Here is a 57,671-nt window from a genome sequence, read left to right on the forward strand (position 1 = left end):
GGTTTCCAGCGCTTGGCTAATATGCATAAAAAAAGCCTACAGAGTTCATTCTGTAGGCCTTTATATACCAACCACTGGATCGGTCAACCGATCTGAAAAGTTCTTAACTGATCGGCATTAGGCCAATGGCCGCTTTTAAGCTGCTGCTTGCCAGAGCAAATTACTTTTTGTAATCGCGTGCGGCATGGCCAGTGTATAACTGACGTGGACGACCAATTTTGTGGCCTTTGTCTGCTAACATCTCGTCCCAGTGTGAGATCCAACCCACTGTACGTGACATCGCAAAGATCACCGTAAACATACTGGTAGGAATACCAATAGCTTTTAAGATGATGCCTGAGTAGAAGTCAACGTTAGGATACAGTTTCTTCTCGATGAAGTACGGGTCAGATAACGCAATGCGCTCTAATTCCATGGCGACATCTAACAATGGATCTTTAATGTTCAGTTCGCTTAATACTTCATGACAGGTATCACGCATAACTTTGGCACGTGGGTCAAAGTTTTTATAAACGCGGTGACCAAAACCCATTAAACGGAAAGAGTCATTTTTGTCTTTGGCTTTAGCCACAAACTCGGGAATACGGTCAACAGAACCAATTTGTTGTAACATTTTTAAACAGGCTTCGTTGGCACCACCATGTGCAGGGCCCCATAAAGAGGCAATACCTGCCGCGATACATGCGTAAGGGTTAGCACCAGATGAACCGGCTAAACGCACGGTAGAAGTAGAAGCATTTTGCTCGTGATCGGCGTGTAACATGAAAATGCGATCCATTGCTTTGGCTAATACAGGGCTAACTTTATAGTCTTCAGCGGGTACAGAGAACATCATGTGTAAGAAGTTTTCTGAGTAGCTCAATTCATTACGTGGGTAAACGAATGGCTGACCGGCAGTATATTTATACGCCATCGCAGCAATTGTTGGTAATTTAGCAATCAAACGATGGGCGCTACGGGTACGTTGTTGCGGATCGTTAATGTCTAAATCAGAGTGATAGAACGATGACATCGCGCCAACCACACCACACAGCATTGCCATTGGGTGTGCATCAACACGGAAACCTTGGAAAAATGCGGCGATTTTTTCGTGAACCATCGTGTGACGAGTAATGGTTTTAACGAAGTTATCATACTGCTCTTTAGTCGGTAATTCGCCTTCTAATAACAGGTAGCAAGTCTCTAAATAGTCTGATTTATCAGCGAGTTGCTCTATTGGGTAACCGCGGTGTAACAAAATGCCGTTGTCGCCATCGATGTATGTGATTTTCGATTCACAGGAGCCGGTAGACATAAAGCCCGGGTCAAACGTGAAATAGCCCTGTTGACCTAGTGTACGAACGTCAATCACGTCAGTGCCTGCCGTACCAGAGTAGATCGGTAACTCAAAGGTTTTACCATCAATCTGTACGACGGCTTTTTTATCTGCCATTGGATTTCTCCTACTGTTTTATTATGGGATATTAGGGTTAAGGGTATTCTACTCGCAAACCGCACCTGAAAGTCAATTCTAAAGGCTAATCAATTAATAAGTATTCGACTCTAGTCGTATTGCCGTACCGCTAAAAAGCTGTAAAGTTTTGTGTAACGGATTTTTCCGTTAAAAACCAAACAAAAATTGTAATAGCGTGTCATGAAATATATACTATTTGCGGCGTAAAAACAGTTCACCTTACCAGAACCTTTTTGCTGAACCAGCTTTATAGAAAAAGAGTATATCTGCTTCGGGATGTGGCTGTTTTTTGCAGCGACAATAATGACAACTACGCTCTACACGGGCATCGATAGGCAAGACACTGTGAAAAAGCAAAGACCAATAAATCTTGATTTAACAACTATCTCTCTACCTGCGACTGCCAAAGCTTCTATTCTGCATCGGGTAACCGGTGTTGCAATGTTTTTCGCACTGCTTTTTGTTATTTGGGCATGGGCGGTTTCATTGCAAAGCGCAGAAGGCTTTGACTACGTGAAGTCCTTGCTAAACTCACATTTTGCGAAGTTTATCGCTTGGGGCACTATCACGGTACTTATTTACCACCTGCTAGGCGGTATCCGCCACATGATCATGGACCAAGGCTACTGGGAAGAACTCGACTCAGGTAACGCCAGCGCCAACATCACTATGGTGTTATGGATTATTTTAGCTGTTTTAGCGGGGGTATGGTTATGGTTCTAAATCAGGCAAGCCTGAAACGCGATGGTGTTCAGGATTACGTATCATTAAGAGCAACTGCTGTTGTCCTAGCGACATACGCACTTTTCATTTTAGGTTTTTTTCTTTTCACTCCAGAAGTGACTTTCGAGATATGGCATGGCCTGTTCAGTAACGTGTTAATGAAGGTGTATACCTTGTTAGCGTTGATCTCGATTGCCATTCATACCCGTATTGGCTTATGGCAGGTATTAACTGACTACGTAAAGTGTGCCAAGTTACGCGCCGCTTTACAGTTTGTCCTGTACGTAATTGCCTTTAGCTATGTGGCAGTGGGTTTATTTGTGTTGTGGGGTGCTTAAGTGAATATTCCAGTAAGAGAATTTGACGCGATCGTCATTGGAGCCGGTGGTGCCGGTATGCGCGCAGCGCTACAAATCACCCAATCAGGTTTAACCTGTGCATTGTTATCAAAAGTTTTTCCTACGCGTTCACACACGGTGTCGGCGCAAGGCGGTATTACGGTAGCACTGGGTAATAGCCATGAAGATAACTGGGAATGGCACATGTTCGACACCGTTAAAGGGTCGGATTATATCGGTGACCAAGACGCTATCGAATACATGTGTAAGACGGGTCCAGAAGCGATCACTGAATTAGAGAACATGGGTTTACCATTCTCTCGTACTGAAGCTGGCCGCGTTTATCAGCGCCCATTTGGTGGTCAATCGAAGAACTTCGGTGGCGAGCAAGCTGCCCGTACTGCCGCTGCTGCTGACCGTACTGGTCACGCCTTGTTACACTTGCTTTATCAACAAAACGTTAAAAACCGTACTCAAGTTTTCTCTGAATGGTATGCCTTAGATTTGGTGAAAAACCAAGATGGCGCCATTGTCGGTTGTACCGCCATTGATATTGAATCTGGCGAAATCGTTTATTTCAAAGCCAAAGCCACGGTACTGGCTACCGGCGGTGCCGGTCGTATTTACGCTTCAACCACTAACGCACACATTAACACCGGTGACGGTGTCGGTATGGCTTTACGTGCGGGTGTGCCTTTACAAGATATGGAAATGTGGCAGTTCCACCCAACAGGCATCGCAGGTGCCGGTACCTTGGTAACCGAAGGTTGTCGTGGTGAAGGTGGTTACTTATTAAATAAAGATGGCGAACGTTTCATGGAACGTTATGCGCCAAACGCGAAAGACTTAGCCGGTCGTGACGTTGTGGCTCGTGCCATGATGACAGAAATCCGCGAAGGTCGTGGCTGTGAGGGCCCATGGGGTGTTCACATTAAACTAAAACTAGATCACTTAGGTGCTGAAGTTTTAGAAAGCCGCTTACCAGGTATTTGTGAATTATCACGTACTTTTGCGCACGTTGATCCGGTTAAAGAGCCCATCCCGGTTATTCCTACTTGTCACTATATGATGGGTGGTATTCCGACTAACGTGCACGGTCAGGTTATTACACCGAAAGCCGATGGTACAGAATCTGTTGTTGCTGGTTTATTTGCTTGTGGTGAGATTGCTTGTGTATCCGTACACGGTGCAAACCGCTTAGGTGGTAACTCATTGTTAGACTTAGTGGTATTTGGTCGTGCAACAGGTTTACACCTTGGTGAAGCCCTAGCCGCAACCGCGCAAGCTCGCGATGCCTCTCAATCTGACATTGATGCCGCCTTAGCACGCACACGTCGTTGGGAAGAGAGCAAGCCTGGTCAAGGTGAAGATCCGGTACAAATTAAGAAAGACCTGCAAAAATGTATGCAGCTTAACTTCTCGGTATTCCGTGAAGGTGAAGCAATGGCTGAAGGTTTACAGCAGTTAAAAGAAATTCGTGAACGTCTGCAGTTTGCTCGTTTAGATGATAAGAGTTCTGACTTCAACACCCAGCGTATCGAGTGTTTAGAGTTAGATAACTTAATGGAAACCGCATTCTCTACTGCTGTTGCGGCAAACTTCCGTACTGAAAGCCGTGGTGCTCATGCACGTTTCGACTTCCCAGATCGTGATGACGAGAACTGGTTGTGTCACAGTGTTTATACACCAGACACTGAGTCAATGTTTAAGCGTAAAGTGAATCTGGAACCGAAGTTCCGTGAAGCTTTCCCACCGAAAGCACGTAAGTACTAAGAGGGCTACAGCGATGCAGAAATTAGTTTTTTCGATCTATCGTTACAACCCTGATGTCGACCAAGCGCCGCGCATGCAGGATTATACTTTAGACAACCCGGATGGCCGGGACATGATGGTGCTTGATGCACTGGTCAAATTAAAAGAGCAAGATCCAACGTTATCTTTCCGCCGCAGCTGCCGTGAAGGTGTTTGTGGTTCAGATGGCGTAAACATGAATGGCAAAAACGGTTTGGCTTGTATTACACCGCTATCCGCAGTGGGTTTGAAAGGCGGTAAAATCGTGGTGCGTCCATTACCTGGTTTACCGGTAATTCGCGATCTGGTTATCGATATGAGCCAGTTCTACACGCAATACGAGAAAGTGAAGCCGTATTTGATTAACGATGGCTTGCCGCCAGCCGGTGAATTTTTGCAAACGCCAGAAGAACGCGCTAAGTTAGACGGCTTGTACGAGTGTATTCTTTGTGCATGTTGTTCAACATCGTGTCCTTCGTTCTGGTGGAATCCTGATAAATTTATCGGGCCAGCGGGTTTATTACATGCTTATCGTTTCTTGGCAGACAGCCGTGATACTGCAACCGAACAACGGTTAAATGACTTAGATGACGCTTTCAGCGTATTCCGTTGTCATGGTATTATGAACTGCGTTAGCGTTTGTCCGAAAGGGTTAAACCCGACTAAGGCAATCGGCCAAATTAAGTCGATGTTGTTAAACCGGGCGCTGTAATGCGCCCTTTTTTAGTGATTTAATTGAAAACTGTCCATCCACTTAGCGGGGTGGCAGTTTTTTTGCTACTTTTTCCAGGTGCTCAAAAATAAGGGAAACTAAATGCACGAAGGTGTAATGAAGGCGTGGTTAGAGTCTTCACATCTTGGCGGTGGTAACATGGCCTATGTGGATGAACTCTATGAATCCTACCTAGCAGAGCCCACCAGTGTTGGTGACGAATGGCGTGAGTTTTTTGCCCAGTTACCAAAGATCGATGGGGTCGAGCTTGAAACCCGACATAGCGATGTGCGTGAACATTTCGCTGAGTTGGCCCGCAACAAACATCGTGAAGTTGTGGTGGTAAACTCTGGTTCTGGTGCTGACAACCGTCAGGTTAAAGTACTGCAATTAATTAACTCTTATCGCTTCCGTGGCCATCAACACGCCAATTTGGATCCGTTAAACCTGTGGAAACAACCTCGGGTACGTGACCTTGAATTGTCGTTTCACGAACTGTCTGAAGCTGATTACGAAACTGAGTTCAACATTGGATCATTTGCTTCTGGTCAAGAAACAATGAAATTGGGCGATTTGCACAAAGCACTGGAACGCACTTACTGCGGTTCTATTGGTGCTGAGTACATGCATATCGTCTCTACCGATGAGAAACGTTGGATCCAACAGCGCTTAGAAAGTGTGCAATCTCAGCCTCGTTTCGATAAAGACACTAAGCTAGGTATCCTTAAGGGATTAATCGCGGCTGACGGTCTGGAAAAGTATTTAAGCTCAAAATTCCCAGGTGCTAAGCGCTTTGGTCTTGAAGGCGGCGATGCGATGATCCCATTACTGAAAGCCATGATCCACCGTGCCGGTGAGCAAGGCGCCAAAGACTCAGTGATTGGTATGGCGCACCGTGGTCGTCTGAATACCTTGATCAACGTACTGGGTAAGAATCCATCGAAGTTATTTGATGAATTTGCCGGTAAATACGAAGTGGTGGGTGCTGGCGATGTGAAATACCATATGGGTTTCTCATCTGACTTTGCCACCAAAGGCGGTAATGTGCATTTAGCACTGGCCTTTAACCCATCACACTTAGAAATTGTTAACCCTGTTGTTTTAGGCTCTGTGCGTGCCCGTTTAGATCGCCGCGGTTGTACCGACGGTTCGCTAGCACTGCCTATTACCATTCATGGTGACTCGGCTTTTGCCGGTCAGGGTGTGGTTGCTGAAACCTTTAACATTTCGCAAACGCGTGCATTCAAAGTAGGTGGCACCATCCGCTTGGTCATTAACAACCAAGTGGGTTTTACTACGTCAAACCCTGAAGATACGCGTTCAACCCCTTACTGTACCGACATTGCTAAAATGGTACAGGCGCCCATTTTCCACGTGAACGGTGATGATCCTGAAGCGGTAGTGATGATTGCGCAATTAGCGGTTGATTATCGTAATACCTTTAAGCGTGATGTGGTCATCGATTTGTTCTGTTATCGCCGTAATGGCCATAACGAAGCCGATGAGCCAAATGCAACGCAACCTCTGATGTATCAGAAGATCAAAAAGCACCCAACGCCGCGGGAAATTTACGCTGAGAAGTTGGTGCAAGAAGGGGTTATTACTGCTGACGAAGTGAAAGCATTAATAGACGGTTACCGGGATGCTTTAGACAAAGGCGATTGTGTTGTTGAAGAATGGCAACCGATGGCACCGTCTTCAGTAGATTGGACACCCTTTATCGGTAAAGACTGGGATGCCCCTTATGACGCCAGTTTAAAGCTTGAAGAACTCAAAGCGTTAGGTGAAAAAGCCATACAGGTACCCGCGACGCATGCGTTACAACGTCAAGTTGGTCGTGTCTATGAAGACCGTGCATTGATGTTAAAAGGCGAGAAGAAAATTGACTGGGGTTTTGCTGAAATCTTAGCTTACGCCTCGGTGGTTGGTGAAGGTAGCCGTATCCGTATTGTCGGTCAAGACTCTGGTCGCGGTACCTTTTTCCATCGCCATGCTGTACTGCATAATCAAACGGATGGTTCAACCTATACGCCGTTAGAGAAAATCAGTGAACAGCAGGGTAAGTTTGAAGTTTTCGACTCGGCTTTATCTGAAGAAGCCGTTTTAGCGTTTGAATACGGTTATGCGACAGCAGAGCCACGGGCTATGGTTATTTGGGAAGGTCAATTTGGTGACTTCGCCAACGGCGCTCAAGTGGTTATTGACCAATTCTTAAGCTCTGGCGAGCAAAAGTGGGGCCGTTTATGCGGTTTAACTTTATTACTACCGCACGGTTATGAGGGGCAAGGCCCTGAGCACTCATCTGCTCGTCTGGAACGTTTCTTACAGTTGTGTGCTGATCACAACATGCAAGTGTGTGTGCCAACGACACCTGCGCAAGTTTTCAACATGTTACGCCGTCAAATGGTGCGGCCAATGCGTCGTCCATTGATCGTAATGTCTCCAAAATCATTGTTACGGCACCCATTAGCGACTTCTTCGTTAGAAGAACTTGCATCGGGTACCTTCCATAACGTGATTGGTGAAATTGACGAACTTGATGCAAAAGCGGTGAAACGTGTCGTGTTCTGTAGCGGTAAAGTGTATTACGAATTGCTCGAAGAGCGTCGTAAGCGCGAGCAAACCGATGTGGCTATCGTGCGGGTTGAACAACTTTATCCTTTCCCACATGAGGAAATGGCCGAAGTATTAAGCCAGTACCAACATGTAACTGATTTTGTTTGGTGTCAAGAAGAGCCACAAAACCAAGGTGCTTGGTACTGTAGTCAGCATCACTTCCGTGCTGCAATTCCAAAAACGGGTTACCTGAATTATGCCGGTCGTGAAGCGTCGTCTTCACCTGCAGTAGGTTACTTGTCTGTGCATAACAAGCAGCAACAAGCTCTCGTTAATGACGCGCTAACCGTTAAATAATGATTTTCCAGCCTGCATGCTGCAGGCTGTGATAACTGATATAGACCAACCGTTAAAGGTGAAAAAGTGGAAATTAAAGTACCCGTACTTCCGGAATCTGTTGCAGATGCAACCATCGCCACCTGGCACGTAAAAACTGGTGAAGCCGTTAGCCGTGATCAGGTATTAGTAGATATTGAAACTGACAAAGTTGTGTTGGAAGTTGTTGCACAAGCAGATGGTGTGATGGGCGAAATCATCCATGACACTGGTGCAACGGTAACGGCAGAAGAAGTCATTGGTAAAATGGAAGCGGGCGGTGCACCGGCTGCTAAGAAAGAAGAAGCGCCGGCAGAAAAAGCCGCAGCAGCTCCTGCTGCCGATGACAGCAGTGACGATGCGTTAAGCCCCTCTGTACGTCGCATGATTTCTGAAAAAGGCTTAGATGCCAGCAAAATCAAGGGCACAGGCAAAAACGGTCGCGTAACAAAAGAAGATGTTGAAAAGTTTGTTGCTGCCCCAGCCAAAGCTGCCGCGCCTGCTAAAACTGCTGCGCCAGTGGTTGCTGCCGGTGATCGCAGTCAGAAACGTGTTCCTATGACACGCCTGCGCAAAACGATTGCAAATCGTTTGTTAGAAGCGAAAAATTCAACGGCCATGTTAACCACGTTTAACGAAGTTAACATGAAACCTATCATGGATTTACGCAAGCAATATCAAGATGTGTTTGAGAAGCGCCATGGTATCCGTTTAGGCTTTATGTCTTTCTATGTCAAAGCGGTTACTGAAGCGTTGAAACGTTTCCCAGAAGTGAACGCGGCGATCGACGGTGATGATATTGTTTATCATAACTACTTCGATGTTAGCATCGCAGTGTCTACGCCTCGTGGCTTAGTTACGCCTATCTTACGTGATTGCGACAAAATGAATCTGGCTGAAATTGAAAAAGCCATCAAAGAATTAGCCCTGAAAGGTCGCGATGGCAAGTTAGCTATGGACGATCTGTTAGGTGGTAACTTCACTATCACTAACGGTGGTGTCTTTGGTTCATTGATGTCTACGCCGATCATCAACCCACCACAATCTGCTATTCTTGGCATGCACAAGATCCAAGACCGTGTAATGGTTGTTGACGGTAAGATGGAAATTCTGCCTATGATGTATTTGGCACTGTCTTACGATCACCGGATCATTGATGGTAAGGAGTCAGTAGGTTTCTTAGTCACCATCAAAGAATTGTTAGAAGATCCAACGCGTATTCTGTTGGACATCTAACGTTTCATTGAATGTATCAAAAATGCTGTTGTTTAGTACAACAGCATTTTTTATCAAACCGGTTGGTACTATAATAAGCACCGAACCAAAATCAGGTTACTCTTTGTTGAGTAACGTCCCAATTCAAAAGAACGGAAAATAGCCATGAATTTGCACGAGTATCAGGGTAAGCAACTGTTTGCCCAATATGGTTTGCCTGTATCTAAAGGCGTTGCCGCAGCTACAGTAGAAGAAGCGGTAGCAGCTGCAGATGTAATCGGCGGCGATATGTTCGTTGTCAAAGCTCAAGTACACGCTGGTGGTCGCGGTAAAGCGGGTGGTGTGAAGCTAGTTAAGAGCAAAGAAGAAATCAAAGCATTTGCTGAAAAATGGCTTGGTAAGAACCTGGTAACCTATCAAACAGATGAAAAAGGTCAGCCGGTAAGCCGTATTTTAGTTGAGCCATGCACCGATATCGCTCAAGAATTGTATTTAGGTGCAGTTGTTGACCGTTCTTCACGTCGTATCGTGTTTATGGCGTCTACTGAAGGTGGTGTGGAAATTGAAAAAGTGGCCCACGAAACCCCAGAAAAAATCTTAAAAGCTGCGGTTGATCCTTTGGTGGGTGCTCAGCCATACCAAGGCCGTGAGTTAGCATTCAAATTAGGTTTAGAAGGCAAGCAAGTTAGCCAATTCGTGAAGATCTTCTTAGGTTTAGCAAAACTTTTCCAAGAAAAAGATCTGGCCTTATTAGAAGTTAACCCATTGGTTATTACACCTGCCGGCGACTTACACTGTTTAGATGCCAAGCTAGTTATCGATGGTAACGCCTTATACCGTCACCCAGAGCTGAAAGCGATGCAAGATCCTTCACAAGAAGATCCACGTGAAGCGCACGCTGCCTCATGGGAGCTTAACTATGTTGCCTTAGGTGGTGACATTGGTTGTATGGTTAACGGCGCTGGTTTAGCCATGGGTACGATGGACATCGTGAAATTACACGGTGGCCAACCTGCTAACTTCTTAGACGTTGGCGGTGGTGCAACCAAAGAACGTGTTGTTGAAGCATTCAAAATTATCCTGTCTGATACTGCGGTTAAAGCCGTTTTCATCAACATCTTCGGCGGTATCGTGCGTTGCGATATGATTGCTGAAGGTGTTATCGGTGCAGTAAAAGAAGTGGGCGTTAAAGTTCCTGTTGTGGTTCGTCTGCAAGGTAACAATGCAGAATTGGGCGCAAAAGTGCTGTCTGAAAGCGGCCTGAACATTATCGCTGATACCGACCTAACAAGCGCGGCTAAACAAGTTGTTGCTGCAGCGGCTAAGGCATAAGGGGTAAGTAATGAGCGTTTTAATTAATAAAGATACCAAAGTTATTTGTCAGGGTTTTACAGGTGCTCAAGGCACATTCCACTCTGAACAAGCCATTGCTTACGGCACAAAAATGGTTGGCGGTGTTACACCAGGTAAAGGCGGTCAAACGCATTTAGGTCTGCCGGTGTTTAACACCGTAGCAGAAGCGGTAGCAACTACGGGTGCAACGGCATCAGTCATCTATGTACCTGCGGCATTTTGTAAAGATTCTATCTTAGAAGCGGCAAATGGCGGCATTAAGCTGATCGTTTGTATCACGGAAGGCATTCCAACGTTAGATATGTTAGATGCCAAAGTGAAATGTGACGAGTTAGGCGTCGTGTTGATTGGCCCTAACTGCCCAGGCGTTATCACGCCAGGCGAATGTAAAATCGGCATCATGCCAGGTCACATTCATAAGCCAGGTAAAGTGGGTATCGTTTCACGTTCAGGTACTCTGACGTATGAAGCGGTTAAACAAACCACAGATTACGGTTTTGGCCAGTCTACTTGTGTTGGTATCGGTGGTGATCCAATTCCAGGTTCTAACTTCATTGATATTCTGAAGTTATTCCAAGAAGATCCACAAACTGAAGCTATCGTCATGATCGGCGAAATCGGTGGTTCTGCAGAAGAAGAAGCGGCTGCTTATATCAAACAGCATGTGACTAAACCTGTTGTATCTTACATTGCTGGTGTGACTGCACCTGCAGGTAAGCGCATGGGTCATGCTGGTGCGATCATCTCTGGTGGTAAAGGTACAGCGGATGAAAAATTCGCTGCTTTAGAAGACGCCGGTGTTAAAACCGTGAAGAGCTTAGCGGATATCGGTCAAGCCCTGAAAGAATTAACGGGCTGGTAATCTAGCTTGTTAGCCGAAAAACCCGCTTTAAGCGGGTTTTTTTATGTCTAATACCTTTGAATTACAGTTGGGGGTTGATTTTTAGAGTCAGTTATCTAACATGGAGAGAGCGGTTAAGTGTCCATTCAGCTTTACTGTTATTTTACTAATAATAATCAGGGAAATTCCTATGAGAATAATGCCATCAGATTCCAAAATTAAGCCGCTTTCCATAGCGATAAGCTGTGTGCTGGCCGGTTCACTTTTTCAAGTTCACGCCCAAGAAGCAGAAGCTGACGCGCCCAAAGCAGATGAAAAAGCCGAACGTATTCAAATTATCGGTTCACGTATTCGTACCGATGGTTTAGATCAAGCTGCGCCAATTGAAGTGATTAATGCCAGTGTTGCTGCCAGCCAAGGTATTAGCAACTTAGGTGAATTATTACGTAATTCCACGGTTGCTGCAGGTTCAAACCAAATCACCGCTGCGGCCTCTACGGCGTTTGTTACTGAAGGTGGTGTCGGTTCAGAAAGCATTTCATTACGCGGTTTAGGTGCAAACCGTACGCTAGTTTTATTAAACGGTCGTCGTGCTGGCCCAGCGGGTACGCGTGGCCAAGTAGCTTCTTTTGATCCGAACATTCTGCCTTTATCGGCAATTGATCGTATTGAAATCTTAAAAGATGGCGCTTCTTCGTTATATGGTTCTGACGCCGTGGCCGGTGTTATCAACATTATTACGAAGAAGGGTGATGAAGGTACCATTAACTTTAATACCTCGCAGCCGTTAGAAGAAGGCGGTGAAATTTATCAATTAAATGGTACTTATGGTAAGACCTTTGGCCGCGGCTCATTCCGTGTTGTCGGTGACTACAAAGTGCAGCAAGAGTTGGCTCAAGGTCAACGCAGCTTCTTTAACTGTGCTGAGCGTTATTTGTTTGATCCAACAACCAATGAGCGAGTTGACCCTGTGGATCCGCGTACCGGCAGCTACCATTGTAATGATTTACTGTGGGGTCATATTTGGCTTTACGATTATCAAGGTGCTGGCGGCAACGTCCCTGCGGGTGCAAAAGCGCAATATGATTATGATGGTAACTTAGGTAACTTCATTCCTGGGTTTGCAACTGATCCTAACAATCCGGACTTTATGGTGACACCACCCGGTTGGTTCCCGGTGGCTTATGATCGTTTATCAGATTCCGTCACTAACGCTGACCACCCGTTTCAAGATTTAGAAACCTTGGTTCCGAAAAACGAATTAATGACCGTGTATGCACAAGGTGATTATGAATTAAATGACACCACCAGTTTATACGGTGAAGTGTTATTAAATCGCCGTCAAACCACCACCAACGGCTATCGTCAGTTCTGGAGCTACAAATATAACGAAGATTTCTTTGCCGGTGATCCATTAAGTGCCGGTTGGACGGGGGCGCAGTGGTTAAGCCCAACCCCAATTACTGATCACTCAGGTGATAAAATCACCGTGGATTACCGCCGTTTTGTTGCCGGTATTAATGGTGATATTGGTAACTGGTATTATGATGTGGCTTATCAAAATAGCTATAGCAGCGGTGATTATAAGTCTAAGCTTATTTACGAAGATGCTATCTCACCCTATAACTTTGCCTCAGGCTCTTGTGTTGGTGAAACAACACCGATCCGTGGCGTGCCCTGTGTGGATGTACCTTGGTTAGATCCACAGTTCTTAGCCGGTAATATTTCACCAGAAATCCGTGATTTCTTGTTTGGTGAGCAAACGGGTAATACTGTTTATAAACAACAATCAGTTGAAGGTTTTATTTCAGGTGATTTATTTGAATTACCCGCCGGCTTTATCGGTACTGCGGTCGGTTTCCAGTTCCAAAAAGACTCGATCAATGACGTCCCTGGCGAAGAAACCTTACGTGAAAATACTTGGGGCCAAACGGCTGCGGGTATTACTGCCGGTTCACATATCAGCCGTGCAGTATTTACTGAGTTCCAAGTGCCATTAGTACGTGATTTACCGGGTATTCAAGCGTTAGATTTAACCATCTCAGGCCGTTACACCGATGTGTCTTCTTATGGCGGTGATAATACCTATAAAGCGGGTATAAACTGGACCATCGTCGATGGCGTGCGGGTGCGTGCTTCACGGGGTACCTCGTTCCGTTCACCGGCGTTATTTGAATTATATTTAAATAACCAAACAAGCTTTGTTGGCCAGCGTAATATCGATCCATGTATTAACTGGGGGCAGGGTGTTGACAATGGTACTATCGATCCGCGTGTTGCCACCAACTGTGCTACTGATGGTATTCCACGTGACTTCGCAGGCGGAGCTATTTCTGCAACGGTTACCACAGGCGGTGGTGCTGGTCAGTTAAAAGCCGAAACCTCGATCTCTGAAACGTTAGGTTTTGTCTGGACACCTGATTTCGAAAATCATGATATCAGCGCGTCAATTGATTACTTCAACATTGAAATCTTTGGTGAAGTCACTAACTTGACTGCGGGTCAGATCTTAGGTAACTGTTATATTTCTGATAACTTTAGCACTGAACCACTTTGTACTCAGTTTGATCGTGATCCTGTTGATTTGCGCATTACCAACGTGCGTGGTGGTTATTTAAACATTGCTAACCAGGTTAACCGCGGTGTTGATATTACCTTAAATTATGCTAGTGATACTAAGTTTGGTCGTTTATCTGCCACTTATCAGCATACGCGTCAGATCGAAGCGGCAAGTCAATTGTTTGCTGATAGTGATCCGATCGATCGTACAGGGCAATTTGGTAGTCCAGAAGACGTAGGTAACCTGTTTGTCGGCTTGGAATACCAAGATTGGAGCGTAAACTGGATCGCACGTTATACTGGTGCGGTATCAAACGAGCAGTTTGTCAGCAGTAGCCCCACTTACCGTGGCGAAGCGGTTAAGTTAATTGCGGCAGCAGATGCGGTGGTTTATCACACTTTCTCTGTGACTAAAGACTTTGCTGATGCAGGTTTAGATGTAACCTTGGGTGTGGCTAATGCTTTTGATAAAGAGCCGCCAAAAGTCAGTGCCGGTAGTTCTGTCACTCGCTTAGGCACCTCAGCGTTCTACAGTCAATATGACTGGTTAGGTCGTCGGGTGTTCTTAAATATGTCTTATAATTTCTAATTATAAGTGTGAGTAAAAATGCCGACTTAGGTCGGCATTTTCCTTTTTTTAGTCTTGTTGTTGGAAACCAGCCTCATGCCTCGCGTGTTTGCCAAGCCTGATACTTTGAACGATCTTAATTCACAATTTAACCAGCCAGCTTTGACACAACCGGTGTTTTTAAACTCAGTGCCTAAGTGCGGTACACATTTGTTGCGTAATATTTTCCGGATGTTTGTTCCTGTTGCCCAACAATATCATGACGCTTTTGTGCAAATTCCTAACTTGCGCCAGTGTCTGCCGGCGTTTAATCCGGCCAAGCCGATGTTAAGTTGGGGGCACTTACTGTTTTCGGATGAATCGGCCTTAGCCACGCAAAAAGTGGTGCAATATATTATTGTGCGTGACCCTTATGACTGGGTATTGGCGCGTGCACGCTTCTTTTTATCGGATACCTTTCAAGGGCAGATGGACCATTTAAAAGGCGGTCGCATTAAAATTAATGAAATGCTCAATATGATGATCTTTGGCATTTATCAAAAGGCGCCAACCTTACAAGAAATTTATAGCCATAACGCCGTCGCCTGGCTAGGCACTGGCATTAAATTAGTGCGTTATGAAGATGTGATTACCCATTTAAAAAAACTCGATACGCCCGCCGCCGAGCAGTATTTTACTGAGTTATTGCAGCCAGTATTAGTCAACGGTTGCTTACCCGAAGATTGGCGCCGCCGTATTGAACTGGGTTCAGATCGCCAGCAGAGCGGCACCTATAGAGAGAATCTGGCTGGGATCAGTGCCGAGATCCCAGACGAATTACCCGATATGCAAAAACGTTTAGTCGAATATGCTGCGCCAGGTTTGCGGCATATTTTAGGTTATTACTAACAGGAGAGTCGGTGATGCAACGACCGCAAGTATTAATTGTTGGCGGCGGTTCAGCCGGTTGGATGACGGCAGCCTACCTTAATGGCGCATTAAATAAAGCAGGCCGTGAACCTCGCGTGGATATCCATTTATTGGAGTCTCCTGATATTCCACGCATTTCAGTGGGTGAAGCCACGATCCCTTCTATGCGTCATCTGTTAGCGGTAATTGGCGTTGATGAAATGGAATTTATGCGCGCGACCGATGCGACCTTTAAGCAGTCAATTAAGTACGCCAACTGGGTACACAACGATAATACGTTCTATCACCATCCTTTTAGCAGTATGCGTACGCAACCCTTAGACCATTTAGCCGAAGAATGGCTGCGCAGTGATCGCAGTATTCCCTTTATGGAAACCTGCTCAGCACAGCCGATTATTTGTGAGATGGGTTTAGCGCCCAAAATGCTTGGGCAATGGGATATGGGCCCACCGCTTAATTATGCTTATCATATGAATGCGCAAAAGTTTGCCGATTATTTGCGTGATTTTTCCGTGGCGCGGGGGGTTAAACATACCCTGGCCAATCTGCAAGACGTGCAAATGAAGGCCGAACAGCAGATTGGCGCTATCGTCACCGATCAAGGGGTAACGCTGGCGGCCGATTTGTTTGTCGATTGCACCGGTTTTAGTGCCAAATTAATTGAAAAACAACTCGGTGTCGGTTTTGAAGATTGTTCCCAGTGGTTGCTCTGCGATCGCGCCATTACCATGCATATTCCTTATGATCGGTTCTATCCGGGTATGGTGCGGCCTTATACTACGGCCACCGCATTATCCAATGGTTGGATCTGGGATATCCCCATGCAAAACCAACGGTCAGTCGGTTATGTTCATAGCAGTGCTTTTATTAGTATTGAAGAGGCTGAGCGTGAAATGCGTGCTTATCAAGGGGTGGGGTGTGAAGATTTGCCGCATCGGGTGGTTAATTTTAAAGTCGGCCGGCGTAAACAAAACTGGCAAGGTAACTGTGTGGCCATTGGCTTATCGGGAGGCTTTATTGAACCGCTGGAATCAACTGGTTTATATCTCAGCGATTTAGGCGCCGTCACCTTAGCGGAGCATTTTCCGTTTGCCGCTGAAGATATGCCGCTGCTGGCCAGTCGTTATAATCGTATCTTATCTAATCGCTTTTATGAAATTCTCGATTTTATCAATATGCACTATTGCATGACACAGCGCACCGACACCGCTTTTTGGCGAGAAGTACAAAAACCGGAGCGAATTACCGAACGTTTAAAAGCCAAGTTAGCATTTTGGAAAGTTAAACCGCCTAGTGCCCATGATTTTCAGGATCAGTGGTTCCCGGGGATGGATGCACAGGGCAGTCATGATGGTTTCAGTGATATGCGCGCGGCGGTTGATACCGGCGGGCTGTGGAATCACGAAAGTTATCAATGCATTTTATATGGTATGGATTACCTGCGAGCGCATTGTGCAGAACGTTACGGGCCGAATTTACCGGCAACGCAAATTCACCGAGCGATATTACAGCGCTTACAAATGGCACGACACAAATTGCCGCCGCATGCGCATTGGTTACAGCAAGCCGTTGGTATGCCAACCTATGCGACTGCGTCCAAACCTGCGGGTTGGGTCTAATCTGACATTAGCGTGTCACGGAGCAAACAGATGTTGCTATGGGCAGATTTACAGCGTTTAAACCGCCTAGAGCGGCGCTGGTTGCAGTGGTTTTTATGTATTATTTTGAGCAGTACAATCTGGTTTAGTTGGCAAAGCACGGATTGGCAGAGCTATGGGTCAATAACCCTAAATTGGTTTATCAGCCCGCTGAGTGCCATCAGTGGTGTCTTGTGCGTGGTGATGGTCGCCAAAGGCTTAATGTCGAACTGGATTTGGGGGCTGATCAGTGCCAGTAGCTACGGTTTGCTCGCTTGGACCTCGGGCTATTATGGTGATTGGTTAATTAATTGGTTTTACTTTTTACCTGCGCAATTTTTTATTTATTTTAGCTGGCGTCAACATCTTTGCGCTGAAAGTCAGATCATCAAGATGCGGCGGTTAGGGCGGCATTGGTTTTGGGTGTTGGCTTTAGTTGTACTGGGGATTGCGGCACTTACCGCGGTATTAGCCGAGCTCGACGGCTTTATTAGTGAAGCCTTACAGCGTAATTCACAGGTGTATGCCAGCTTACGCGAATTAACCGGGCTGACGTTTAGCGGTCCACTGCTGGATAGCGCGACGGTGGTATTACAAATTGCCGCGCAATTATTGATGATCCGCATGTATGCGGCGCAGTGGCCATTTTGGATCCTGACCAATGTCTTAACGTTGTTTGCTTGGAGTTTGGTATTGCTAACGGATCCAAGTGCAACAGCCTATGCGGTACCCACTTTATTAATGTGGAGCGCATTTTTAATGAATTCGATTTACGGCATGATTAGCTGGCACAAAGGAGCATCAGAGCATTGAGTAAAGTAGGCGTTTTTCCAGGGAAGTTTTTACCGCCTCATCGCGGCCACTTAACCGCGATACTGCGCGCACATGCACTATGTGACAAACTGTACGTGGTGATCAGTGAGCGAAGCCATGAAGATGGTGAGTTATGTCGGGTTGCCGGTATTCCTTATATTGACGGTGTACTTCGTCAGCGTTGGTTGTCGCAAGAGCTGCAAGGTTTGGGGATCCGGGTATTGCTGCAAAACGAAGATGCGATCCCTGCGTTTCCGCAAGGTTGGGGAGAATATGCCGGGTTGTTACAACACACCGTGCCAGAGCCGTTTGCAGTGATATTTGGTGGCGAAGAAGATTATCGTGCCGGTCATCAGCAGCATTTTCCTAACATCGATTATCGGGTGTTAGATCCGCAACGCACCCAATGGCCGATCAGTGGTACTGAAATTCGCAACCGACCCTATTTACACTGGGATTATATTGCCGGTGCTGCTCGGCCGTTTTTTGCGCGTAAAGTGCTGATCACCGGGCCTGAGTCTTGCGGTAAAACCACCTTAACCCGCAAGCTCGCCAAAGTATATTGTACTTCTTGGTCCGAAGAGCTGGGGCGTGATTATCAAGAAGACGTGGTGGGCGGCAATGGCGATTTATTTAATTTAGAAGATTTCAATCGTATTACCCATTTGCAATACGAGCAAGATTGGCATGCCTTACGTAGTGCCAACAAGGTCTGTTTTTTCGATACTGATGCGGTGGTCACCGCTTTTTTCAGTCAGGTGTTTTTAGGCAATGTGGCCAGTCGTATCGAGAGTTTTATTGATCCGCTGAAATATGACTTAATCATCGCGCTGGAGCCGACCGTGCCCTGGGTAGCGGATGGCATGCGCGAATTAGGTTCGCCGCACGTACGCCAACAAAGTTTTCAGCAGTTGCTCGACTTGTATCAGCAGTATGGTTTTCCTGCAGATCGCATATTACGTATTAGCTCGGCTGATTATTACGAACGGTTAGAGAGTTGCATCAGTGCGGTTGATGCATTATTGCAAAAATAGCCTTGCTGATTAAAATCTTTGCAAACAGTGCTGACCAGCAGTAGTCAGCGCCGGTTCGGCTGTTATAATGCCACATCATTTTTCGGTTCTCGTAGAATAAAAGGACACCAAGTATTATGTCGGACGTCATTTCGCGCCCAACGAATTTTATACGGCAAATTATTGATGCCGATCTGGCCAATGGTAAGCACAGTGGCGTTCAAACCCGTTTCCCGCCTGAGCCTAATGGTTACCTGCATATTGGTCATGCTAAGTCGATTTGTTTGAATTTTGGCATTGCGCAAGATTATCAGGGGCAGTGTAATCTGCGTTTTGATGATACGAACCCTGAAAAAGAAAACGTCGAGTTTGTTGAGTCAATTAAACGTGACGTTAGCTGGTTAGGTTTTGAGTGGTCTGGCGATGTGCGTTACTCATCAGATTACTTCGAACAGCTGTATGGCTATGCGGTGGAGTTAATCAACAAAGGCTTAGCCTATGTCTGTTTCTTAAATGGCGAGCAAATGCGCGAATACCGTGGCAATTTAACCCAGCCGGGTAAACCTAGCCCATATCGTGATACCAGCCCAGCAGAAAACTTAGCCTTATTTGAAAAAATGCGGGCTGGTGGTTTTAAAGAAGGTGAGTGCTCATTACGTGCAAAAATCGACATGAGCTCCTCTTTTATCTGTTTGCGCGATCCGGTTATCTACCGGGTAAAATTTGCGCATCACCATCAAACGGGTGACAAGTGGTGCATTTACCCAATGTATGACTTTACCCATTGTATTTCTGATGCGTTAGAGGGTATTACGCACTCGTTATGTACGCTGGAGTTTCAAGACAATCGCCGTTTATACGACTGGATCTTAGATAACATCAGTATTGCATGTCATCCACAGCAAATTGAATTTTCACGTTTAAACCTTGAATATGCGGTGATGAGTAAGCGTAAATTACAAACCTTAGTGGCAGAGCAAGTGGTACAAGGCTGGGATGACCCACGTATGCCGACGATCGCCGGTTTACGTCGTCGTGGCTTTACCGCCGCCGCCATTCGTGAGTTTGCTAAGCGTATCGGTGTGACGAAGCAAGATAATGTTATTGAAATGAGCGCGTTAGAAGCCTGTATTCGTGAAGATTTAGACACGTCAGCACCGCGGGCGATGGCCGTTCTTGATCCGATCAAGGTCACTATCACCAATTATCCAGCAGATAAAATTGAGTGGTTATCCGCGCCTAATCATCCTAAAAATGAGATGGGTGAGCGCCAAGTGCCATTTGGCCGTGAACTTTATATTGATCGTGCTGATTTTCGTGAAGAAGCCAATAAAAAATATAAACGTTTAGTCTCTGGTGGTGATGTACGGTTACGTAATGCCTATGTGATTCACGCAGACGAAGTGATTAAAGACGATGCCGGTAATATTATTGCGTTAAATTGCAGTTACTTACCTGAGACACTAGGTGAAAACCCGGCTGATGGTCGCAAAGTGCGTGGTGTGATCCATTGGGTAGAGCAAACGCAAGCGTTAGCCGCAGAGTTCCGGGTTTACGATCGTTTATTCAGTGTGGCTAACCCTGCAGCTGAAGAAGATTTCATCAGTACTGTTAATCCACAATCCTTAGTGATTAAGCATGGTTTTGTCGAGCCATCGTTAGCGACAGCCGTGGCCGAACAGGCTTATCAGTTTGAGCGTGAAGGCTATTATTGTGCGGATAACCAAGATTCTAGCGCAGCTAAACTGGTATTTAATCGTACAGTGGGTTTACGTGATAGCTGGGGTAAAGAAGAAGAGTAAGCCCTAAGGCAGCAGGAAACGGCTGCCTTAGCGTTCAACCCAATAACGGCCGCTTAGCGGCTGTTATTTTTTAAAGAGCATCCCTAAGCCAACAATCGCCGCGATGGCGCCGCCAACGAGAAACCAAATGGCATTATCGGTTGGGTTGCCAGTCACCACTTCAGTGACTTGAGAGGCAGTAGAGTGATACTCGGTATAACCAAAATATAATAAAATGGCGCCGGCAACTAACAAAGCTAATCCAATAATCTTATTCATTTACTTCTCCTGTATGATGAAAGTGCCTAAGCTGTTAACAAACAACTTGGAAGTAAATGTAGCATATAACTATCGGTATGACATTGTTGGCTTAAGGTCGGCGACAATTTGCAGCAGGAGTACAGCATGGAAATCTTTTGGGCCGTGTTATTTTTCGCCTTTTCAACCACGATTACGCCCGGGCCAAATAACGTGATGATGATGTCGTCAGGTGTTAACTATGGCATTAAAGCCAGCTTACCGCATTGGCTGGGTATTTGCCTGGGGTTCCCGTTCATGGTGTTGTTGGTCGGTTTAGGCTTTGCGGTGGTGTTTGAACGCTTTCCTCATCTACATCAACTGATTAAAGTGCTGGGTACGGTTTACCTGGTATACCTGGCTTGGAAAATTGCCAGCGCCCATCCGCAAAGTATTGCCACGGGTAAAAGCAAACCCATGAGCTTTTGGCAGGCGGTGCTGTTTCAGTGGATTAACGGCAAGGCCTGGGTGATGGCTTCTGGCGCGATGGCGGCTTTTACCAGCGTGGGCGGGGTTTATTGGTTAGAAGTAAGCAGCATTACTTTGGCCTTTTTACTAATGGCCTTTCCTTGTGTCGGCGTGTGGTTGTTGTTTGGTGTGGTGTTAAAAAAGCTGTTAAATAACACCTTCGCGCAGCGGCTATTTAATGCCGCTATGGGCGTTATTTTATTATTGTCTGTGCTGCCCGTGCTCCTGGAGTTATGGCAGTTCTATTTTAGTACGGTTTAACGATGAATGGTGCTGCAGAAAAAATTGCGCTAGAGCATGAAGCCGCTCGCATTTTTATGCGGCTGTATGAGCAACGTTTTGCCGTTAAAATGCGGCATATTTGGCATAACGAGCCGGCGCGCCCCGATGTGTCTTGTTATTATGACGATCAAAAACTCGATTTAGAAATTGCCCACTTATATGGCAGTGAAGCAGAAGCCATGCATATTTTAGGGCGAGCACTGAGTCAACAAACCCATCAAGAATTAATGGCGTTGCTGCGCGTACCGGCAGCACAGCGTTTGTTAGCAGCACTGAATCGGATTATTGCTAATAAAGCAGAAAAGCATTACGACAGCGAGCGAGTTTGGCTGGTGATCCGTAATGCGAATCCGCTGTGGCGTCGCGCAGATATGTTGGCGAATTGCCACAAGTTACAGTTACCGCATCAGCATCCCTTTCAACAGATTTGGGTAGTCGGGGATTTATTAGGGCAATCGGGTATTTTGCCGTTGTACCCCCGCGCGCTACTCAGTGCTGAGGTGGCAAAGTGCTAAGCCTGTATCGGCGCTTAGCAAGCTGGTTGTCTCCTTGGCAAACCTGGTATCTAGTGTTGGCAGGCGGTATCGCTTTGCTGATAATGGGCAGCTTAGTTTTTGCTCCTAATGCTTTGAATCCGCATGCTTTGTTAGGGCTGTCGGTCGCGTTGTTGTCTTGCCTTTGTTGCTGGTTAATCAGTGCCTTATTCAGCAAAGCGCCGTTACAACCCGCCGGCTTTTTTCGGCGGTTATTTTATCGCAGCGGCCAATATTTACTGGCGTTCTTACTGAGCCTGATCTTATTTAGCTGGCTGTTATTATTGCTGCGTATGCTCAGTTTACTGCTGCGGCATTATGTCTTTTAATGGAGAAGTTGGGTCATGAGGTTAGCGCAGCAGCAACGTTGGGATATTTTTTGTGCCGTGGTCGATAACTTTGGTGATATTGGCATTTGTTGGCGTTTAAGTCGGCAGTTGGTCGCCGAGCATGGGCTGGCTGTGCGCTTGTGGGTCGATGATTTAGTCAGTTTTCAGCGGCTATGCCCTGCAATCGATCCCAACCTGACAGAGCAACAGCAGGCAGGTGTGCTGATTTGTCATTGGCAAGCGCAAACGCCATGGCAGAGTATGACTCCTGGCACCGTGGTGGTTGAGGCGTTAGCCTGTACTATTCCTTTTGCCTATCAGCAGCAAATGGCGCAGCAAGCAGTGAAACCGCTGTGGCTGAACTTAGAATACTTATCTGCTGAGAGCTGGATTGAAGCGTGCCATACTATGGCCTCACCACAGCCACAGTTACCCTTAATGAAGTATTTCTTTTTCCCCGGTTTTAGTGCAAAAACCGGCGGCTTACTGTGTGAGCAGGGTAGGATTGCACAATTAAGTGCCTTTCAACAAGATGCGTTGGCCAAGCAACATTTTTGGCAACAATTAGGCATCAGCTTAACAGATGAAAACACCTTAAAAGTGTCGTTGTTTGCTTACACCCAGCAAGCATTGGGCAGTTTATTGGCATTATGGCAACAGTATGACCGCCCGGTGTTATGTGTTATTCCGTTAGGGGCTTTGGCCGACCAAGCCAAACAATTACTTCCAGGTTTAAGCCTTGAGCAACCCTGGCAAGCGGGATCGTTGACGGTGCATTTATTGGCGTTTTTACCGCAGCCGCAATACGATTATTTACTCAGTGCCTGCGATATTAATTTTGTACGCGGTGAAGACTCCGTGATCCGAGCGCAGTGGGCGGCTAAGCCTTTTATTTGGCAAATCTATCGGCAAGCAGAGCAAGCGCATATTGATAAGTTATCCGCTTTTTTAGCGCGTTATACAGCGGCGTTTCCCGCCGAGCTGGCAAGTGTTGTACAAAAATTGCATTTACAGTGGAATACCGAGCAAGATGTGCAACACAGTTGGCAAGATTTCGCCTTGGTTAGCTCACAAATTACGCAGCTAAATCAATTATGGCGCAACAAATTAGAAAGCTTTGGAGATCTTGCTAGCAACCTCGTGCGTTTTGCTGAAAAAAAAATTATAATGTAGCGCAATTTTTCCTAACAAGAAGATATTCTCAAATGATGAAGACAGCACAAGAAGTCCGTGCCGGCCAAGTAATTATGGTTGGAAGTGAGGCAATGGTAGTGTTAAAGGCCGAGTTTAACAAATCAGGCCGTAACTCTGCAGTAGTAAAAATGAAAATGAAAAACCTGCTTAATGGTCAGGGCATGGAAACAGTTTACCGTGCTGATGACAAATTTGAGCAAGTTATGTTGGAAACTAAAGAAGTGACGTATTCTTACTTCGCCGATCCAATGTATGTATTTATGGACGCTGAATACAATCAGTTTGAAATCGAAGCTGAATCAATGGGTGAAGCACTGAAGTACTTAATCGACGGTATGGAATGTTCAGTGGTATTCTACAACGAGCGTCCTATCTCTGTTGATTTACCCACAGTGGTTGTGCGTACCGTGACTTACACTGAGCCAGCAGCGCGTGGTGATACTTCTGGTAAAGTGATGAAACCAGCGAAACTGGAAACCGGTTTTGAGCTGATGGTTCCGGCATTCGTAGAAGAAGGCGATCGTATCGAAATCGATACGCGCACTGACGAATACCGCAGCCGTGCTAAGTAAGAGCATCTGAGCAAAAAAAAGGCGCGTAAGCGCCTTTTTTGCTGAGGCTTGTTAACGTTTAACGATTGGACACCTAATGACTAATAACGATATTCTGCGTCGTCTGCGCTTTATTATGGATTACAACAACAGCACTATGGCGGCAACTTTTGCGCTAGGGGGCTTAGTGTGTAGTCGTGAACAGATTATTGGCTGGCTGGCAAAAGAAGAAGATACGGTATTTTTAGCATTAGAAGACCAAGCGTTGGCGCAGTTTTTAAATGGCTTAATCAGCAGTCAACGTGGCCAAAAAGAGGGCGAGCAACCGATCGCGGAAGCGCGCTTAAATAACAATATTATTTTACGTAAATTGAAAATCGCTTTTACGCTGCGTGATGATGATCTGTTAGCCTTGTTGTCATTAGCCGATTTTCGCATGGGCAAAGCGGAACTCAGCGCATTTTTCCGCAAACCTGATCATCCCCATTATCGGCAATGCCAAGCGCAAGTGTTGCGTAATGTGCTAAAAGGCTTACAGCTTAAGCTGCGTCCTTAACGGCTATGCAGTTGTAAATCGCCTAGCGTGATAGCCGAGTGGCTTTTCTTTAATTGGCTTAAAAACAATAGGGCACAGCCGTAGGCATCTTCTAAGGCATGATGTTGTGCACTCACCGGTAGGTGATGTCGCGCTAAGCATTGCGGTAAGCGCAGGGCATCAGTCGCTAGCCGCGATCCCAGTTTTTGCAGGCGATGATATTCGATATTCAGCGTGTCCAGAAACAGCATGCGTGGCGCCTTGCCAAAGTGCCGCTGAAAAGCGATCTGTAAAAAAGCCCGATCTAAGCGACAATGATGTGCGACAAAAATATAGCCGGGATACTGCTTAAGCAAAAACGTTAATACGTCGGCTAACTCTTGGGCATCTTTTAAGTCGCTGTCATGTAAGCCATGATAAATGGCACTTTGTCCGACACTGACTGGCGCTTCAATTAAGTAATGCCGTGCTTCACTCAGCCGAATATGTTGCTCAACAATAGGCAACCAGCCGATACTCACAATATGATCTTGTTTGGCATTTAAGCCGGTGAGTTCTAAATCTAATACTAAGTAACGACACTCGCGTGCCGGTGTGTCAGCACTGGGTAACGCCACCTGATTAAACGTCAGTATTTCGGCATACAACTCGGGGTTTTTCTGTAACCATCCAAACATTTACATTTCTCGACAGTAACGATGTTTCATGGACGATTGTGCGCCGTTGATCACCGCAAAACTGTCTTTTAATTGATGCCGTTGTAAACCCGACAGCACGGCAGGATCCAATAAATTACTGGCTTCATGGCCTTGGCTAATATCGTGTAAATGCTTATCCCAACGCAATTGCGCTAAAATATCAAAAGCATCTGATAAATTTTGGGTATCTTTTGCTTCCATAATACCGTCTGCCGCCAAGCGCTCTAAACGCTGACGTGTATTCACCTCCTGGATCCCATTTGCCAGAGCATACACCCGCACGATATCGGTAATTAAGCTGATACCACGTTTTTTCAGATCCAAGCCTTTTTTATGTTTTCCGTCGTGCTCTAAAATAAAGTTTTTTAAAAAGCTCAGTGGTGCTGTGCGTTGTAATGCGGTTTGTGCCAGTTGTAACAAAAATAATGATTGATTAGTACGGGCTAAAATATCGTGTTGCAGCGCGTTAAATAGCCCCTTTGAGCCTTCAACCACGCGCATATCAAAGAAGATACTGGATTTAAGAATAGCGTCAGGGGTCGGCGAGGAGATCCAGCGTGCAAATTTTCCTGACCAACCTTTTAAACTCATTCTAAGCTCAGGGTTCGATGCCATAATATTGCCCGGGCACAAAGTAATACCGCAACGAGCCAAACCTTGGCAGACAAAATCGGCTAATTTGGCAAAATACTCGCCAATTTCGCCGCTGGGCTCTTTTTCCAGTAATAAGGCGTTATCTTGATCGGCATTAATACTTTGATCCATTCGAGCCTGTGAGCCAAAACACAACCAGCTAAATACGCAGGGCGCGGGGCCAAACTCAATCTGGGCTAATTTGATTAAACGCTGCGTCAGCGCATCGGTGATGGTGGTAATAATATGACCCGCTTCATAGGCAGGCACTTGCTGCTTACCTAAAATCAGCGCCAAGTTATTAATTTGCATGCTGCAATGCTCTAAGCCATCAATCGAGGTTTGCCGATGGATCTCACCAATCAAATACACGGGGTGATCTTGCTGAGAGCGGATCACATCTGTGGTTGTGATCATGCCATAGCTAATACCTTGGTCCATCACCGGTAAATGGTGCACATTAAAGCGGCTCATCAGTTGGACTGCTTCAAACAAATAAGCATGCTTATCAATAGTTTGCGGTTTTGGCGTCATCACTTCTTTCACAGGTGTTGCTGCCGGTAAGTTGTCCGCCAGAACACGACTGCGTAAATCGCGGTCGGTTAAAATTCCAATTAAGCGCTCGTCTTGTTCAATTAATAAAGAGGAGACGCGTTTTTCAGTCATTAATTGGGCAGCGGCTTGCACGGTTTGTTCACCATGAATGGCAATTTTGCGCGCTTGGGCAATGTCAGATACTTTTAAGGTAAAGCGCGAGCCTTGTTGCTCTTTGTATTGATGTAGTCGACGGCCAAATAAGCGCTGAAAAAAGATATCAATATTTTTATATTGATAGCGCATTTGATGAAAGGCTGTGGCCGGTAACCAGAATAATAAACCATCTTCTTCACAGATCAGTTGATCGTTATCAGCCAGACCGGTTAACAGCAGTTGATAACCGTAAAAATCACCTTCTTCCAGTTTGGTAAGCAATTGTTGTTGATCGCTGTACAGTGCATAAATGCCGGTGCGAACGATCAGTAAATTTTCTGTGTTGCTATCCACCGTTTCGCCAGCTTGGCAATAATACACATTCAGCGCCGCGGCTAAATCCGCCAGTTGCCCTTCGGCTAACTGATCAAAGGGGGTGGTGTGCGCTAAAAATTTACTGACTTCGGCAACTTCCATGATGCACTCCTGTTTAAGTTCGTTTAGGCCGGCTTTACTTTGCGCATAGCAAGGTAATGATGGGATCGGTAGCCGACAATGGACGCCATTGCGCAGATAAGGCTTCACCTGCAGTGGGGATCTGTAAGTTTTCGGTAAAGTCCGCCTGAGCCATTTGTTGGCAATGCACAACTTGCGGCACGCGTTTGGCACTCATGCGCCGTTCAAAGAAATATAAGTCGACTAACACCAGCGCGGAATTGCGCTGATTGACTGCGGCATTAGCCACATCGGCGGCGATAAAACGTAAAGTTTGAGGATAGAAATAACTCCAAGGACGCCATGGCGCGGTTTGTTCTATGGTTTTTACCACAGCAACGCCCTCAGGTAATAAGCTTGTTTGATGGCTGTACCAGTTGTATTCACTGTGAATTTGAAAGCTAAGCATACCCACCGCAGCAAACACGGGGACGAGCCAACGAGGTAGGCGCTGACGACTGATAAAGCGTAAGCCTAGGGCAACGCCTGCTGCGCCTAAACCTGCAAAAATCGTTGCAATTAATTCCCACAACATAATGGACTTCCTAAAAAATTCGGGCTTTCCAGAGAAAGCCCGAGGGTGAGGCAGAACAAGCTGCTCTTACGCTAGCCATGTTCTGCCACGATGTTAATGATCGATGGCTTGGCCTGCACCACGTGGCGAACGCACACTTTCTACCAGATCTTGGATGCGTTGTGGAGGGGCTTCTGTCATCGATGATACAACAAAGGCAACGGTAAAGTTAATCATCGCACCTACAGCACCAAACGACAGCGGTGAAATGCCGTAACCTGTACCACCAAATAACCAGTTATCAGGCGTGTTAGCGAAAGACGCAGTACCTGGGATGAAAAACCAGCCTAGGTATAAGAAGATATACACACAGGTAGAAATTAAACCTGCCAGCATACCTGCAATGGCGCCTTTATTGTTCACTCGCTTAGAGAAGATACCCATCATCAATGCAGGGAAAATAGAAGCTGCAGCGATACCAAAGGCTAATGCCACCGTTTGTGCGGCAAATCCTGGCGGATTCATCCCTAAGTAGGTGGCGATAACAATGGCGACCCCCATGGAGATCCTTGCGGCTAATAACTCGCCTTTTTCACTAATATCTGGTTTGATAGAGCCTTTGATTAAGTCATGGCTGATCGCGGACGAAATCGCTAACAATAAACCGGCTGCAGTTGATAACGCTGCCGCTAAACCACCGGCTGCAATTAAACCGATAACCCAGCCAGGTAAATTGGCAATTTCAGGGTTGGCCAGTACTAAAATGTCATTGTTTACTGTCAACTCGTTACCATTCCAACCACGTTCTGCGGCTTTTTCAGCAAATGCCGGTGTATCGTTATACACTTGAATGCGACCATCACCGTTTTTATCTTGGAACGAAATTAAACCCGTTGTTTCCCACGTTTTCATCCAGTCTGGGCGTTCCGCATACTGAATAGCATCCGCAGTGGGTCCTGCTGGGTAAATGGTGTTCATCAGATTTAAACGTGCCATTGACGCAACTGCTGGTGCAGTTAAATACAATAATGCGATAAATACTAATGCCCAACCTGCTGACCAACGCGCATCGGCTACTTTAGGCACAGTGAAGAAACGGATAATAACATGAGGTAAACCTGCAGTACCGATCATCAGTGACAGCGTGAAAAGCACCATGTTCAGTTTATTATCAACATCCGCGGTGTAATCTTGGAAACCTAACTCACGAACAACCATATCTAACTTAGCCAGTAACGGCATTCCTGATTCGATATGGGTACCAAATAAGCCTAATGGTGGTAAGAAGTTGCCGGTAAGTTGTAATGAAATAAACACTGCCGGGATAGTGTAAGCAATGATTAGCACGACATACTGTGCAACTTGCGTGTAAGTGATACCTTTCATACCGCCCATTACCGCGTATAAAAACACAATAACAGCCGCAATGATCAGACCCATGTCGCTGCTCACTTCAAGGAAACGAGAGAACGCCACACCGGCACCGGTCATTTGACCGATAACATAGGTTACTGAAGCAATAATCAAACAAGCTACCGCAACTAAGCGAGCACCTGTGCTGTAAAAGCGATCACCGATAAAGTCAGGTACGGTAAACTTACCAAATTTACGTAGGTAGGGGGCTAATAGCATGGCTAACAAAACGTAACCACCGGTCCAACCCATTAAAAAGGTTGAATTGGCATAACCACCCGCCGCGATTAAGCCGGCCATAGAAATGAACGATGCCGCTGACATCCAGTCGGCAGCCGTAGCCATACCGTTCATGACTGGGTTTACGCCACCACCGGCGACATAGAACTCTTTGGTGGTGCCAGCACGTGCCCAGATAGCGATTGCGATATAGAGGGCAAACGAGCCGCCAACAAATATCAAGTTAATTGCAAATTGACTCATCCTGCTTACTCCTCGTCCACACCGAATTCTTTATCCAGTTGGTTCATTCTCCAGGCATAGAAGAAGATCAACGCGATAAACGTAAGAATAGAACCCTGTTGTGCGAACCAGAAGCCCAGATCAGTACCGCCAACGCTAATACCGGCCAGAAACGGCCGAAGTAAAATACCAAAGCCATAGGATACGGTTGCCCATATCACCAAGCTTACGATTATGAGGCGCAGGTTAGCGCTCCAATATGCAGCGGCATTCGTGTTATTATTTGCCATAAGTTGTGTCTCCTTTAGTTTTTATTTTCGAGCAATTCTAATGTAGCAGTAGTTAGCTGCTCTGCTAGCCCGACTTTAGTCGAAGACTTGTACTGAAGCATTGACAAGGTGCCGCACTAAAACCAAAGTTAGCTGACAACCCTAAATGGAGAATCCCGTGACTGCGTGGACTGTAGCCCTATTAGCCTTACTGTATGTCGGTGGTTTGTTTTTAATTGCCAATTGGGGTGAACGCCATGCCGACGATCGTCTAATACGAAAGTATGGCGGTTTAATTTATAGCTTGGCGTTAGCGGTCTATTGTACCTCTTGGACCTATTATGGCGCAGTGGGTACGGCAGTGACCCGCGGCTGGGATTACATTGCCATTTATTTAGGGCCTATTCTGCTGTTTATCTTCGCGCAACCGTTTTTATTTAAGCTGTTGTATGTGTCGAAAAAACAAAACGTGACCTCGATTGCTGACTTTATCTCTGCCCGCTATGGTAAGCGCAGCAATATCGCCACTTTGGCGGCCGTTGTTTGCTTGATTGTGGTGATCCCTTATATCTCGTTGCAATTAAAGGCGGTGGCAGGCTCTTATCAGGTATTACTTGGCGGCAGCTTTGATGACAGTAAATTAGCATGGTATCAAGACAGTGCCTTATTAAGCGCCATCGCCATGGCGTTTTTCGCCATTTTATTTGGTACACGCAAACTTCACCTGACCGAGCAAAACCGTGGGGTGATGGTGGCCATCGCCTTCGAATCCGTGGTGAAGTTGTTTGCACTGTTAATGCTGTCCATAGCCGTGTATGTGTTCTTAATTGATACTGATCAGTCTGTGCTTCGCACTTTTGCCTTACATTCGGTGTCACAGCAAGAACAACTGACCACACCCGGTTGGGTTGAATTTATCACGAAAACACTGTTGGCGATGGTCGCGGTGTTTTTGCTACCCCGACAATTTCATGTCGCCTTTGTCGAAAATGTCTCACATCATTATTTACGTCATGCCAGACGCTGGTTTTCCGGTTATTTAGTTTTAGTCACCTTAGTGGTGATCCCGATTGCCGTGGCCGGTATGCAACTGTTTCCCGATATGCTGGAGCTGGCGGATAGCTTTGTGTTGTTAATCCCTTCACGGATGGAATGGAACGTTTTAAGCGTATTAGTGTTTATCGGTGGCTTTTCTGCCGCCACGTCGATGATTATTATTGCGACCTTAGCTTTAGCCACGATGATCAGTAATGATGTGGTGATGCCAGGTTTATTAAAGTCGAGTAAGCAAAAAGGTTTATCACACGATTACAGCCTATTAATTTTGGTGGTACGGCGTACCATGATTGTGGTGGTGATGGCGCTGTCTTATCTGTATTACAGTGTCTTTGCCCGCAACTACGAATTGGCCGAAACCGGTTTGTTAGCCTTTGCGCTGACCATTCAATTAGTCCCTGCGGTCGTTGGCGGGCTCTATTGGCGTCGTGGTAATGCTTATGGCGTGTATGCGGGTTTAAGTATTGGTATGGTGTTGTGGTTTTACACCTTAATGTTACCGCAACTGGTGAATGCCGGGGTATTAAGCAGCGCCATTATGCAGCAGGGGGTCTTTGGGCTGAATTGGCTACTGCCTACGGCCATGTTTGGTATTAAGCTGGATTCGTTAAGTCATGGTGTCTTGGTGTCGCTGGGCTTTAATGTGCTTGCTTATACGTTGGTCTCGTTAAGTACCAAGGTAAACTTGCTAGATCGCTTACAGGCGGTGGCCTTTGTTAAACCGAATTTACCGATTAAACATCAAGATACACCAGCGCGGCGTATTCGCATTCATAACAGTGATTTAAAAATCTTACTGGAACGGTTTGTTGGTAATCAACGTGCCGCAGAGTGTTTAGCCGAATTTGGTCGTAAACAGCAAATGACTCTGCAACTGGATGACTTGCCTAGCGTTGGGTTAGTCGAACACGTTGAACGTGAACTCGCTGGGGTCATCGGCGCGTCGTCTGCCTCTACTATGGTTAATGCGGTACTTGAAGGGCGGCAACTGGCGTTTGAAGATGTCGTCACCTTGTTTGATGACACTACGCAGGCCATTCAATTTTCGCGCAAAATATTATTCTCAACGCTAGAACACTTAAGCCAAGGGGTCAGTGTGGTTGATCGTGATCTGAATTTGGTCGCGTGGAATAAATCCTACCTAGAGATGTTTAATTATCCTGATGGTATGGTACGTGTGGGGCGGCCGGTGGCAGATATTGTGCGGCTTAATGCGGAGCGCGGGCTCTGTGGCGTCGGTGATCCGGATGAGCACGTTGAAAAACGTATTATGCATATGCGAAATGGTACGGCTCATGTTTTTCAGCGGGTGCGACCTGATGGTAAAGTGATTGAAATGCGCGGTAATCCCATCCCTGGCGGCGGTTTTGTCACCAGCTTTACCGACATCTCGGACCATGTTAAAGCCGTGCAGGGCTTAGCCGAGGCGAAGCAACACTTAGAAGATCGGGTGCATGAGCGTACGCAAACTATTTCTGACATGAACCAAGAGTTACTGGCTGAGGTCGGGCGTCGTCGTGAAACAGAGCAGCAATTACTGCAAGCAAAAGCCGAAGCTGAAGCGGCGAATGCGTCGAAAACCCGGTTTCTTGCTTTAGCCAGCCACGATATTTTACAGCCGTTAAATGCCGCGCGCTTGTTTACTGCCGCTTTAGCAGGCATTCACGACAAGCAGCAGCAAAGTGCGATTTTAACGCAGCTTGATAATTCGCTGAAAGCTTCAGAAGAGCTGATTTCAACCTTATTAGAAATCGCCAAACTTGATGATGGCAAGTTACAACCGAATGTACAACCGGTGCCGTTAAAAGAATTATTGATGCAATTAGCCGACGAATATGGCTTGGTGGCCAGTCAAAAAGGCTTAGCCTTAACAGTAAAAACCAGCTCGTTACAAGTGCAAACCGATGCCACTTATTTGCGGCGGATCTTACAAAACATGTTATCTAATGCCATCAAGTACACCAATAAAGGACGCATTTTACTAGGTTGTCGCAAACGTGGTGATCATTTGTTATTGCAAGTGTGGGATTCTGGCCCCGGTATTGGTGAGGCGGATCTGCAGCGTATTTTTGAAGACTTTTATCGCATTGATGCCACGGCTAAAGGGCAACAAGGGCTGGGTTTGGGCCTGGGAGTGGTTAATCGGATGGCGAAATTGCTTGGCCATGAGTTATTAGTGAAGTCTTGGCCGGGTAAGGGCACGGTGTTTAGTATTCGCTTGCCGTTAGTGCTTGGCAAGCGCCGCCAAGATCTGCCTCTGCCAAGCCCACTGCAGCAAAGGCCCTTACCGGGGTTGTCGGTGGTGTGTGTCGATGATGATGCGGCTAACTTAGCGGCGTTAAAAGTCTTATTACAGCAATGGCAGATCACTGATGTGCAGTGTTTTTATGATGAACAAGAGTTACTCAGTTATGCGCCGAACCATCCCGCACCGGATGTGATTATTATTGATTATCAACTAGGTCAACATTTGAATGGCTTAGATCTGTATCGGCAGATCCGTCAGTATTGGGGAGAGGTAAATGGCATTTTGGTGTCGGCCTCACCCCAAGCTGATTTAGCGGCCTTAGCTAAAGCGGAGTCGTTGATGTTTTTAGCTAAACCGATTAAGCCGGGGGCGTTACGGGCAACGCTGAATCATTTTAAAATGCTGAAGAGGGCCGCTAATTAGGCCCTCGCTGGCGATTTAATGGCAAACAAGCGCTTATTGTTGTTGTGCCATAGCGCGATCAACCGGCGGCTCTAACGTCAGCCGCTGCGCTTGGATCACCACTTGGGTGCGGTTAGTGCAGCCCAGTTTACGAAAGATTGCCGTAATATGCGCTTTAACCGTGGCTTCTGAGATATGCAGATCATAAGCAATTTGTTTATTTAACCAACCCTCAGTTAAATAATACAAAACTTTGTATTGCTGCTGGGTTAATTGCGCCACCCGAGAGGCTAAATCCAAATCTTGCTCGGTATCACCTTGTTCTAAAATTTGTTTTTGTAGGTTCTTCGGTACCCATAACTCACCATCTAGCACCGCATTTAAGGCGGTACTGATATCCACAGGATTGGCGGATTTGGGGACATAGGCAGAGGCGCCAAACGACATGACGCGGCGGATCACATCCAAATCTTCACTCGCTGAAATCACCACGATCGGTAAACTGGGATAGTTTTTCCGCAGTTGAATTAACCCCAAGAAACCGCAGTTTCCCGGCATATGCAGATCGAGTAATAACAAATCAGCATCGGGATGTTGTTCTAGGGCGGCACAGGTGCTTTCAAAACTGTCTGTTTCAACGGTGGCTTTGGTAGCAAAAGTACTGCTGATAGCATTAATAAGCGCGTTTCTAAATAGCGGATGATCGTCTGCTACGATTAACTTTGCCATCTTCCCTCCAGTGGTTTTAGCTTGTTTTTGTTATAAGAAAGGCCGCATGTTAGCGGCCTTTTCTGCTGCGACTGGAGACACACCAGCTCAAGGTAAGAGGACGGGTGTCTTACTTACGATTTAAGCGGTTATTTACCAATAATTCAACCACTGATGGATCAGCCAGTGTAGAAATATCTCCTAACTGATCATGTTCATTGGCTGCAATTTTTCGCAGGATACGGCGCATAATCTTACCAGAGCGCGTTTTCGGCAATCCGGCAGGAGCCCACTGTATCAGATCTGGCGTAGCGATAGGTGAAATTTCTTCACGCACCCAGGCTCTAATCGCTTTGGTTAGCTCTTCACTGGGTTCTACACCCACCCGAGGTGAAACATACACATAGATGCCTTGGCCTTTAATATCGTGTGGGTAACCGACTACGGCAGCTTCAGCAATCGCTTCATGCGCAACAAGACAGCTTTCAATCTCAGCGGTGCCTAAACGATGGCCAGAAATATTTAATACATCATCGACACGACCCGTTAACCAATAATAGCCGTCTTCATCACGACGTGCACCATCACCGGTAAAATAAACCCCCGCATAGGTACTAAAGTAGGTTTGCTCGAAGCGTTCGTGATCGCCAAACAAGGTACGCATTTGCCCAGGCCAGCTATCCGTGATAACTAAATTACCTTCGCCCGCGCCCGTGACGGTGTTGCCTTCGTTATCCACTAACGCCGGTTTAACGCCAAAGAATGGCCGCGTTGCCGAGCCAGGTTTTAAGGCAGTGGCACCCGGTAATGGCGTAATTAAAATGCCGCCTGTTTCTGTTTGCCACCAAGTATCAACGATAGGGCAATTACCCTTACCAATTTTTTCGTGATACCAATTCCATGCTTCTGGGTTAATGGGTTCACCCACGCTACCTAAGATCCGTAACGAAGATAAATCGGCCCCGGCAACAGGCGCATCGCCATGTGACATCAAGGCGCGGATGGCTGTTGGCGCGGTATACAGAATATTGACCTGGTATTTATCTACAATTTGCGCAATACGTTTCACGCTGGGGTAGGTAGGGACACCTTCAAACATCACGCTGCTGGCGCCATTGGCCAACGGCCCGTAAATAATATAACTGTGGCCTGTAACCCAGCCAACGTCTGCGGCGCACCAGTAAATATCGCCTTCTTGATAATCGAAAACATATTGATGCGTCATGGCGGCATACAGCAGATAACCGCCAGTGGTGTGAAGGACACCTTTGGGCTTACCGGTTGAACCGGAGGTATAAAGAATAAACAGTGGATCTTCCGCATTCATCGGCTCAGGTGCACATTCTTTAGGTTGTGCAGCAAGCAGGTCATGATACCAAACATCCCGACCATGGTGAAAATCAATGCTTTTGCCAACGTGTTTAATCACAATGACATTTTTAACTGGGTTAGTGTCGCCAAGATGCGCTAAGGCTAAATCCGTATTGTCTTTTAGGTTAGTAGCACGGCTACCCCGTAAAGCTTGATCGGTGGTGATCACCAATTTTGAATCACAATCGACGATACGGCTGCCCAGTGCATCAGGTGAGAAACCGGCAAACACCACCGAGTGCACCGCACCAATTCGAGCACAGGCTAATAGCGCAACAGCGGCTTGTGGGATCATCGGTAAGTAAATGGTAACCCGATCACCTTTATTCACCCCCAGGGCTTTCATGCCGTTGGCGAGTTGGCAAACCTCATCATACAGTTGTTGATAGGTCACTTTTGATTCAACGCCAGGCTCATCACCTTCCCAATAAAAGGCCACTTGATTGGCTCGCGTGGCAAGATGGCGATCTAAACAGTTAACACTGGCATTTAGCACGCCATCAGCAAACCAATTGATTTTCACTTTGCCCAGTTCATAGCTGGTGTCTTTCACCTGAGTAAACGGTTTAATCCAATCCAGTTTCTTGGCTTGTTCGCCCCAGAACTGATCAGGCTGTTCAATAGATTGTTGGTAAAGTGCTTGATATTGCTCATCAGTTACATGGCAATGCTGCTTGATTTTTTCAGGCACCGGATAAAGAGTTGGTTGCGTCATATGATCCCCTACGGATTATCGTAATTATTATTAATCATTACTAACGGAGACAGCTGTTTAAAGAAATTAGACCATAGTCTAGACGATGTTAAAACAGAGTGCGAATTGCGACTAAAGGCTAATTGCGAAGATGCAGACTGTCGCTCAGAGTTTGGTTACAATAATAACGACATCAGTACTACTATAAAAAAACATGGAGAACTCCAGATGAGACAAAGTAAGACACGGAATACCTTAGCTGCGGCTATCGCATTAGCCTTAACTGCAGGCGCAGCACATGCGAACAACGGCTTTAAAGTGGGCGACACCGAAGTAAGTTACGGTGGTTACGTCAAACTTGATATGATGGTGAGTGATGCAGACGGAGACATCGCGTCAATTGGGCGTGATTTTTATGTCCCTTCTGTCACACCGATCAATGGCGACAGCACAACACGTTTTGATATGCATGCTCGTCAAACGCGTTTCTTCTTTAGCACCTCGACCGATTTAGGTAACGGTGAAAAGATGACAGGGCGTATTGAATTTGATTTTCAAACCAGTAATAACGGTAACGATGAGCGTACCACCAACGGTTACAGCCCCGTCATGCGCCATGCTTTTGTTAATTACAAAAATTGGACAGTTGGCCAAACCTGGTCAAACTTTATGGACTTACAGTCTTTACCGGATACCTTAGACTTCGTCGGTAATGCTGATGCGGCTATCTTTATTCGTCAAGCTCAGGTTCGTTACACTTCAGGTAATTTCTCTATTGCGGTAGAAAACCCAGAAAGTACGGTCACGCCATTTGGTGGCGGCACTCGTATCACCACAGATGACAATGCCACTCCAGACTTTACGGTAGGTTACAACTTTAAAACTGAAAATGCCTCTTTCCGGGTGGCCGGTTTGCTTCGACAAATTGCTATCGAAAACGGCGTATTAGATGACAGCGTGGCGTCTTACGGTGTGTCTTTCAGCGGTAAATTTAACCTTGCTAATAAAGATGATATCCGTTTTACCATTAACACCGGTGAAGGTTTAGGCCGTTATGTCGGTTTAAACGCTTCCAATGGCGCGGTATTAACCGGCACGACAAGTGATGCTGAACTTGAAACCATTAAATCAACGTCTTTCTCCGTGGCGTATCGTCACCTGTGGAATGACAAGTGGCGTTCAACCTTCTTATATTCAGCGTTAAATGTTGATAATGACACCAGCTTGACCGGTACCTCAGCGAATAAATCCATGCAGAGCTACAGTGTCAATGCGTTATACCAGTTCAATACCAAGTTTATGATGGGTGTTGAATACAAGTATGCTAATCGTGAAATCGAAAGTGGTTTAGATGGTGATATGCACCGTGTGCAGTTCAGCGCTAAATACGACTTCTAAGTTAAACCGTTAGCTTTCTATAAAACGCCTCTTTATGAGGCGTTTTTTATGGCCGCAATACTTACTGCCAAGGTTCAGCTGCAATAAAAACGTGTTGTAGGCGCTCAACTGCCAACATGACGCCCGCTCCGTTTTAGCCCGCCCAGCAAGCGCAACAACATTCTGAGGTGACTGACTGTTTACGCCATTTTGCCTCGCTCAATAAGCCGTTGCGACATAACATTTTGCTGGCTGGCACTACAAACCTTTGCCAGTAAACCGTTGCAAGTGTCGACTCAAGCGCGGGGTTGCATCAGATAATGCCAGTACAAGCTGCAGCGATGTTAGCTTAGTCGCACCCTAGGTTAGCGAATATAAAACACATTTTACAGCCATGCTTAATAAAACAAGCTGCATAAAATAATGCACTAAAAACAGCCAATAAAAAAGCCGGCAAGGCCGGCTTTTTAACTCAGATGCGACAATTCTACTCAGGTTTACCCGGTTTAGTCATCGGTGCTGATGCCGATTGACGCGCAAACGCCGAGCCTGCTGGGCGACTAGAAGAGCTAACAACCGGACGTTGTTCAGCAGTGACTGCCGTGACGACGTCTGTTTTGGCTTCTTCTGTAACGGTTTGTGGTTTCGTCATTTCTGCTACGACCATGCTACCAAAGCGACTGCCTGTAGCTTTTGCTGCTGCTTTAGGTTGAGCTGCGACAACAGGGGCGGCTGTTACCGCTTCAGCTTTAGCAGGAGCGGCTTTAGCCGGTTCCTCTTTAGCCGGTGCAGCTGCAACTGGAGCCGCAGCCGCAGCTGCTGGGGCAGCAACGTCAGCTTCAGCCGGTGCAGTCGCTTCAGCGACAACCGGTGTTGCTACTTCAGCTGGCGTTAGATCAACTGGCGTTACTTCGGCGGCAGCCTTGTTACTGTTTTCGGCTGCCACGGGCACAGCTTCAGCCGTCACTTCTTCAGCTTTTGCTGCTGTAGCAGGGGCTTTTACCGGCTCAGTAGGTACAACCACCGCGGCAGGCGTCGCTTCCGGCTCAGCTAATTCTAGCTTTTGCTGTTGCGGGCTTTGCTCAGTTACCACAGGGGCTGATGCCGCTTCATCGGTTGCAACAGTGGCCGCTGCAGTCTCATCTGCTTTCACTGTGTCAGCACTGGCTTTGGCTGGGCGACGACGGCTACGGCTGCGTGTTGGCTTCTCAGCGTCAATCGCAGGGGTATCAGCGACATCCGCTACAGGCTCTGACGTGATAGGCTCTACCGCGTCAGTTGTGGCATTCGCCTCAGTACTCTCTGTAGCATTCGCCTCAGTACTTTCTGTGGCAACCGGCTCTTCAGTGGTAGCTGTCGTGTCGGTTTGTTCTTTACGACGCTTTTGACCGGCGGCACGTAAATGCCGTGGCGAACGACGACTGCGACTGCGAGGCTCAGCACTTTCTGTGTCAGAGTGGCTTTCAGTTGTAGTGGCTGTTTCTGCCTCTGTTTTGTTACTGTCCGTGGCAACGCTTTCAGCAGTTGCGATAGCCGTTTCAGCAGCCGGTTTAGTTTCGCTGATTGGCGAAGCCTCGGCGACTACCACGGGCTCTGTCACGCTCGAGTCCTTGACGTCAGCTGCAGGGCTGGCGGTTTCAACAACGGCTGGCGCCGCAGTAAGGGTTGCGGTTTCAACGGCGTTAACCTGATCTTTTGCTGGCGCTTGGCTTGCTGCAGCCGTTTCTGCTTTGGCAGCGTCAACCGCAACGGCAGCCGGTGCTAGCGTGTCGGCAGCTTCCGCTTTAGCTAAACGTACAGAGCGTTGCAGATTGCGACGTTGCCGACGTTCAGCGGCTGCAGCACGGCTGTTTGGTTCATCCGCTGTTTCTGCCGACGCTTTTTCAGCACGTGGCTCAGCTGCGGCTTTACGAGGTTCCGCAGCGCGAGCAGGTTTATCTTGCGATTGTGGACGATTACGCTCTGGACGAGGCGCTTTCTCTTCAACAGCCGCTGCTTTTTCAACGGGTTTTTCAACCGCTTTATCTGCTGTTTTATCTTGATCCGGGCGACGACGACGATTGTTACGACGACGTGAGTTGTCGTTGCGATCAGGACGTTGCTCGTTACGCGGCTCTTTCGTGCTGCTGGTTTTCTGCTCTTTAGTCACTGGCGTGGTTTCGGCAGGGGGAGTTGCTGGTGCAAATACACTGCTTAACCAGGCGACCAACCGACTGACTAAACCTGGTGTTGTTGGCGTAGCAGCAGGACGGGCAGGGCTGGCTGGCGCCGCTGCTGGCGCAACAGGTGCAGCTACCGGAGCAGACGCTTGTGATAAGCTTAACGCAGAAACCGCAGGTTTTTCTTTAACTGTTTCGCTGCTTGGCTGATACAGCTTAGTGCTGTGCTCTGGCACTTTAGGCAGAGTGTAGCTGGCATCTTCGATTTCTTCGTCGATACGAATACGTGTCACTTCGTAGTTCGGCGTTTCTAAATGCTCATTCGGGATAATAAACACCCGAATACCATTTCGCTGTTCAATACGACGCACACCTTCACGCTTTTCGTTCATTAAATACGTGGCAACAGACACCGGTACCTGCGCATGGATCTGGCTGGTGTTGTCTTTAATCGCATCTTCTTCAATTAAACGTAAGATTGATAAGGCAGACGATTCAATACTGCGGATAGTGCCACGGCCATGACAACGAGGGCAGACGTGTCCGGCTGATTCACCTAGTGAAGGGCGTAAACGCTGGCGTGACATCTCTAACAAACCAAAGCGCGAAATCCGGCCAATTTGCACCCGAGCGCGATCTTGTTTTACCGCATCTTTTAAACGGTTTTCTACTTCACGTTGATGGCGCACCGGCGTCATGTCGATAAAGTCGATAACAATTAAGCCACCTAAGTCACGTAAACGTAATTGGCGAGCAATTTCATCGGCCGCTTCTAGGTTGGTATTAAAGGCGGTTTCTTCGATATCGCCGCCTTTGGTTGCTTTTGACGAGTTAATGTCAATGGCGGTTAACGCTTCGGTACTATCGATAACAATAGAGCCACCCGAAGGTAAACGCACTTCGCGGCGGAAGGCGGTTTCAATCTGGTTTTCAATTTGGTAATGCATAAACAACGGCACTTCACCCTGATACATTTTTACCCGGTGGGCAAAATCAGGGCGGAACTGTTGGATATACACTTTAGCTTCTTCAAAGATTTTCTGGCTATCAATTAAGATCTCGCCAACATCACGACGTAAATAATCACGGATCGCACGGAAAACCACGTTGCTTTCTTGGTGAATTAAGAACGGACCCGTCCGCTTTTTAGCTTCTTCGGTGATGGCTGACCAATGCTTTAATAGCGCTTTTAAGTCGTAATCTAGCTCTTCGTAAGATTTACCCACACCGGCAGTACGCACAATTAAGCCCATGCCATCGGGCATTTCTAGTTGGCCTAACGAATCTTTTAACTCTTGACGCTCGTCACCTTCAATGCGACGAGAAATCCCCCCCGCACGCGGGTTGTTGGGCATTAATACCAAGTAAGAACCGGCTAAACTGATAAACGTCGTTAGCGCAGCGCCTTTTTGGCCGCGTTCTTCTTTATCAATTTGGATGATGACTTCCTGACCTTCTTTAACCACTTCCTTAATGTTAGGGCGGCCATCGAAGCTATAACCAGAGGGAAAATATTCACGGGAAATTTCTTTTAGCGGTAAAAAACCATGACGATCAGCACCATAATCGACGAAGGCCGCTTCTAGACTGGGTTCAACACGGGTGATTTTGCCTTTATAAATATTCGCTTTTTTTTGTTCATGGCCTGGGCTTTCGATATCCAGGTCATACAGTTTTTGGCCATCGACCAATGCAACACGAATTTCTTCTTCTTGCGTTGCGTTAATTAACATTCTTTTCATTGTTGGGTGACTCATTTATGCAGCCACAACACAACTTTTCCGGGCACCTGGGTGTTCAGACGTTATCAAACACATAATGCTGCAGTCTCCCGACTGGGTGCTTGAGGGAACCTAATTTTTTACTCGTTACAGTAGCGAGCCTACACGTATTGTTGGGGCAGGCTAAACTGTCTTCGTTTTTAAATCTGACACACATCGCCATAAAGCGCTGCGTTCTGGCTAATCTTTATTTTTTGCTCGGTGACCGGATCTTGTGTTTTGCCGTTGTTGGTAACAAATTACGCAACATTACCTCAGGCAAATGGCAGTGAGTAAACGCCGGGGGTATAAAAAACATTGGTTTTCACCACGATTTCGGTATGATCACATCCCCTGACGGTGCCGCACAACGTCTCTTATGTCACTGTGAGCGCCCTAATTGCCGAAACTCGGCAGAATTAGCGGGGTGATTATCCCACTATTCCGCCTTGGATAGCAACTGAATTGTAATATTAGCAGAGTAATTTAAAGCCATGACTGATGAAATAAAATTGCCGGTGCAAATGATTGAAATCGAAAGTGATTTTATTGGTCAGCGCATAGATAACTTTCTGATTGCCCGGTTGCGTGGCGTACCTAAAAGTGTCATTTATCGGGTTTTACGAAAAGGTGAGGTGCGGGTCAACAAAAAACGCATCAAACCTGAATACAAGCTGCAAGCTGACGATGTGGTGCGTGTACCGCCGTTTACCGTTGCCGCAGAGCCGGATGCCATCTCTGTTAAGCTGAGCATGGTAAAAGATTTAGAGCAGCATATCTTGTTTGAAGACGCTGATTTAATCGTGTTAAACAAACCTTCAGGTATGGCGGTTCATGGCGGCAGTGGCTTGCAGTTTGGCGTTATTGAAGCCTTACGGGCTCTGCGGCCCTTGGCGAAACATCTTGAATTAGTTCACCGCTTAGACCGTGATACCTCGGGCTGTTTAATGATTGCTAAGAAGCGTTCGGTGTTAACGCATTTACATGCTCAGTTACGTGATAAAACCGTTGAGAAAAAATATTGGGCGTTAGTATCGGGTGATTGGGACAACAAAATACGTAAAGTGACCGAGCCGTTAAAGAAAAACACGCTGCAATCGGGTGAGCGAGTGGTACGGGTCGATGCTAAAGAAGGTAAAGAATCGGAAACGCGTTTTCGTATTTTGCAGCGTTATCAGGAAGGCACCTTAGTGGAAGCCTTTCCGGTAACAGGCCGTACCCACCAAATTCGGGTTCATACCGCCTGTAAAGGTCACCCGATAGCTTGCGATGATAAATACGGTGATAACACCTTTAGTAGCCAAATGAATAAAATTGGGCTTAATCGGTTATTTTTACATGCTTATAGTTTAAGTTTTATGCATCCCGGCACCGAGACAACCATGCGGTTTGAAGCCCCGCTGGATGAGCAGTTAAACCAAGCCATGAGCCAATTAACGAGAAAATAAGATGTCAGCAGTCAAGTTAGTGATTTTCGATTGGGATGGCACCGTCATGGATTCCGTTGGGCGAATTGTCTCGTCGATGCAAGCCGCTGCCTTGCATACCGGTATTGCTGTGCCAAGCACGGCCGCGGTGCGGCATATTATTGGTTTAAGCTTAGATCCGGCGTTTGACATGTTGTTTCCAAGCGCCAATTCCGCGCAGCGGCAGCAACTATTTGAGCATTATCGCGATCAATATGTGCAGCACGATACCACGCCGACACCGTTATTTGCCGATGCCGAGCAGGTGTTACAGCAATTAGCTGAGCGTAATGTGCTATTAGCCGTAGCCACGGGAAAGGCGCGCAAAGGCTTAGATCGCATGTTTGCCGAAACCGGCTTGGCACGCTATTTTGCCACCAGTCGCTGTGCCGATGAAGCACAATCAAAACCCCATCCCGATATGTTACAGCAAATTATTCAACAGCTTGGTGTAGCCGCCAATGAAGCGATTATGGTGGGGGATACCAGTCATGATCTGAAAATGGCGCAGGCTATTGCCATGCCAAGGATTGGGGTGAGCCATGGCGCCCATGACGTTGCTGTGTTGCAACAATATGCGCCTTTAGCCATTATCGATCGCCTAGCGGATTTACCCGCTTGGGTGCGCTAAGCGCTGTTAAGGCTCAAGTAACAGATCTCGGCCAGCCTGGCGCAGCAGCTGCAACAGCTTAATTAGTGGTAAGCCGATTAAGCTGTTAGGATCATCGCCTGCTAATTTACTGAATAAACAAATGCCTAAGCCTTCGCTTTTAAAGCTTCCAGCGCAATCCAACGGCTGTTCTCGTGCCACGTAACAGCGGATCTCTGCCTCAGTCAATGTGCGAAAATGCACATTAAAACAATCAAGTGTGGTTTGTGTTTCACCTGTTGCGGCATTAACTACGGCTAAACCCGTAAGAAATTGCACCGCATGGCCGCTAAATTGACGTAATTGCGCGCAGGCTTTTTCTTCCGTATGCGGTTTGCCAATAATCTCTTTACCAAATACCGCCACTTGATCTGAACCAATCACTAAGCCACTCGTTAACGTGCTGGCCACGGCGTGTGCTTTTTCTGTTGCTAAACGCTGTACCAAGGCTGCGGCGCTTTCACCGACACGGGGTGTTTCAATCGTGTTGGGGGCAATACATTGAAAATTTTCAGTTAATTTACTTAACAACGCACGACGGTAGGGCGAGGTTGAAGCTAAATATAATGAAGGGCGTTCGGCAATAGTCACAAAATAGTCCTTTTATAAACAACAGGGTGCACACTATAATAGCCTGCTGACAAAAATGTTGAAAAACCTGCAGAACCCTTTGACAGCAAGGGGCTGCTTCTATATGATGCGCGCCTTATGCAAAAATTGAAAATACCTGTTACGCTCGATCCGGTTAAAGCAGCACAAAAACGTTCCGGTTACTCCGGTATAGTGCCACTAAACACCTTAATCCGTCTTAAAGAAGGGTTAATGGCGTACCAAGACGACGTAACAGTCAGAATTGAATGCGAAATTGACCAGCAAAACCTTACTGTGTTAAACGGTACAGCGCATTGCCAGGTAAGTGTTAAATGTGAACGTTGTGGTGAACCCATACCACTCACACTAGACGTAAGTTTTGCATATACTCCTGTTAAAGGAGATGATAACGCGGCTTTGGAATTGATTCCTGAGCGCTATGACGTGGTCGAGCGTGATGAGCACGGCGAGATTAATTTACGGCAGTTGATTGAGGATGAACTCATTCTGGCATTGCCACTGTTTCCGATGCATGATGCGGTTGATTGTCAGGTTGATCCTGACTCACTTAGCTTCGGTGATATCGGGCCAGAGCCAGAAAAGCCCAACCCATTCGCTATACTGCAAGAATTGAAAAAAAAGTGATTTAGGAGAAATACAATGGCTGTTCAGCAAAACAAAAAATCTCGTGCACGTCGTGACATGCGCCGTTCACATGATGCATTAACTGGCCCTACGCTGTCAGTTGACGCAACTACCGGTGAAACTCACCGTCGTCACCACATTACTGCCGATGGTTACTTCAAAGGCCGTAAAGTAAAATAAGTCTGGACGCACTTATCCTAACCGGTAAGCACGTGCAGCAGCTAAAGCCTTCTTTGGCTTTAGATATGATGGGGGGCGACTTCGGCCCCCAATCTACTATTCCTGCCGCTCTGGCAGCGCTTCAAGAATTCCCTCATCTTCAACTAGTCTTATGTGGTGATCAGCCAGTACTAGAACAAGCGTTAAAGCTTGCTGGTGTGGTCGACGAACCGCGTATTCGTTTTGTGCACAGTACTGAGCAAGTACTTATGGCCGACAAGCCGGCGTTAGCGTTACGCAGCAAACGTGAAAGTGCCATGCGTCATGCCTTAGAACTGGTTGAACAAGAACAAGTCCACGCCTGTGTCTCCGCCGGCAATACCGGTGCCTTAATTGCAATCGCACATTATGTGTTAAAAATGCTTAACGGCGTGGAGCGACCAGCATTAATCAGTGCTTTGCCCAGTTGCCAAGGTAATCCGGTTTATATGTTGGATTTAGGTGCTACGGTAAACTGTGATGCGGATACGTTATTTCAATTTGCCATGATGGGCGCGGTGATGGCCGAGCAAGTTATTGGTATTAAAGCCCCTCGGGTGGCCTTGCTGAACATGGGCGAGGAAGAAATTAAAGGCTCAGATCAAATAAAACGTGCCTCGCAATTATTAACCGAATGCAACGGTTTGAATTATATCGGCTATATTGAAGGCAATGATATTTTTTCTGGCAAGGCTGATGTGATTGTTTGTGACGGCTTTGTGGGTAATGTCGCGCTGAAAACCTGTGAAGGCGTTGCCAAGCTGATTATTAAGCGGGCGCAACAGAGTATTAAACAACGGCCATTAGCGGCTTTATTAAGCTGGTTGTTTAAACCTGTGCTAAAAAGTCTTTATCAGGGAATGAACCCCGACCACTATAATGGTGCAAGTCTGATAGGATTGCGCGGCATCGTAGTGAAAAGTCATGGCAATGCGACAAAAGACGCATTTTTAAGTGCCATCCGACAAGCTGTGCGCGAGGTTGAACGCCAAGTGCCAGCCAAAATAAAAGATCGGTTGGAACAAGTTCTTATTGATAAAGCATAGGGTAGCATGTACTCAAGAATTATTGGTACCGGGAGTTATTTCCCGTCACTGGTTCGCACCAATGCGGACCTAGAGTCTATGGTAGAAACCACAGACGAATGGATTATCGAGCGTACTGGCATTAAAGAGCGCCGCATTATTGGCCCTGATGAATCAGTTGCCAGTATGGGTACTGCTGCTGCTTTCAAAGCAATTGAAGCTGCCGGCATCGATAAAAACACCATTGATCTGATCATTTGCGCCACCACCAGCTCGGCGCGTTCATTACCGAGCTCGGCTTGTGAAATTCAGCGCGATCTAGATATTCCAGGCATTCCTGCCTTTGATATAGCTGCGGCTTGCGCCGGCTTCTGTTATGGCTTAAGTATTGCCGATCAATATATTAAAAGCGGTATGGCAAAGCGGATCTTGGTGATTGGCTCAGATTGTTTATCGCAATTAGTCAGCCCTGAAGATCGCTCCATGGTGATTTTATTTGGTGATGCCGCCGGTGCGGTATTGCTAGAAGCTTCAGAGCAACCCGGTATTTTATCGACCCATATTCATGCCGATGGTAAATATTCAGAGCTGCTGTACGTGAATAATCCGATCCGTGGCGATGAAAAGTCGGTACACGAATCGTGGGGCAGCATGAAAGGCAACGACGTGTTCAAAGTGGCCGTTAACAAGCTGTCGCAAGTGGTTGAGCAGACGTTAGAGGCCAACAATATGCAGAAGTCTGATATTGACTGGCTGGTGCCGCATCAAGCAAATTTACGTATTATTGCTGCGGTAGCGCGTAAGTTAGATATGTCGATGGATCAAGTGGTGATTAACCTTGATCGTTATGGCAATACGTCGGCCGCCACAGTGCCCACTGCTTTGGATGAAGCGATCCGTGATGGTCGTATTCAACGTGGCCAAACCTTATTACTAGAAGCGTTCGGCGGTGGTTTCGCTTGGGCGTCTGCGTTAATTCGTTATTAATTTTTCAGGATCACTATGACTACTAAACTTGCCATCGTGTTTCCCGGTCAGGGTTCACAAAGCGTGGGTATGCTTAACGAGCTATATCAGCAACATACCGTGGTTCAAGACACTTTTGCCGAAGCCTCTGCTGCTTTGGGTTATGATCTTTGGGCGCTGGTTTCAACTGGCCCTGAGTCAGAATTAAATGAAACGCATCGCACACAGCCGGCCTTATTAGCGGCATCTGTTGCGGTATGGCGTTTATGGCAACAACAAAACGGTGCGGCTCCGGCGTATTTTGCAGGGCACTCATTAGGTGAGTATTCGGCGTTAGTCTGTGCGGGGGTGTTGTCACTTGGCGATGCGGTTAAGCTGGTAGAAAAGCGTGGCCACTATATGCAACAGGCGGTACCTGCTGGTGTGGGGGCTATGTCAGCCATTATTGGTTTAGACGATGCGGCTATTGCCAAAGCCTGTGCAGAAGCGGCACAAGGTGAGGTGGTTTCACCGGTTAATTACAACTCTCCTGGTCAAGTGGTGATTGCTGGTCATAAAGCGGCAGTAGAGCGTGCTGGTGAAGCGTGTAAAGCCGCTGGCGCAAAACGTGCCTTACCTTTACCGGTCAGCGTTCCGTCACACTGTGCGTTAATGCGTCCCGCTGCGGAGCAACTTGCTTTAGATTTAGCGGCACTGCACTTTGCTGCGCCTAGTACGCCTGTGGTCAATAACGTTGATGTCATGGCAACGAATGTGCAAGCAGAGATCAAAGATGCCCTGATCCGTCAGCTATACAGCCCAGTGCGTTGGACTGAAACTATTGAGTACTTCGCCGCGCAAGGCGTTACCGAGGTGCTGGAATTAGGCGCAGGCAAAGTTTTAAGTGGCTTAATTAAACGCATTAATAAAGAGCTGAAAACCGCTTCAGTTAATGATGCAACGTCGCTTACCGCCGCGCTAGCAGCAGAATAAGGGTATTTAAATGAATAATTTTATCAGTTTAGAAGGCAAAGTTGCGTTAGTGACTGGCGCAAGTCGTGGTATTGGCCGAGCTATTGCAGAGCAATTAGCCGCGTTAGGCGCTAAAGTTGTGGGCACGGCAACCACTGAAAAAGGCGCGGCTGCCATTGGTGAGTATCTTGGTGAGCAGGGTGCGGGTTTAGTGCTAAACGTCACCGATACCGCTTCGGTTGACGCTTGCCTTGAGCAAATTAAAAATCAATTTGGTGAAATCGACATTTTAGTCAATAATGCCGGTATTACTCGCGATAACCTGCTAATGCGGATGAAAGATGATGAATGGTTTGATATTATGCAAACCAATTTGACATCGGTATTTCGCTTAAGCAAAGCAGTGTTACGCAGCATGATGAAAAAACGTTTCGGTCGCATCATTACTATTGGCTCAGTCGTTGGCTCAATGGGTAATGCCGGTCAAACCAATTATGCTGCAGCCAAAGCCGGTGTTTTAGGCTTTACTAAGTCGTTAGCAAAAGAAGTTGCATCACGCGGAATTACCGTAAACGCAGTTGCGCCAGGTTTTATTGATACAGACATGACGAAAGAGTTGTCTGAAGAGCAAAAAACCGCTATTTTCTCGCAAGTGCCGGCTAATCGTTTAGGGCAGCCAGAAGAAATAGCAGCAACAGTGGCGTTTTTGGCTTCTACGCACGCAGCTTATATCACCGGCGAAACAGTTCACGTTAACGGCGGTATGTATATGGTGTAAGCGAATCAGGTTTGACCAGCAAAAAATGCCTATCGCATTGCTTGCAACAACCTAAGCTTACGAATAAACTAGCGCCACACCAAATTGCACGAATTGTTGCGATTTATATGAGAAAAAGGAAGAAAAGATGAGCAACATCGAAGATCGCGTTAAGAAAATCATTATCGAACAACTGGGCGTTAAAGAAGACGAAGTTAAAAACGAAGCCTCATTCGTTGATGACTTAGGCGCTGATTCACTGGACACTGTTGAATTAGTGATGGCGTTAGAAGAAGAATTCGATACTGAAATTCCAGACGAAGAAGCTGAAAAAATCACTACGGTGCAATCAGCCATCGATTACATCAAAGCCCACGCTGAATAAGCTAAAGGTTTGCAAAACGGGTAGCGCGGCTACCCGTTTTCGTTTTAAGAATCAGAAAAACAGGTACTAACGGAGGACACGGTGGCAAAACGTCGTGTAGTGGTAACAGGTTTAGGTATGCTGACGCCATTAGGCAATGATGTCGCAAGCAGCTGGCAAGCACTGCAGCAAGCGAAAAGCGGTATTAGTCTAATTGAGCACTTTGATACCAGCGCTTATACAACTAAATTTGCCGGCTTAGTCAAAAACTTTGACGTAGAGCCGTATTTCCCAGCAAAAGACACTAAAAAAATGGATTTATTTATCCAATACGGTGTTGCTGCGGCTATTCAGGCATTTCGTGACTCCGGATTGGAAGTTACCGAGCAAAACGCTCACCGTATCGGCGCCGCTATCGGCTCAGGTATTGGTGGTTTAGGCTTGATTGAAGAAAATCATACAAAGTTAATCAACAGCGGTCCGAAGCGTTTATCGCCTTTCTTTGTCCCGTCTACCATTATCAATATGATCGCCGGTCAGCTGTCTATTATGCTTGGTTTGCAGGGCCCGAATATCAGTATTGTTACTGCCTGTACTACGGGTGTACACAATATCGGCCAAGCCGCGCGAATGATTGTATATGGTGATGCCGATGTGATGGTGGCCGGGGGCGCTGAAAAAGCCTCTACGGAATTAGGTATGGGGGGCTTTGGTGCCGCTCGTGCGCTGTCAACGCGCAACGATGCGCCACAACAAGCCAGCCGCCCTTGGGATAAAGACCGTGATGGTTTTGTGTTAGGTGATGGCGCAGGTGTGATGGTGCTGGAAGAGTACGAGCACGCGAAAGCCCGTGGTGCGAAAATTTATGCAGAGCTAGTCGGTTTTGGTATGAGCGGTGATGCTTATCACATGACTTCACCACCAGAAAACGGTGCCGGTGCCGCTCGGGCAATGCAAAACGCCTTAAATGATGCGGCTGTCAATGCGGATCAAGTGCAATACATCAATGCACATGGTACTTCAACGCTGGCCGGTGATTTGGCCGAAACCAGTGCAATTAAATCTGTGTTTGCCAGCAACATTGATAAAGTGATGGTCAGTTCATCGAAATCAATGATCGGTCACTTGTTAGGTGCCGCCGGTTCAGTTGAGTCGATTATTACGGTGTTGTCACTGCAAGATCAGTTGGTGACTCCAACCATTAACTTGGACAACCCAAGTGACGGTTGTGATTTAGATTATGTGCCGCATGAAAGTCGCCAAGCCCAGTTAGAGTATGCGTTATGTAACTCTTTCGGTTTTGGTGGTACTAACGGTTCTATTCTGTTCAAGAAGATCTAACCCGCTGTGCTTGTTGAAAAACCGCGCTTTATAGCGCGGTTTTTTATGATTGGCTTTTAGTTAAATCGTTGAGTTTCATAGCGACCTGCTAAGTATTACATTATCTAAAGGTTCAAATGGTATTTAACGAAGCGAAAAGTGCAGAGGACACTTTGTCTGGGGACGTCTTTGGCATGGATGCCAAAGAGGAGTGCCCAGGGACGGGTTCACAGCGTGCCCCGGCAAAGTTGTGCGGCGCGCTTGTCGCTGGATGCACTGCGCTATATGCAAGGAGGGCAATTTTATTGTGTGCTAGCCACCTTGGGGTAGACATTTTCTCCACCGGCTTCAAGGATCACCTCCCTGTGCCCTTTCAGCCTGCGCAGCATCCCTGCTGCTGTTACGAAAACGCTACCCCAATGCGTCTGCAAAAATCACCGCAAGCTTTCAAGTTTAGATGGCATTCTCATGAACATTTTGAGGCAGATGGCACGCAGTACACTTTGTCCAGAACCGTGTTTTTCAGGGATGAAAAACAGACAAATTTGTCGGGAACAAATTTGAACAACGGTACGCTGGCCCGAAGGGTACACTTCAGGATGAAGTATGCAAGTGACCTAGACGGGTTCACAGCGTGCCCCGGCAAAGTTGTGCGGCGCGTTTTTCGCTGAATGCACTGCGCTATATGAAAGAAGGGCAATTTTTTCTGTGTGCCAGCCACCTTGGGGTAGACATTTTCTCCACCGGCTTCAAGGGTCAGATCCCTGCGCCTATTAAACTGCGGGATCTTCGTTGCCCTATGCACTGAACGAGATATCACTTAATTAAACCGACATTTTAAAATAATAGCCGGTAAACCCACGGCGCTGTTTTGCCCGCTGAGCGCTTTGTTTTAATGACAGATTAAGGCATACTTGCGCATATTTTTCTGTGCAGGCGTGCTATGTCGGCTGACATTATTCTGATTAAAGACACTGAACAATTGCAGATCGCTGCAGGTTGCCGAGCGTTGCAATACGGTGATGGTGTCTTTACTACCATTGCGATTAAGCAAGGTCAGCCACAGTTGTGGCCACTGCACCTAGCGCGCTTACAGTTATCGGTAACACGATTATCGATGCCCGCCATCGATTGGTCTGCCTTAACACAAGCGGTGTTGACAGAAGCGGCCAATCAAAACAGTAATGGCGTAATTAAATTATTGATCTCCCGAGGCATTGGCGGGCGAGGTTATGCACCAAGTCCGCATAGTTCAGCCTTGGTGTATTTGTATCATGCTCCGATGCCCGATTATCAACGCTGGCGAGAACAAGGGATCCGTGTTGGCATCGCGCAATTACGCTTGGCCATTCAACCGGCATTGGCTGGGCTTAAACATACTAATCGGCTTGAGCAAGTGTTGTTAAAACAAGAGCTGGCGAAAACTGACTTTGATGATTTGCTCGTGGCCGATCAACAACAACAGCTTACCGAAGCAACGGCCGCCAATCTGTTTTATCAACTAAAGGGCAAGTGGTATACACCGCCACTGCATTTAGCTGGAGTAGCAGGTGTGATGCGTCAGCATATTTTAAGCGAACAAGCGCAGTTTCAAGAACGCTGCTTGTCTTTAGCCGAACTAGACCAAGTTGAAGCGATGTTTATTTGTAACGCCTTGCTAGGTGTGGCACCGGTACGGCAATTGTCTGGTCGAGCGTTACCGCTTGAACCTGTGCTGCAATTACAGCAAGAGATGCTATGTTAAAACGAGTTTTGGCCTGGCTACCACTGTTGGTAGTGTTAATCATCGTGCTGCTTTATTCAGGTTGGCAGCAATTAACCACCACAACTTTAGCAAAGACGGTGACCTTCAGTGACAGCCTTTATACCCTTAAAGCGGGTACATCAGTGCGTAGTTTATGCCGCGATTGGCAAAACCAACAGCAATTAACCGCCATAGATTGTTACGTTTTAAAATTGTATGTTAAACAGCAGCCGCAGCTCGCTCAGTTACAACAAGGCGTTTATCGAGTGCCTAGCCAAAGTTCTCTTAGCGAAGCGTTGGCGTTGTTTCGAAGTGGCAAGGTGGCGCAATTTAGCGTCACTTTAATTGAAGGTGAAACCCTAGCGCAAAGTTGGCAGCGTTTTGCCGATTTGCCGTATTTAATTCAAGATATTGACAGTAGTGATAAACTCGCTGAACTGATCAGTTGGCCTGAAGCCTGGGGCACATTGGCGCAAACCGGCCGGGTAGAGCAAGAGTTAGAAGGCCTGTTTTATCCCGATACCTATTTTTATACCGCCAATAGTAAAGCTAGCGACATTTGGCGCCGAGCGCATCAAGCTTTAAAAACGGAGCTAGAGCGTTATTGGCAGCAGCGCCAAAGCACTTTACCGCTGCAAAACCCCTACGAATTACTGATTATGGCCTCTATTATTGAAAAGGAAAGCGGCCTCGCCAGTGAGCGCGCCTTGGTCAGCTCTGTGTTTATCAATCGCATACAAAGCAATATGCGCTTACAAACGGACCCGACCGTTATTTACGGTTTAACCGAATACAGTGGCCGTATCACACGCGCTAATTTACGTGATCCACATCGTTACAATACCTATCGCCATCATGGCTTACCACCTGGCCCGATCTCATTAGTCAGTCGCAGCGCGTTAATTGCCGCTGCGCAACCCGAGATAAGCGATTACTTTTATTTTGTCAGTCGTGGTGACGGCTCGCATGTGTTTTCACAATCACTTGAGCAGCATAATGCTGCGGTTAAAAAATATATTCTTGGAAAATAACATGACTAAGCAAGGCAAGTTTATTGTCATCGAAGGGCTTGAAGGCGCCGGCAAGAGTACGGCAATGGCCACAGTAAAACGCTGGTTAGAAAAGCATGGCCATCAGGTGGTGTGCACTCGCGAGCCCGGTGGTACGCCTCTGGCTGAACAATTAAGAACGTTAGTCAAACACGCGGATCCGGCTGAGCAAATTGCCGCCGAGACCGAGCTGTTGTTAATGTATGCGGCGCGAGTACAATTATTACGTAATGTGATTGAACCGACTTTAGCCGCTGGCCAGTGTATTTTAGCCGATCGGCATGATTTATCTTCACGTGCTTATCAAGGCGGTGGTCGGCAGTTAAACGAACAATTGATTAACGACCTACGCAAAGCGCTGCTGGGTAACACGCAGCCCGATTTAACCTTGTATTTAGATATTGATCCGGCTATTGGTTTAAGCAGGGCTGCGCATCGTGGGCAACTCGATCGTATTGAGCAGGAACAATTGGCTTTTTTTGAACGCACTCGCGCAAAATACCTAGCCATTGCGCACAGTGAGCCGGGTATTGTGATTATTGATGCGGCGCAATCGATTGAGCAAGTGGCCACAGCTTTAGAGCACGCCTTGGCTGAGGCCATGTTATGAGTGATATCCCGTTAAGTGCTATGCCTTGGTTGGCTTCGCCCTTAGCGCAACTGGCTCGGTTGGCCAGTGAGCAGCATTTAGCCCATGCTATTTTATTAACCGGTGCCCCTGGCACAGGCAAACAGCTATTAAGCCAAGCATTAGCCGCATTACTGTTATGTAAAAATCGGCAAGCAGACATGGCTTGCGGCCAATGTAAAAGCTGCTTGCTGTTAGCGGCGGGTAACCATCCTGATTTATTAACCTTAAACCAAGAGAATAACAGTATTGGTGTGGATGAAATTCGCCGTCTAATCGACTTTACGCAAGGCGCTGCCCAACAACACGGCAATAAAGTGATTGTGCTATCCGAAGTGCAGCGGCTAACGGAAGCGGCGGCGAATGCCTTACTTAAAACCTTAGAAGAGCCACCACAAGGCTGTTATCTGGTGCTGCAAACCAGCCAGCCCCAGCGTTTAAAAGCTACCTTGCTCAGCCGTTGTCAGCGCTGGAGTTTACCCACCTTAAATGAAGCCAACTTGTTTGATTGGTTAAGTCAGCAGTATCAAGGCAGTTTGCCGCGTTTTTTGTTTGCTTTTAGTGGTGGTGCGCCGTTACAGGCGTTGGCGTTGTTGCAAGGCAATACGGCGGCAGAAATTGAAGAGTTACTGGCCGCACTGTCGCTGCTATTGCAGGATGAGTCGGGCTTAAGTACGCTAGTGAAAAACTTAGAAGGCCGTACCGACTGTGCGCAAATATTGGGTTATTTCTTAACGCAGTGGTGTAACCAGCATTCAGATGTGGCGCCTGAAGCACTGCAACGCTTGCAACTAGTGTATTATCGTTGGCGTCGTGACGAGCAACAGATTTTAGGGCAGAATAAAACACTGGCGTTAACCGCCTTATTGCTTGAATTTAAAAGTATCATGCGCCGCCGCTAAGCCAATTGTTGTTATACGTGTGTGGTGTTTATTTTGGCTTCGATGCCGCCTAGCAGCCAACAACGCATACCTTGTGGTATCGTAAGTTGAATTAACGCACAAGGTGTTTAGCCGCGCGCCTTTTGGCAAGCGGTAGCGGAGTAGTAAAATGCCCTACTAGCAGCCAAACGCTACATTAATACTGGCGACGATGCGATAAAACCCTTATAAAAGTTCAACAAGCCCTAATAGTCTGCTGAATAAGCAGAGGAGCGAAAATGGAAGAAGTTGCATTAAATTTCAATGATGGCAAAGAGTTATATAAGTGCTACATGCCGTTTTTAAAAAACGGTGGGCTTTTTATCCGCTCGGCTAGAGTATTTAAAATGGGCCAATCGTTAGCCCTTAGCGTAACCTTGCCCGATACACTTGAACCTATTGTAGCGACGGGTAAAGTAGCCTGGGTATCACCTTTAGGTGCGCAAAGCTCTAATCCGGCGGGTGTCGGTGTGGCCTTTATTGATGATAAACATGGCTTAAGTGATCGCATTGAAAAATTATTAGGTGGCATGTTAGGAAGTGCAGAAGCCACTTACACCATGTAACGTTATTCACTTGAATAACAGCAGTATTTTCGAGGTTGTTTTGTTTATAGATTCGCATTGTCATTTAGATCGGTTAGAACTCGACAAATTGGGTATGAGCCTTGAGCAGGTGATTGCCGCCGCTGAAAAACGGCAAATTGAACATTTACTGTGTGTCAGTGTGTCCTTAGCTGAATTCGATGCGATGGCTGATTTGGTGCAACCTTTTGCAGGTGTATCGATTTCATGTGGCGAGCATCCGCTGCATCAAGAAGGCACCGTTGATGAGCTGCAGTTACTGAAGCTCGCCAGTGCTGAGCGTGTTGTGGCGGTGGGGGAAACCGGTCTGGATTATTTTTATAGCCCAGAGAGTAAAGCGACGCAGCAAGATGCCTTTGTTAAACACATTAGTGTGGCTCGCCAGTTAACTAAACCCTTGATTATTCATACGCGTGATGCGCGCACTGATACTATTGCATTATTAAAGTCGCATCAGGCTGAAAGCGCCGGTGGCGTTTTGCATTGCTTTACCGAAAGCTATGAGATGGCAAAAGCGGCCTTAGATTTAGGCTTTTATATTTCGATATCTGGCATTATGACCTTTCGTAATGCAGCAGAATTACGTGATGTCGTGAAAAAACTGCCGTTAGATCGCTTACTGATCGAAACTGATGCCCCTTATCTAGCGCCGGTACCGCACCGTGGTAAAACCAATCAACCGGCTTATGTTACTGATGTTGCTGCTGCCATTGCAGAAGTTAAAGCGGTCAGCATTACTGAATTGGCCAGCGCAACCACTGAAAACTTCTATCGATTATTTCCTTTGGCGCAGCGCCGTCGTTTAGTGGCGTAACGGTAGTTAATTAGGCGTTGCTGCATAAAAGAAGCCCAGAACTAATTATCTTGTTCTGGGCTTAGGGGAATGGCTCATAGGGAATGAGCCGTGCGCTATCGAAAAGTCATGATGTAAATTGAGTGTAGTTAATACACCGTATTTTACCTGCCATACCGCTAATATTTTTTCTGCCACTTCGCGTGCTGTGTAATAAAAGCAGTTTCCAATTCTGCAACAAAAATCCTGACTTTATAAACAAACCGCACTGTGTAGCCTGATCGTTACATTTACTCTTAAGACATTGATTGTCTATAAAGTGCTTTTTTTAGTCTAAAAAAGTCTAAAAAATAACCAGCCATTGTAGTGCAGTGGCTTAAAGAGGCACTGCACACGGCAATAATGTTTAAGCTATCCCTCAATATGCCCCTATCTTAGATGAATTGTCGACAATCTTGTTTTTGTTAGCTTGACAATAGCGCCAAAACGGCTTAAAACTACACAACTGTTTTATTATGTCGACAATATGATGAATGCAAGCCGCCAAAATATCCCTGTAACCGCTGCCGACCGCGTACTGCAAGAAATGCAGCGCGCTATTGTCGAGGGTGATATTGCGCCGGGTTCCAAAATCAGTGAGCCTGAATTAGCAAAACGCTTTGATTTAAGCCGGGCACCGCTGCGTGAAGCGTTAGCTAGGTTAGAGCGCTGTCATTTGATTGAGCGTATTCCTAACGCCGGCGCGCGCGTAGTGAAATTGTCGACAGCGGGGCTGTTATCACTGTATCAGCTGCGCGAAGAGCTTGAAGGCTTGGCCTGTCGGCTGGCCGCGACACAAATGACCGATGCAGAAATTGCCGAAATGCAGGCATTACTGGATCAGCATTTGTCTACTCAGCGCGTACGAGAGGGGGAGAGCTACTACCAAGAAGCCGGTGATCTCGATTTTCATTACCGGATTATTTTGGGTAGTAAAAACCCGTACCTGATTAATATTTTAACCGATGAGCTCTATCATTTAATGCGCATGTATCGGGTACAACTGGGTATGAACGGCCCACGGGTATCACGCGCTTTTGATGAACACAAAGCCATTATTAATGCCATTGCTAATCGTGATGGCGAACTCGCCGATTTATTGATGCGCCGCCATGTTGCCGCGTCGCGCCGCAATATTGAACCTACACTTTTACAACGTGAACAAACGGGGAACTAATATGACCACCTTAACTGCCGGACAAAAATT

At 46.7% G+C, this 57,671-nt stretch carries 51 protein-coding genes (1 of these 51 running past the window's edge); 40 read left to right on the forward strand and 11 right to left on the reverse strand.

Features of this window, described 5'->3' with window-relative positions:
- Positions 1–160 precede the first annotated feature (160 nt).
- Positions 161–1,432, reverse strand: coding sequence for a citrate synthase (gene gltA, locus LMJ53_RS14885; RefSeq protein ID WP_229587962.1), 1,272 nt, complete (start codon positions 1,430–1,432; stop codon positions 161–163).
- 366 nt (positions 1,433–1,798) lie between these two features.
- Here gltA and sdhC point away from each other — a divergent pair, with 366 nt between their 5' ends.
- From sdhC to glnS, 14 genes are all read left to right on the forward strand, one after another.
- A complete protein-coding gene (sdhC, locus tag LMJ53_RS14890; RefSeq protein ID WP_229587964.1) occupies positions 1,799–2,176 on the forward strand; it encodes a succinate dehydrogenase, cytochrome b556 subunit in 378 nt (125 codons plus the stop codon).
- A complete protein-coding gene (gene sdhD / locus LMJ53_RS14895) occupies positions 2,167–2,514 on the forward strand; it encodes a succinate dehydrogenase, hydrophobic membrane anchor protein (RefSeq protein WP_226750014.1) in 348 nt (115 codons plus the stop codon). Before sdhC ends, sdhD begins: the two co-directional genes overlap by 10 nt.
- Complete coding sequence (gene sdhA / locus LMJ53_RS14900; RefSeq protein WP_226750013.1) at positions 2,515–4,287, forward strand: succinate dehydrogenase flavoprotein subunit; 1,773 nt, start codon at positions 2,515–2,517, stop codon at positions 4,285–4,287. It abuts the gene before it with no gap.
- 13 nt (positions 4,288–4,300) lie between these two features.
- Complete coding sequence (locus tag LMJ53_RS14905) at positions 4,301–5,017, forward strand: succinate dehydrogenase iron-sulfur subunit (RefSeq protein WP_226750012.1); 717 nt, start codon at positions 4,301–4,303, stop codon at positions 5,015–5,017.
- Between the two features lie 102 nt (positions 5,018–5,119).
- Complete coding sequence (locus LMJ53_RS14910; RefSeq protein WP_229587966.1) at positions 5,120–7,930, forward strand: 2-oxoglutarate dehydrogenase E1 component; 2,811 nt, start codon at positions 5,120–5,122, stop codon at positions 7,928–7,930.
- 66 nt (positions 7,931–7,996) lie between these two features.
- Positions 7,997–9,184 carry a 2-oxoglutarate dehydrogenase complex dihydrolipoyllysine-residue succinyltransferase gene (odhB, locus tag LMJ53_RS14915; RefSeq protein ID WP_229587967.1) on the forward strand — a complete coding sequence of 396 codons (1,188 nt, stop codon included), beginning with the start codon at positions 7,997–7,999 and terminating at the stop codon, positions 9,182–9,184.
- Positions 9,185–9,328: 144 nt separating this feature from the next.
- On the forward strand, positions 9,329–10,495 hold the full coding sequence (gene sucC / locus LMJ53_RS14920; protein WP_229587969.1) for an ADP-forming succinate--CoA ligase subunit beta: 1,167 nt from the start codon (positions 9,329–9,331) through the stop codon (positions 10,493–10,495).
- Positions 10,496–10,505: 10 nt separating this feature from the next.
- Positions 10,506–11,378 (forward strand): succinate--CoA ligase subunit alpha, encoded by an 873-nt coding sequence (gene sucD / locus LMJ53_RS14925; protein ID WP_226750008.1) that lies wholly within the window; start codon positions 10,506–10,508, stop codon positions 11,376–11,378.
- Positions 11,379–11,556: 178 nt separating this feature from the next.
- Complete coding sequence (locus LMJ53_RS14930; protein ID WP_229587971.1) at positions 11,557–14,505, forward strand: TonB-dependent receptor domain-containing protein; 2,949 nt, start codon at positions 11,557–11,559, stop codon at positions 14,503–14,505.
- A 75-nt stretch (positions 14,506–14,580) separates the two neighbouring features.
- Complete coding sequence (locus LMJ53_RS14935; protein WP_229587973.1) at positions 14,581–15,372, forward strand: hypothetical protein; 792 nt, start codon at positions 14,581–14,583, stop codon at positions 15,370–15,372.
- 14 nt (positions 15,373–15,386) lie between these two features.
- Positions 15,387–17,012, forward strand: a complete 1,626-nt coding sequence (locus LMJ53_RS14940; protein WP_229587975.1) for a tryptophan halogenase family protein — start codon at positions 15,387–15,389, stop codon at positions 17,010–17,012.
- A gap of 30 nt (positions 17,013–17,042) precedes the next feature.
- Complete coding sequence (pnuC, locus tag LMJ53_RS14945) at positions 17,043–17,843, forward strand: nicotinamide riboside transporter PnuC (RefSeq protein ID WP_229587977.1); 801 nt, start codon at positions 17,043–17,045, stop codon at positions 17,841–17,843.
- On the forward strand, positions 17,840–18,877 hold the full coding sequence (nadR, locus tag LMJ53_RS14950; protein ID WP_229587979.1) for a multifunctional transcriptional regulator/nicotinamide-nucleotide adenylyltransferase/ribosylnicotinamide kinase NadR: 1,038 nt from the start codon (positions 17,840–17,842) through the stop codon (positions 18,875–18,877). Before pnuC ends, nadR begins: the two co-directional genes overlap by 4 nt.
- Before the next feature lie 116 nt (positions 18,878–18,993).
- Positions 18,994–20,658 (forward strand): glutamine--tRNA ligase, encoded by a 1,665-nt coding sequence (gene glnS, locus LMJ53_RS14955; RefSeq protein ID WP_229587981.1) that lies wholly within the window; start codon positions 18,994–18,996, stop codon positions 20,656–20,658.
- A 63-nt stretch (positions 20,659–20,721) separates the two neighbouring features.
- Here glnS and LMJ53_RS14960 read toward each other — a convergent pair whose 3' ends face one another.
- Positions 20,722–20,916 carry a DUF3185 family protein gene (locus LMJ53_RS14960; RefSeq protein ID WP_226750001.1) on the reverse strand — a complete coding sequence of 65 codons (195 nt, stop codon included), beginning with the start codon at positions 20,914–20,916 and terminating at the stop codon, positions 20,722–20,724.
- Between the two features lie 126 nt (positions 20,917–21,042).
- On the opposite strand from LMJ53_RS14960, the gene LMJ53_RS14965 reads away from it, so the two are divergent.
- From LMJ53_RS14965 to LMJ53_RS14990, 6 genes are all read left to right on the forward strand, one after another.
- Complete coding sequence (locus LMJ53_RS14965; RefSeq protein WP_229587983.1) at positions 21,043–21,663, forward strand: LysE family translocator; 621 nt, start codon at positions 21,043–21,045, stop codon at positions 21,661–21,663.
- A 2-nt stretch (positions 21,664–21,665) separates the two neighbouring features.
- Positions 21,666–22,199: a hypothetical protein gene (locus LMJ53_RS14970; RefSeq protein WP_229587985.1), complete on the forward strand. Its 534-nt coding sequence runs from the start codon at positions 21,666–21,668 to the stop codon at positions 22,197–22,199.
- The gene (locus LMJ53_RS14975; protein WP_229587986.1) at positions 22,193–22,546 is read left to right on the forward strand and encodes a hypothetical protein; all 354 of its coding nucleotides are present in this window, start codon (positions 22,193–22,195) and stop codon (positions 22,544–22,546) included. The genes LMJ53_RS14970 and LMJ53_RS14975 overlap by 7 nt, the downstream gene beginning before the upstream one ends.
- Before the next feature lie 15 nt (positions 22,547–22,561).
- Complete coding sequence (earP, locus tag LMJ53_RS14980; RefSeq protein ID WP_229587988.1) at positions 22,562–23,719, forward strand: elongation factor P maturation arginine rhamnosyltransferase EarP; 1,158 nt, start codon at positions 22,562–22,564, stop codon at positions 23,717–23,719.
- A gap of 35 nt (positions 23,720–23,754) precedes the next feature.
- Positions 23,755–24,312: an elongation factor P gene (efp, locus tag LMJ53_RS14985; protein WP_226750373.1), complete on the forward strand. Its 558-nt coding sequence runs from the start codon at positions 23,755–23,757 to the stop codon at positions 24,310–24,312.
- 76 nt (positions 24,313–24,388) lie between these two features.
- A complete protein-coding gene (locus tag LMJ53_RS14990; RefSeq protein ID WP_229587990.1) occupies positions 24,389–24,847 on the forward strand; it encodes a DUF1456 family protein in 459 nt (152 codons plus the stop codon).
- Here the strand turns inward: LMJ53_RS14990 and LMJ53_RS14995 are convergent.
- The 5 genes from LMJ53_RS14995 to LMJ53_RS15015 form a co-directional block, all read right to left on the reverse strand.
- Positions 24,844–25,503: an exonuclease domain-containing protein gene (locus tag LMJ53_RS14995; protein ID WP_226749995.1), complete on the reverse strand. Its 660-nt coding sequence runs from the start codon at positions 25,501–25,503 to the stop codon at positions 24,844–24,846. The two genes, LMJ53_RS14990 and LMJ53_RS14995, sit on opposite strands and share 4 nt — an antisense overlap.
- The gene (locus tag LMJ53_RS15000) at positions 25,504–27,324 is read right to left on the reverse strand and encodes a putative nucleotidyltransferase substrate binding domain-containing protein (RefSeq protein ID WP_229587992.1); all 1,821 of its coding nucleotides are present in this window, start codon (positions 27,322–27,324) and stop codon (positions 25,504–25,506) included.
- A 34-nt stretch (positions 27,325–27,358) separates the two neighbouring features.
- Entirely contained in the window at positions 27,359–27,877 is a 519-nt protein-coding gene (locus tag LMJ53_RS15005) for a hypothetical protein (RefSeq protein WP_229587993.1), read from the reverse strand.
- A gap of 93 nt (positions 27,878–27,970) precedes the next feature.
- Positions 27,971–29,752: a sodium:solute symporter family protein gene (locus LMJ53_RS15010; protein WP_229587995.1), complete on the reverse strand. Its 1,782-nt coding sequence runs from the start codon at positions 29,750–29,752 to the stop codon at positions 27,971–27,973.
- A gap of 5 nt (positions 29,753–29,757) precedes the next feature.
- Positions 29,758–30,021 (reverse strand): DUF4212 domain-containing protein, encoded by a 264-nt coding sequence (locus tag LMJ53_RS15015; RefSeq protein WP_229587997.1) that lies wholly within the window; start codon positions 30,019–30,021, stop codon positions 29,758–29,760.
- Positions 30,022–30,178: 157 nt separating this feature from the next.
- On the opposite strand from LMJ53_RS15015, the gene LMJ53_RS15020 reads away from it, so the two are divergent.
- On the forward strand, positions 30,179–33,727 hold the full coding sequence (locus tag LMJ53_RS15020) for a PAS domain-containing hybrid sensor histidine kinase/response regulator (RefSeq protein WP_229587999.1): 3,549 nt from the start codon (positions 30,179–30,181) through the stop codon (positions 33,725–33,727).
- 33 nt (positions 33,728–33,760) lie between these two features.
- Here LMJ53_RS15020 and LMJ53_RS15025 read toward each other — a convergent pair whose 3' ends face one another.
- The gene (locus tag LMJ53_RS15025; protein WP_226749989.1) at positions 33,761–34,435 is read right to left on the reverse strand and encodes a response regulator transcription factor; all 675 of its coding nucleotides are present in this window, start codon (positions 34,433–34,435) and stop codon (positions 33,761–33,763) included.
- A 109-nt stretch (positions 34,436–34,544) separates the two neighbouring features.
- Complete coding sequence (gene acs, locus LMJ53_RS15030; protein WP_229588001.1) at positions 34,545–36,500, reverse strand: acetate--CoA ligase; 1,956 nt, start codon at positions 36,498–36,500, stop codon at positions 34,545–34,547.
- Positions 36,501–36,707: 207 nt separating this feature from the next.
- On the opposite strand from acs, the gene LMJ53_RS15035 reads away from it, so the two are divergent.
- Positions 36,708–37,877, forward strand: coding sequence for a DcaP family trimeric outer membrane transporter (locus LMJ53_RS15035; protein ID WP_229588003.1), 1,170 nt, complete (start codon positions 36,708–36,710; stop codon positions 37,875–37,877).
- Positions 37,878–38,343: 466 nt separating this feature from the next.
- On the opposite strand, the gene rne is transcribed toward LMJ53_RS15035, so the two are convergent.
- Complete coding sequence (gene rne, locus LMJ53_RS15040) at positions 38,344–41,757, reverse strand: ribonuclease E (RefSeq protein WP_229588005.1); 3,414 nt, start codon at positions 41,755–41,757, stop codon at positions 38,344–38,346.
- Positions 41,758–42,269: 512 nt separating this feature from the next.
- Between rne and rluC the strand changes: the two genes are divergently transcribed.
- Together rluC and LMJ53_RS15050 are read left to right on the forward strand one after the other, a co-directional pair.
- A complete protein-coding gene (gene rluC / locus LMJ53_RS15045; RefSeq protein WP_229588006.1) occupies positions 42,270–43,223 on the forward strand; it encodes a 23S rRNA pseudouridine(955/2504/2580) synthase RluC in 954 nt (317 codons plus the stop codon).
- Position 43,224: 1 nt separating this feature from the next.
- Positions 43,225–43,872 (forward strand): HAD family hydrolase, encoded by a 648-nt coding sequence (locus LMJ53_RS15050; RefSeq protein WP_229588008.1) that lies wholly within the window; start codon positions 43,225–43,227, stop codon positions 43,870–43,872.
- A 6-nt stretch (positions 43,873–43,878) separates the two neighbouring features.
- On the opposite strand, the gene LMJ53_RS15055 is transcribed toward LMJ53_RS15050, so the two are convergent.
- Entirely contained in the window at positions 43,879–44,481 is a 603-nt protein-coding gene (locus LMJ53_RS15055) for a Maf family protein (RefSeq protein ID WP_229588010.1), read from the reverse strand.
- Between the two features lie 117 nt (positions 44,482–44,598).
- Here LMJ53_RS15055 and yceD point away from each other — a divergent pair, with 117 nt between their 5' ends.
- From yceD to prpB, 16 genes are all read left to right on the forward strand, one after another.
- Entirely contained in the window at positions 44,599–45,126 is a 528-nt protein-coding gene (gene yceD / locus LMJ53_RS15060; RefSeq protein ID WP_226749983.1) for a 23S rRNA accumulation protein YceD, read from the forward strand.
- A 15-nt stretch (positions 45,127–45,141) separates the two neighbouring features.
- A complete protein-coding gene (gene rpmF / locus LMJ53_RS15065) occupies positions 45,142–45,306 on the forward strand; it encodes a 50S ribosomal protein L32 (protein WP_226749982.1) in 165 nt (54 codons plus the stop codon).
- Between the two features lie 65 nt (positions 45,307–45,371).
- Positions 45,372–46,370, forward strand: coding sequence for a phosphate acyltransferase PlsX (plsX, locus tag LMJ53_RS15070; protein WP_229588036.1), 999 nt, complete (start codon positions 45,372–45,374; stop codon positions 46,368–46,370).
- Positions 46,371–46,376: 6 nt separating this feature from the next.
- The gene (locus tag LMJ53_RS15075; RefSeq protein WP_229588012.1) at positions 46,377–47,336 is read left to right on the forward strand and encodes a beta-ketoacyl-ACP synthase III; all 960 of its coding nucleotides are present in this window, start codon (positions 46,377–46,379) and stop codon (positions 47,334–47,336) included.
- A gap of 15 nt (positions 47,337–47,351) precedes the next feature.
- Entirely contained in the window at positions 47,352–48,287 is a 936-nt protein-coding gene (fabD, locus tag LMJ53_RS15080; RefSeq protein ID WP_229588014.1) for an ACP S-malonyltransferase, read from the forward strand.
- A 22-nt stretch (positions 48,288–48,309) separates the two neighbouring features.
- Entirely contained in the window at positions 48,310–49,044 is a 735-nt protein-coding gene (gene fabG / locus LMJ53_RS15085) for a 3-oxoacyl-ACP reductase FabG (protein ID WP_420778861.1), read from the forward strand.
- Between the two features lie 127 nt (positions 49,045–49,171).
- The gene (gene acpP / locus LMJ53_RS15090; RefSeq protein ID WP_027670184.1) at positions 49,172–49,408 is read left to right on the forward strand and encodes an acyl carrier protein; all 237 of its coding nucleotides are present in this window, start codon (positions 49,172–49,174) and stop codon (positions 49,406–49,408) included.
- Positions 49,409–49,489: 81 nt separating this feature from the next.
- On the forward strand, positions 49,490–50,728 hold the full coding sequence (gene fabF / locus LMJ53_RS15095; RefSeq protein WP_229588016.1) for a beta-ketoacyl-ACP synthase II: 1,239 nt from the start codon (positions 49,490–49,492) through the stop codon (positions 50,726–50,728).
- 922 nt (positions 50,729–51,650) lie between these two features.
- The gene (gene pabC / locus LMJ53_RS15100) at positions 51,651–52,451 is read left to right on the forward strand and encodes an aminodeoxychorismate lyase (protein ID WP_229588018.1); all 801 of its coding nucleotides are present in this window, start codon (positions 51,651–51,653) and stop codon (positions 52,449–52,451) included.
- A complete protein-coding gene (gene mltG, locus LMJ53_RS15105) occupies positions 52,445–53,482 on the forward strand; it encodes an endolytic transglycosylase MltG (RefSeq protein WP_229588020.1) in 1,038 nt (345 codons plus the stop codon). The genes pabC and mltG overlap by 7 nt, the downstream gene beginning before the upstream one ends.
- Position 53,483: 1 nt before the next feature.
- Positions 53,484–54,110, forward strand: coding sequence for a dTMP kinase (gene tmk, locus LMJ53_RS15110; protein WP_229588022.1), 627 nt, complete (start codon positions 53,484–53,486; stop codon positions 54,108–54,110).
- Positions 54,107–55,030 carry a DNA polymerase III subunit delta' gene (holB, locus tag LMJ53_RS15115; protein ID WP_229588024.1) on the forward strand — a complete coding sequence of 308 codons (924 nt, stop codon included), beginning with the start codon at positions 54,107–54,109 and terminating at the stop codon, positions 55,028–55,030. Before tmk ends, holB begins: the two co-directional genes overlap by 4 nt.
- A 257-nt stretch (positions 55,031–55,287) precedes the next feature.
- Positions 55,288–55,614, forward strand: a complete 327-nt coding sequence (locus LMJ53_RS15120) for a PilZ domain-containing protein (protein WP_226749972.1) — start codon at positions 55,288–55,290, stop codon at positions 55,612–55,614.
- 40 nt (positions 55,615–55,654) lie between these two features.
- Complete coding sequence (locus tag LMJ53_RS15125; RefSeq protein WP_229588026.1) at positions 55,655–56,446, forward strand: TatD family hydrolase; 792 nt, start codon at positions 55,655–55,657, stop codon at positions 56,444–56,446.
- Positions 56,447–56,954: 508 nt separating this feature from the next.
- A complete protein-coding gene (locus tag LMJ53_RS15130; protein ID WP_229588038.1) occupies positions 56,955–57,641 on the forward strand; it encodes a GntR family transcriptional regulator in 687 nt (228 codons plus the stop codon).
- A 1-nt stretch (position 57,642) separates the two neighbouring features.
- Positions 57,643–57,671, forward strand: partial view of a methylisocitrate lyase gene (gene prpB, locus LMJ53_RS15135; protein WP_229588028.1) — the beginning only. It continues 853 nt past the right edge of the window; the window shows 29 of its 882 coding nt (coding positions 1–29); the start codon lies at positions 57,643–57,645; its stop codon lies beyond the right edge, outside the window.

This window comes from Rheinheimera sp. UJ51, from assembly GCF_020819615.1.
GTDB lineage: Bacteria > Pseudomonadota > Gammaproteobacteria > Enterobacterales > Alteromonadaceae > Alishewanella > Alishewanella maricola.

Coding starts and splice junctions, on each gene's coding strand:
- earP (WP_229587988.1), top strand. CDS start 22,562: ATGAGGTTAGCGCAGCAGCAACGTTGGGATATTTTTTGTGCCGTGGTC.
- LMJ53_RS14960 (WP_226750001.1), bottom strand. CDS start 20,916: ATGAATAAGATTATTGGATTAGCTTTGTTAGTTGCCGGCGCCATTTTA.
- LMJ53_RS15035 (WP_229588003.1), top strand. CDS start 36,708: ATGAGACAAAGTAAGACACGGAATACCTTAGCTGCGGCTATCGCATTA.
- LMJ53_RS15075 (WP_229588012.1), top strand. CDS start 46,377: ATGTACTCAAGAATTATTGGTACCGGGAGTTATTTCCCGTCACTGGTT.
- gltA (WP_229587962.1), bottom strand. CDS start 1,432: ATGGCAGATAAAAAAGCCGTCGTACAGATTGATGGTAAAACCTTTGAG.
- LMJ53_RS15050 (WP_229588008.1), top strand. CDS start 43,225: ATGTCAGCAGTCAAGTTAGTGATTTTCGATTGGGATGGCACCGTCATG.
- sucC (WP_229587969.1), top strand. CDS start 9,329: ATGAATTTGCACGAGTATCAGGGTAAGCAACTGTTTGCCCAATATGGT.
- LMJ53_RS14965 (WP_229587983.1), top strand. CDS start 21,043: ATGGAAATCTTTTGGGCCGTGTTATTTTTCGCCTTTTCAACCACGATT.
- LMJ53_RS15015 (WP_229587997.1), bottom strand. CDS start 30,021: ATGGCAAATAATAACACGAATGCCGCTGCATATTGGAGCGCTAACCTG.
- rluC (WP_229588006.1), top strand. CDS start 42,270: ATGACTGATGAAATAAAATTGCCGGTGCAAATGATTGAAATCGAAAGT.
- LMJ53_RS15120 (WP_226749972.1), top strand. CDS start 55,288: ATGGAAGAAGTTGCATTAAATTTCAATGATGGCAAAGAGTTATATAAG.
- sdhD (WP_226750014.1), top strand. CDS start 2,167: ATGGTTCTAAATCAGGCAAGCCTGAAACGCGATGGTGTTCAGGATTAC.
- efp (WP_226750373.1), top strand. CDS start 23,755: ATGAAGACAGCACAAGAAGTCCGTGCCGGCCAAGTAATTATGGTTGGA.
- glnS (WP_229587981.1), top strand. CDS start 18,994: ATGTCGGACGTCATTTCGCGCCCAACGAATTTTATACGGCAAATTATT.
- LMJ53_RS14940 (WP_229587975.1), top strand. CDS start 15,387: ATGCAACGACCGCAAGTATTAATTGTTGGCGGCGGTTCAGCCGGTTGG.
- yceD (WP_226749983.1), top strand. CDS start 44,599: ATGCAAAAATTGAAAATACCTGTTACGCTCGATCCGGTTAAAGCAGCA.
- LMJ53_RS15130 (WP_229588038.1), top strand. CDS start 56,955: ATGAATGCAAGCCGCCAAAATATCCCTGTAACCGCTGCCGACCGCGTA.
- LMJ53_RS15000 (WP_229587992.1), bottom strand. CDS start 27,324: ATGGAAGTTGCCGAAGTCAGTAAATTTTTAGCGCACACCACCCCCTTT.
- LMJ53_RS14910 (WP_229587966.1), top strand. CDS start 5,120: ATGCACGAAGGTGTAATGAAGGCGTGGTTAGAGTCTTCACATCTTGGC.
- rne (WP_229588005.1), bottom strand. CDS start 41,757: ATGAAAAGAATGTTAATTAACGCAACGCAAGAAGAAGAAATTCGTGTT.
- rpmF (WP_226749982.1), top strand. CDS start 45,142: ATGGCTGTTCAGCAAAACAAAAAATCTCGTGCACGTCGTGACATGCGC.
- plsX (WP_229588036.1), top strand. CDS start 45,372: ATGATGGGGGGCGACTTCGGCCCCCAATCTACTATTCCTGCCGCTCTG.
- LMJ53_RS15010 (WP_229587995.1), bottom strand. CDS start 29,752: ATGAGTCAATTTGCAATTAACTTGATATTTGTTGGCGGCTCGTTTGCC.
- sucD (WP_226750008.1), top strand. CDS start 10,506: ATGAGCGTTTTAATTAATAAAGATACCAAAGTTATTTGTCAGGGTTTT.
- holB (WP_229588024.1), top strand. CDS start 54,107: ATGAGTGATATCCCGTTAAGTGCTATGCCTTGGTTGGCTTCGCCCTTA.
- tmk (WP_229588022.1), top strand. CDS start 53,484: ATGACTAAGCAAGGCAAGTTTATTGTCATCGAAGGGCTTGAAGGCGCC.
- acs (WP_229588001.1), bottom strand. CDS start 36,500: ATGACGCAACCAACTCTTTATCCGGTGCCTGAAAAAATCAAGCAGCAT.
- acpP (WP_027670184.1), top strand. CDS start 49,172: ATGAGCAACATCGAAGATCGCGTTAAGAAAATCATTATCGAACAACTG.
- LMJ53_RS14930 (WP_229587971.1), top strand. CDS start 11,557: ATGCCATCAGATTCCAAAATTAAGCCGCTTTCCATAGCGATAAGCTGT.
- LMJ53_RS14970 (WP_229587985.1), top strand. CDS start 21,666: ATGAATGGTGCTGCAGAAAAAATTGCGCTAGAGCATGAAGCCGCTCGC.
- LMJ53_RS15025 (WP_226749989.1), bottom strand. CDS start 34,435: ATGGCAAAGTTAATCGTAGCAGACGATCATCCGCTATTTAGAAACGCG.
- fabD (WP_229588014.1), top strand. CDS start 47,352: ATGACTACTAAACTTGCCATCGTGTTTCCCGGTCAGGGTTCACAAAGC.
- pabC (WP_229588018.1), top strand. CDS start 51,651: ATGTCGGCTGACATTATTCTGATTAAAGACACTGAACAATTGCAGATC.
- LMJ53_RS14935 (WP_229587973.1), top strand. CDS start 14,581: ATGCCTCGCGTGTTTGCCAAGCCTGATACTTTGAACGATCTTAATTCA.
- pnuC (WP_229587977.1), top strand. CDS start 17,043: ATGTTGCTATGGGCAGATTTACAGCGTTTAAACCGCCTAGAGCGGCGC.
- LMJ53_RS14905 (WP_226750012.1), top strand. CDS start 4,301: ATGCAGAAATTAGTTTTTTCGATCTATCGTTACAACCCTGATGTCGAC.
- LMJ53_RS14990 (WP_229587990.1), top strand. CDS start 24,389: ATGACTAATAACGATATTCTGCGTCGTCTGCGCTTTATTATGGATTAC.
- LMJ53_RS15005 (WP_229587993.1), bottom strand. CDS start 27,877: ATGTTGTGGGAATTAATTGCAACGATTTTTGCAGGTTTAGGCGCAGCA.
- LMJ53_RS14995 (WP_226749995.1), bottom strand. CDS start 25,503: ATGTTTGGATGGTTACAGAAAAACCCCGAGTTGTATGCCGAAATACTG.
- mltG (WP_229588020.1), top strand. CDS start 52,445: ATGTTAAAACGAGTTTTGGCCTGGCTACCACTGTTGGTAGTGTTAATC.